This window comes from Curtobacterium sp. MMLR14_002, from assembly GCF_001864975.1.
Taxonomy (GTDB): Bacteria; Actinomycetota; Actinomycetes; order Actinomycetales; family Microbacteriaceae; genus Curtobacterium; species Curtobacterium flaccumfaciens.
The window spans coordinates 10,120-65,985 of record NZ_MJGT01000072.1 but is presented as its reverse complement, the minus strand read 5'-3'; the positions used below and the strand labels follow the sequence as shown (position 1 = coordinate 65,985).

The window sequence follows — 55,866 nt, the reverse complement described above, 5'->3', positions numbered from 1 at the left end:
GCGAGGCGCCCGGGTCGGCAGGGTGGTGGTCGCATCGGTGACGGACTCGGTGGCGAGACTGCTCATCAGGCGTCCTTCCCTTCGGTGTCGCGGCGCTGCAGCCACATGAGGACCCCGGCGATGACGAAGATGACGATCGACATGACGGTGGCGATGGCGGACCCGTACCCGACCTTCGACAGCTCGAAGAAGTTCCGGTAGGAGTAGTAGGACGGCACGACGGTGGACCCCTCGGGTCCGCCGCCGGTGAGGATGAGGATCGGCGCGAACACCTTCAGCGCACCGACCGTCGCCGTGATCACCACGACGAAGATCTCCGGACGGATCTGCGGGAGCGTGATCGCGGTGAACCGTCGCCACCACCCGGCGCCGTCCAGGGAGGCTGCCTCGTAGAGCTCCGGGTCGACGCGTTGCAGCGCCGCCATGAACACCACGACGGGGTACCCGATCTGCAACCACACCAGCACGAGCATCACGGCGTAGATCGCGATGTCGGGGTTGCCGAGCCAATCCGGCGGGCTCGTGTCACCGACCGCGGCGAGCACACTGTTCAGCAGTCCGTTCTGGGTCGCGAGCACCCAGCTCCAGACGAACCCGGCGACCGCGATCGGCAGGATCTGCGGCAGGTAGTACAGGGCGCGCAGCGTGGCGGCGACCTTCGGCCCGAACTCGCGCCCCAGGTGGTCGAAGAGCATCGCGGCGAGCACCAGCCCGATGAGGGTCGGCACCACGACGATGCCGACGATCATGAACACCGAGTTCTTGAAAGCCAGCCAGAACTGTGCGTCGGTGAGCAGGTCGGCGTAGTTGCCGAGGCCGTACCAGCGCATGGGGGCGAGTCCGCCCTTCCACTGGAACATGCTGTACCAGATGTTCATGCCGAAGGGCACGAGCACGATGGCGAGGGTCCCGACGATCATCGGGACGAGGTACCACCAGTACGAGTGCTGGCGGGAGGATCGTGGGCCGGTGCGGCCGGCATTGGCCGCCCCTGGCGCTCGTCGAGCAGCTTGCGTGGTCGTGGTCATCACGTCTCCTTGCGGTGGGACGGACACGGTCGCGCCCGTCCCACCGGATCGAGGTCAGCCCTGGTCGACGGTCTTCTTGCCGTCGTCGTAGAAGGCCTGGAGTTTGTCGAGGTACTGGTCCGCGGTCTCGTTCCCGTTGGACATCGCCGACATGTTGTTCTGGATGAAGTCGAGGAAGCCGGGGACCGGGTAGTCCGGATAGAAGGCGAGGGTGTCGTCCTGCACGACCTCGTCGAAGCGCTTGGTGTACGCCTTCGTGACCGGATCAGAGATTGCGTCCGAGTCTCCCGCGAGCGGCAGGCCACCGAGGTCGCCGATCTTGTCCTGAACCTTCGAGCTGAGCGTGGTGTTGATCCAGTCGTAGGCGAGGTCCTTGTTGGCGGCCTTCGCGGGCACGCCCCACAGGTGACCGGACGAACCCATCGAGAGGTTCGCGCCGGGCAAGGTGAAGGAGCCCCACGGGAACGAGGACTGGTCCTTCACCCGGGCGAAGACACCGTTGTTCCAGATGAGCATCCCGGTCTTCCCGCTCAGGAAGTTGACGTTCGCCTGCTCGTAGTTGAGCCCGCCGAGGTCGTCCCCGACGTACCCCTTGTCGATCCAGTCCTGGAACTCCTCGGTGCCGGTCTTCCACGGGTCCTTCGAGAAGTCGACCTTCCCCTTCAAGAACATGAAGTCGTCGATCTGCTTCCGGTCGGCCGCAGCCGCCACCAGGGAGTACCAGATCCACATCTGGTTGAAACCCTGGTTGACCGCGGCGGACGACGAGATCGGTGTGATGCCGGCACCCTTCAGCTTCTGCAGGTCCGCCGTGAACTCCGCCATCGACGTCGGCTCGGAGGTGATCCCGGCCTGCTTGAACTTGTCCTTGTTGTAGTAGAACGTGACGTACTCGCCCACGTTCGGGATGCCGTACCAGTTGCCGCTGCCTGCCTTGCCCTGGTCGTCGTACTTGGCGAAGGACTGCATGGAACCGGTGACCTTGTCGTCCCAGCCGTTCTCCTCGACGGCGTCGTCGAGGTTCTCCAGCAGCCCCTGACTGGCGAGCTGGCCGCCGTCGGCATTGCCCTTGTTGAACTCGACGACGTCCGGCACCTTGTTGCCGCCGAGCACGAGCTTCGCGTTCTTGCGGAAGCCATCGAAGCTGGTGGTCTGGAACTTCACCGTGACGTCGGGGTGCTTCTTCTTGAAGATGTCGAGGGCGAGCTGCCATCCCTGGCCCTGCGCCGTCGTCTTGTCCTCGTACTGCAGGATCGTGAAGGTCTTGCCCTCGGCGGAACCGGCCGCGCTGCAGCCGGTGAGGGCGGCCGCGGCGAGCGCGATCGTGGTGATGGCAACGGCCCGGAGGGTCCGTCGATGCGTGTGGCGGGACATGGTGCAGCTCCTTTGCTGGGTTCGGCGGATGAGCGCATTCGGGCGCACTCGACCACCGCGACGTGATGGTGCACGTCGCGTTCGGGGGAGGAGAGAGAAGAGTCGGGTCGGGTCGGGTCGGGTCGGGTCAGGGCGGGTCGCGTGGTGGGGCGACAGACCCCCGGATCACGATCGGGCAGTGCATCCGGAAGCCGACCGCCTCGTGCTGGGCACGGGATGGCTCGTCGATCTGCGCCAGGACACGTTCGACCGCCCATTCGCCCATGGCGCGGTGCGGGAGCTGCATCGTGGTGAGCCCCGGATCGAGCGCCTCGGCGACGAACTCCTGGTTGTCGAATCCGACGATGGACAGGTCGTCGGGTATCGAGAGGCCGAGCGATCGGGCGACCTGGTAGAACCCCATCGCGATCTGGTCGCCGAAGCAGAAGACGGCAGTGGGTCGAGACGAAGCCGGCTGGTCGAGCAGCGCTCGTGCCGGCGTGATCCCGTCGGCGGTCGCCGCGTCGGCGGCGGTCACCAGCAGGTCGGGGTCGGCGGGGATGCCCGCGGCCGCCATTGCACGCAGGTACCCCTCGGTGCGCAGCGCGTCGGCGATCGGGTACGCACTGACCGTGCAGAACCCGATCCGGCGGTGCCCGGCCTGGACCAGGTGTGTGACGGCGTCGAACGCGCCGAGCTCCTCGTCCGGCACGACGAAGTCAGTACTCTGCTCGTCCGCGTCCGGTCGGCCGTCGAGCAGCACCACCGGTGTCGACACCGGTACCTGCGGGGTCTCGACCGTGCGGTGGAACGTGGCCGCGACGATGAGGCCGTCGACGTTGCGCTGCAAGAGCGACTGCACGGCTGGCGTCTGCAGGTCCTCGTTGCCGCCGGTGTCCACGAGCATGAGCACGTAGCCGTGCCGCCATGCCGCTTCCTGCGCACCGGCGAGCATCGCGCTCGAGAACGGCACCGTGGCGACGCGGTCGGACACGAGCCCGATGGTCTGCGTCTGCTTGGACTTGAGCGACCGAGCGAGCTGGTTCGGTACGTAGCCGAAGGTGCTGGCGAGCTCGCGGATGCGGCTGGCCGTCTCGCGGTTGACCCGCCCAGCGTCACGGTCGTTGAGTACCAGCGAGACCGACGACACGGACACGCCCACCTGGGCGGCGATGTCCTTCATCGTCAGCATGGTCGCCCCTTCGCGTCGATCGATCGACGCGCTTCGTCAATCGATTGATGTGACGGTAGGAGCGTCAAACGCGTTGACGCAAAACTCCGTTACCGGATCGAGACGAAGCTGCGATCCAGACCGTCCCGCGTGGCCCTCCGGACCCCCGGTCGGGTCAACCCAGGCTCGGGTCGACCCGACCGGCTCACCGCGCGGTTGCGGCGATCGTGACGGCTGCGCCGATGGCGCCAGCGTTGTCCCCGAGCGTCGCCGACCGGAGATCGACCTCGACCTCGTAGTCCTCGGAGCGCTCGAGCGCTCCGAGGAGGTCATCCCGGATGATCGGCAGACAGACTGCCGCACTGCCGCCGATCACGGTCACCCGGGGCTGCCAGAGCGAGTGCAGCGCAGCCAGGCCGCGCCCCACGGAGACTGCGTAGTCGCGGAACACCGCGTGAACGCGTTCATCCTCCTCCGCCCGCGTCATGGCCACGTCGATCAAACCGCGATCGGTGTCGACACCACCCATGGCGACGCTGAGCCGCCGCTGCAGCGTGGTGCGGGAGGCCGACTGTTCGAAGCACCCCGTGAGGCCGCAGTAGCAGCGTTCCGGGTCGCTGGTGATCGGGATGTGCCCGCCCTCCGGATGAGCTCCGTCGGCACCTCGGACGGGTTGTCCGTCGACGAGCATCGCGACGCCGACGCCCGTGCCCAGCGTCACCATCAGGAGCCGATCGGACTGACCGCCAGCCCCGGCGACGTGCTCCCCGAAGGCCGCGGCGACGGCGTCGTTGTCGATACCGACGGGCACCTGCAGCCGATCCCGCAGCTGGTCGACGACCGGGAAGCCGGTGAACCAGGGCAGGGTCGCGCCATTGTGGATGACCCCCGCGTGGACGTCGACCGGGCCGCTCGCGCCGATCCCGACGGCGGAGAGCACGGCGTCCGAGGGCACGACGCGGCCGACGAGCCGCGCGAGGCGATCGATCCGTTCCGCCTCGGAACCGGCGCCGAGCTCGGCCGTCGGGACGTCAGCAGCAGCGACCACCTCGTCACCGATGACGCCGATCGCGCGGGAGCCGGTCCCACCGAGGTCGATCCCGACCCGGCACACCGGTGCGGTGCTCACAGCGCCGCCGTCACCTTCTGGCCGAAACGGAAGCGACCGGCCACCTCACCGGTCGCCTTCGCGAACGCGAGGGTGAGCAGCTGCGTGCGGACGGACCCGACCGCGAGCCGCGCGAGGGCGCTGTCCCGGTCTGGCGTGGCGAGCAGCTGCGTGCCGTCGTAGGCACGCGGGCCGACGGTGAGGACGGTGGCGCCGGAGCGGACGAGGTCCCGGGCGAGGCCCGGCAGGAAGGGGTCGGCCTGAGCGCCGGGGCCGAACAGCACGGCGGTCAGACCGGGCCCGGCAAGCTCGTAGGGGCCGTGCCGGAACGCACCGCCGACGAACCCTTCGACGGGGACCTTGCTCGACTCCTTGGTGATGAGTGCCCCGGTGAGCGCCGTGGCCGCGTCGTCGCCGATGCCGATGTACGCGAAGCGGGCACGCGGCGCGTTCCAGGCTGCTTCGGCGAACTCGTCGGCGGCGGGCCACTCGGTGAGCAGTGCTGCGACGTCGTCCGCGATCCGGCGGACGTCCTCGTCGACGGCCGTGACCGAGGCGCCGGTCATCAGCGCGAGGGCGCGGTGCTGGACAGCGAGGGTGTTCAGGTAGCTCTTGGTGCTGACGGTGGCTTCCGGCCCGCTGTGGAGTTCGAGCACGATGTCGGCCATGCCGGCGAGCGGGCTCGTCGTGTCGTCCGTGGTGGCGATGGTGACCGCAGGCTTGTGCGCGCCGGTGAGCCGGTCGGCGAGGGCTGCGACCTCACCGCTCCGCCCGGACTGCGAGGTCGCCCACAGCAGCGTTCGGTCGGTGACACGCTCCGGGACGTCCAGGAGCTGGCCGGCGTCGAGGCGGACGACCGGCAGCCCCCGTGCGGCGAGGGCGCGCTCGATGGGCACGGACGCGTAGTCGGACGATCCCATGCCGGTGAGGATGATCCGGTCGTGGTCGCGGAGTTCGACGTCGGCGAGCGCCGCCGGGAGCGCGCTGTCGGCCTGGCGCCGGAGCGCGGCGGGCTGCTCGGCGATGTCGTCGATGTAGGAGGAGGTCTCGGCGGTGCCGTTGGACATGGTGGTTCCCTCGTGGGTTCTGGGACGGGTGGTTCGGTGTTGGGTGGTCCGCGACGCAAGCGTCCACGGGCTGGGACGGGAGTCGTCGCGCGTCAGTGGGACGCGGGGACGCAACGGAGCACGTCGCCGTAGGCGGCGCGGTCCGTTTCGGCGACGCCGTCGTCCGTGATGACGACGTCCACCTCGTCGAGCCGGCACACGGTGGCCAGCGAGCGACGGCCGAGCTTCGAGCTGTCGGCGACGACGGCGACCTTCTGGGCGGCGGCGATCATCGCCCGCTTCAGCGGCAGTTCGACGACGTTGATGTTCGTGATCCCGGCGTCGGGGTCGACGCCTTCGGCGCCCAGGAAGGCCCAGTCGACGTGGAGGCCCTCGACCGCGTGCATCGCGACCGGCCCGACCAGCGTGAACACGGTGTCGAGGAGCAGTCCTCCGGTGAGGTGTACCTGGTGCGCACGCTGGTTCCGGAGGCACATCGCGACCATCAGGTCGTTCGTGACGACGGTCAGGTCGCGGTGTGCAGCGAGTGCCATGGCCACCTGGTACGCGGTGGACCCGTTGTCGATGAGTACGGACTGACCGTCGCGGACGAGTTCGGCCGCGGCCACGCCGATCGCGGTCTTCTCGTTGAGGTGTTGCGATCGGCGCACCTCGTACGGGGTGTCGATGGTGTCAGCGGGGTCCGCGGGCAGCGCCCCGCCGTGCATGCGACGGATGAGCCCGGCGCGCTCGAGGCGCTCCATGTCGCGACGGATGGTCGACGAGTCCACGTGCAGCGCCGAGGTCAGATCGACGGCACGGACGTAGCCGGTGTCGCGGACCTGGTCGAGGATCGCCTGACGTCGCTCGGCCGGCGTCTGCGGCATCGGCGACCCCCAGGAGTGGCGTGCAGGTGCTTCGATCGTAGTCACGCGCCGACCCGCTCCTCGTCATCCGCTTCGGCCCGGACCGAACCGGTCCGGAAGTGTTCTTCGAGCTCCTCGAGCGTCTTCCCCTTCGTTTCCGGCATCCGGAGGCAGAACCCGACGAAGACGAGGCAGACGACGGCGAAGATCGACATCGTTGCGGGTGCTCCGATGGAGTCGAGGAGCGGCAGCGAGAACACCCCGATGACGAGGTTCGTCGCGAAGATCACGAAGGTCGCGGCCGCCGTCGCCTTCGCCCGGACGTGCAACGGGAAGATCTCCGAGATCACCACGTACGCGACCAAGCCAGGGCTGACCGCGTAGACCACGATGTAGACCGCCAGGCAGACGAGCGAGAGCGCCGCGGTGCTGCCGTTGACGGGGAAGGCGAGCAGCACGGCGAGGGCGCCGAGCGAGACCGTCATCCCGATCGCCCCGACGAGCAGCATCGGTCGGCGTCCGACCCGGTCGACCAGAGCCATGCCGACGCCGGTGAAGACGACGTTGACGACACCGAGGCCGACGGTCGCGAGGAGGGACGCGGAGGCACCCATCCCGATGGACTGCAGGATCTGCGGCGCGAAGTACACGATGAGGTTGATGCCGCAGCCGTTCGCGAAGAAGGCAACCAGGATCCCGATGAGGACCATCGGTCGGACCCAGCCGCGGAACAGGTCAGTCCATCGACCCCGGTGCGCCGTCGCGTCCTCACGGTTGACCGCTTCGATCTCCTCGATCTCGTGGGAGACGTCGTCGCGGCCGCGGATGCGACGGAGGACCCGGAGTGCGTCCGCCCGTCGGCCCTGCACGACGAGCCACCGCGGGGACTCCGGGATGAGCAGGACACCGAGCGCGAGGAGGATGCCGGGGATCGCAGCGAGGCCGAGCGACCAGCGCCAGGCCTCGGTGGATGCGAGCGCGGCGTTGATGCCGTAGCCGACCAGGATGCCGAGCGTCGTCAGCAGCTGGAACCCGGCGACGAGTGCGCCGCGGACCCGTGATGGCGCGAGTTCCGCGATGTAGACCGGCACCAGGACGGAGGCCGCGCCCACACCGAGGCCGACGACCACACGACCGACCATGAGCAGGCCCAGGTCCGGGGTGAGCGCGGAGATGAGGGCACCGAGGCTGAAGAGGACCCCGGAGAACAGCAGGGTCCATCGCCGTCCGTAACGGTCGGCGAGGGGGCCACCGGCGAGCGCCCCGATCGCGCCGCCGAGCGTCGATCCGCTGACGACCGCGCCCTGGAGGAAGGTACCGAGGTGGAAGTCGCCGGCGACGAAGCTGCCTGCGCCACCGGAGACGCCGATGTCGTAGCCGAAGAGGAGGCCGCCGAGGGTGCTGACCGCGATCGCGATGTACACGTAGCCCGTCATACGGTCGCGAGTGGGGGGCACTCGTGTCGTCGATGTCATGTGAGGTCGTCCTTGCCCGTTCACGTTGCGTGGGAGAGATGGGACGCTCCGAGGAGCGGCGGTACTCCCTCAGTGTTGCTGCGCGAATTCGTGCAAACAAGACCTCAAACGTGCACGTATTCGTGCACGCGCACGTCACACGCCGGAAACCGATCAGGGCGTATCGTTCCGGTGCTGCCCCGTTCTGCCGCCCGCCTCCCCGAGCGGCTCGACCCCGTAATCGACGACCACCGCCCGCAACTCGTCCAGGTAGGTCTGTGCCTGCACGGTGAGTGGAACCGAGGCGTGCGCGATCCAGCCGATCTCGATGCGTTCGTCGACGTCGAGGGGGATCGCGACGATCTCGGGGTCGAGGTCGTCGCTGATGAGCCCGGTGGAGATCGTGTACCCACCCAGGCCGATCATGAGGTTGAAGATCGTCGCCCGGTCCGAGACGCGGATCTCCCGCTTGCTCGACATCGTCGACAGGATCTCCTCGGCCAGGTAGAAGGAGTTGTTCGCACCCTGGTCGAACGTGAGCCGCGGCAGGTCCGCGAGGTCCTCGAGGGTCGCACGCTCCCGTGACGCGAGCGGGTTCCGCTTGGCCACGAAGATGTGCGGCTGTGCGACGAACAGCGGTGTGAACACGACGCCGGCGTCCCGCAGCAGCTTGCCGAGCACCTGCTTGTTGAAGTCGTTGCGGTAGAGGATGCCCACCTCGCTGCGCAGGGTGCGGACGTCCTCGATGATGTCCCAGGTGCGTGTCTCACGGAGTGAGAACTCGTACTCGTCCGCAGCCGCTGCTTCGACCATGCGGACGAAGGCCTCCACCGCGAACGAGTAGTGCTGGGCGGACACCCCGAGCAACCGACGCGACCGCTGTCCGCCGACGTAGCGCTGCTCGAGCAGGGAGACCTGCTCGACGACCTGCCGGGCGTACCCGAGGAACTCGACGCCGTCGACGGTGAGCACGACCCCTCGGGCCGATCGGGTGAACAGCGGGCGCCCGATCCGCGTCTCCAGGTCCTTCATCGCCGCGGACATCGTCGGCTGCGACACGTAGAGCAGGTCGGCCGCTGCGCTGATCGAGCCCTCCGTCGCGACCTCGATGAAGTACCGGAGCTGCTGCAGGGTGATGTCGTTCGAGACCCGGGCCATAGGCCGAGGCTATACCGGTGCATAGCGTCTCGGTATTACCTGATGACTCGGGAATCCGGCCATGATCGAGACACCCCTTCCCCAGCGCCCGCGGGCGCTCGACGAACAGATTGCCGACCATGGCGAACGACCTCACCTTCAGCATCACCCGGACCCGGTTCGACGAGGACTACTCCCCCGCCAACAGCTCCCGGCTGACCACGAACTTCGCCAACCTGGCGCGCGGCGAGCACCGTCAGCAGAACCTCCGCGCTGCGCTGGCGATGATCGACGGGCGAGCGAACGAGCTGGCCGCGGCGCACGACCGCTACCGTCTGCAGCTCGACATCGTCTCGGTGGCGCTGGAGTTCTCCGACGGTGGTTCGGACGCGGAGTTCCCGCTGCTCGAGATGCTCGACGTCACGATCGTCGACGAGCACACCGGCGAGCGCCACCAGGGGATCCTCGGCAACAACTTCTCGTCGTACCTGCGCGACTACGACTTCTCGGTGCTGCTGCCGTCGACGCCGTCACTGCCGTCCGACTTCGGCCAGCTGCACGGGGCGCTCTTCCAGCGCTTCCTGGAGTCCGACGTGTTCGGGTCGCAGTTCGGTGCCGAGCCCGTCGTCTGCATCAGCGTCTCGACGAGCCAGACCTACCGCCGCACCGGGTACGTCCACCCGGTGCTCGGCGCCGAGTACGAGCACGAGCACTCCTCGCTCACCGACGACTACTTCGGCCGGATGGGCATGCGGGTCCGGTACTTCCAGCCCGCCGGAGCGGCTGCCCCGCTCGCGTTCTACACGCGCGGCGACCTGACCGGCGACTACACGGACCTCCAGCTCATCGGCACGATCGCCACCATGGAGACCTTCCAGAAGATCTACCGCCCGGAGGTCTACGCCGCGAACACCCCGGCCGGCAGCACCTACCGCCCCACCCTCGACCACACCGACTTCACGCCCACCCCGGTGACGTACGACCGCGAGGAGCGCAGCCGCCTCGGGATCACGCAGGGCCGGTGGACCGAGGAGCACCTGGTGCGGCCGCACCACGCACTCCTCGCGCGGTGGGCTGACCCCGCCCTCGCGCGCTGACTCCCTCTGCCCCTCGACTGACTGGACCGCCACTCCCATGCGTTCTCTCCTCCCCACCTCGATCGTCGGCAGCCTGCCGAAACCGTCCTGGCTCGCCGAGCCCGAGCGGCTCTGGTCCCCCTGGGAGCTGCAGGGCGCAGCCCTGACCGAGGGCAAGCAGGACGCCCTCCGGTCCGCCGTGCACGAGCAGGAGCGCCGCGGCATCGACATCGTCAGTGACGGCGAGCAGACCCGCCAGCACTTCGTCACGACGTTCATCGAGCACCTGGACGGCGTCGACCTCGACCGCAAGGAGACCGTCCGCATCCGCGACCGGTACGACGCGGCCGTCCCGACCGTCGTCGGCGCCGTGAGCCGTCGGAAGCCGGTCTTCGTCGAGGACGCTGCGTTCCTGCGCGCTCAGACCGATCGCCCCATCAAGTGGGCACTCCCCGGCCCGATGACCATGATCGACACCCTCTCCGACCAGCACTACAAGAGCCGCGAGAAGCTGGCATGGGAGTTCTCCACGATCCTCAACCAAGAGGCACGCGAACTGCAGGATGCCGGCGTCGACATCATCCAGTTCGACGAGCCTGCCTTCACCGTCTTCCACGACGAGGTGCAGGACTGGGGCGTGGCCGCGCTCGAACGCGCAGCCGAGGGCCTGCACGCTGAGACCGCCGTGCACATCTGTTACGGCTACGGCATCGAAGCGAACAACAAGTGGAAGGAGACGCTCGGAGCGGAGTGGCGGCAGTACGAGCAGTCCTTCCCGCTGCTGCAGCAGTCCTCGATCGACATCGTGTCGCTCGAGTGCATCCACTCCCACGTTCCCCTCGAGCTCGTCGAGCTGATCCGCGGCAAGAAGGTCATGCTCGGCGCGATCGACGTCGCGACCGAGACCGTGGAGACCCCGGAGGAGGTCGCGGAGGTGCTGCGTCGGGCGCTTGAGTTCGTCGATGCAGACAAGCTCATCCCGAGTTCCAACTGCGGGATGGCTCCCCTGGCGCGGGGTGCGGCGCTGGACAAGCTCGGCGCACTGTCGGCTGGTGCGGACATCGTGCGGGCCGAGCTCGTCGGCACGGCGGTCCCGTCGGCCCACTGATCACCGCGAGACACCACGGCGGCTCCCTTCCGGAAGGAGGAGAGCCGCCGTTCGTGTTGCGTCCGCCGCGTGGGCGGCTCTCACCCCGGCCTGGAGGCGCGGCTGCGCTCCGGCTGGCAGGTCGCGCCGGCAGTGGCGTCACCTTCCACCGCCCCTCGCGGGGGAAAGCAACCAGTACGGGACGAACCCCCACACGGGCACCGAAGCGAGAAGCCACCAAGCCGTCGGACTCAACGTCGAAGACGCCAATCCCCCGATGATCAGCCAGCTCATCGCGAGCGCCGCAACGAACCCTGCGGTGACCGCACACGAGATGCGACCTCTGCGCCGGTCTTGAGCAAAAGCGGAGCCGACCGCCGCCACGAGGAACAGCGCCTGTACCGCCGCGATCAGGATCGCGGTTCCCAACGGTGTTCCGTACCCGCTCGGGCTGCCGTCCGGGCCGAACGTCGTCGCGATCCGTTCGGGTAACCGATCCCACCAGGCGCTGGTGAGCGCGACCACGATGACGACGGGGAAGGAAGCAGCGGTGGCAGCGAAGACCCCCTCTCGCTTGCGTCTGCCACGGGCGCTGGACATCAGTGCGTTCATCAGCGGTTGCATGTCTCCCGCACTTCCCGCTCGATGAGCGCCGTGGCGATCGCGTCGGCCGCGCGTGGAGCCTTCGCGAGCGTGTGCACCACCGCGGTGAGCCCTGCCGCGTTGGCGATGACCGCTCCTGCCGCTCGCACCTCTCCGTTGATCCAGGTCGATGCCCCTTCCCGCTGCCAGCTCACGGTGCGGGACTGCCCAGCTCCGGGTTCGAGCGCCCAGTCGGCGTAGCGACAGAGATCGTCGAACGTGGACCAGACGCCCCCCGCCGCCGCGAACGACGACTCCCCGAGCGCCCACGGCTTGATGGCACGACCGAAGAGCTTCGGCACCACCCGGTCTGCTGGAGCTGGCACGAGCGCCGCAGAGCTGATCCCCGCCGGGTCGAGGACGTGCTGGCGCACGGCGGCGAACCAGTCGCCGTGCACCTCGTCGAGTACCGCGCCGAGGAGGGCGTACCCCAGGTTCGAGTACTCGAACTGCCCTCGGGGTGCGACCGGCACTGCGACTACTGGTTCCAGCGGAACCCCGACGGCCTCTCGGTACGGGTCGCCGAACAGGCGGTCGCGCATCGCGGCAGGAAGCCGTGGAAGACCCGAGGTGTGGTGGACGAGGTCAGCAACGGTCATCTCGGCGTCGGGAACACCGGGGAGGTAGTGCACGACCGGTCGCTCAACCTCGAGCGTGAGCCAAGCCGTCGTGCCCACGAGCCCCTTCGTGATGCTCCCCCACTCGAGCATCGAAGCGGCGGCGTACGGCCCACGGGGCTCGCGGACGGTTCGCCAGCCGCCGGCCCTGCGAAGACTCGCGCGCCAGTGTCCGGAGCTCTCAAGCGGATTCCGCGCCACGTGTCCCTCCTTGAGAACGGGCCGAAAGGCGGGCCACTGCGCCTTCCCACAACGACCGAGCTCGGCGGTGGAGACTCACGACGTGGGCATCCACGAAGAGGAGGTCGTACGCGGCCATCACGAGGGCGAACGACGTCAGACCCATGAGCAAGGCAATCGCCAGGTGGAATGTGAGCATCGCCGTGACAGCCACAGGCCTCCCCGCGCGGAAAAAGACGAGTACGGGGAAGAACACCGATGTCAGGACAGTGGCGTAGGCACCGATCACCATCAGCCAATCGGACTGCACGAGCAACGGGGTGATCCCCGGGAGGAAGAACTCTGGGACGTTGAGGATGTAGTACAGCGCCGTGCCGTCTTGCCAGAGCTCACCCTGCACCTTGTACAACCCGGCCATGAGGTAGACCACAGTCACCTGGGTCACCAGGAGCAGGAGCCCCGTGTTGTTCAGGACCGACGCGCCCGTGCCCGCCACGCGCTTTCGACGTCCTTTGACGATCGTGAACGCCGAGTAGCACCTGGTCAGCAGGAGGAAGAGCACTGCTGTCGCGGCCAAGGCATCCCCACCGTCCATGAACGCCGGGTTCGCCATGTAGAGCGACCAGAGGAGCACGTAGTGGACAGCGAGGATGGGACGGCCAGCCACACCGAGCGTGACAAGCACCGCGACCACCAGGCCTATGTGGAAGACGACCTCGAAGTACACCGCCGAATCCGTCGCGGCGTAGAGGCTCCAGGTCCCGATACCTACCGTGTAGTCGCGGATGCCCTCGAGCCCGTAGACACCGTCCGGGCCGAAGAACGTTGATCGCCCCACGTACTGCCTGATGTAGAACGCCGTCGACACCACTCCGACGACTGCCCTGAGCAGGCTCAGTGCAGTCGTTGCACGAGGCGCGTCAACCATCCAGTCGACAATGACGCCGACTCGGGAACGGAGCGTCCGAATCACAACGGGATCCATTCGGAGTCCGTGATGCGGGGCTCTGCACGAGCTGACCTGTCGCCGCGCTTCGACCACGGCGTCAGCGGTTGGACGACGTATCGAAGCTGCACGGCGGACGGTTCTTCATCAAGATCACGCGCAGACGGGCATGGGACCCGTTGCGCCGCGTAGCGAGCCAGCACCCGCTCGGCACGTCGCTGTGCGCTGACGTCGGGAGGCACGAGGTCTTCCTTGTCTCTCGCCTCAAGCCGCTTGCTGATGTCATCCTGCGCAAAGCGCTCGACGAGTGCGTTGCTGACGATCCGGCTCTCGCGATCCGGGAAGAACCTCGACGACTGGGCCCGCGCGACGGCGGACGAAGAGATGTCGGTCCATCTTGTCGTCGTGCCTTGGCAGCGGATGCGAGCAACCACGCCGCGTTCGTCGCTGATCGGATCTGGCGCGAAGAGCTGCCAGTTCTGGGAGAGGTGCGGATTCAGCAGGGAAGCTACCGGACCAACGTCGAACTTCACCGGCGTGACCGGACCAGCCAGCACGAGCGCGCACGCGCCGAAGATTCCGGCGACTGCCACTCCAGCAGCTGCAATCAAGGTCTTTTGCATTGTTCCCCCGGAGGGAAGGGGCCCGCCGCAGCGACGAGCCCCCTCGTACTCGTCAACGATCGAAGTAGGCGGATTCGAGCTGCGCCGAAGGCTGCGGCGCCTCCGCGGCGAAACCGAGGATGCTCGCGAGACGTGCGACGTTCCCCGCCGCCTGCGGCGCAGTGGCCGCCTTGAACCCGGCTGCCAGAGCCTTCGCCACGCCCACCACTCCGCGCTGCTCTGGCTGAGAGTCCATCGACTGCGCACCCTGGTTCGCCACGACCTCTGCCATCGCGCTGGACTGCTCGTAGGACGTCTGCGCAGCCTGCGCTGGCGCCGCCAGCAGGAACGTGCTGCCGATCACAATCGCTGCGGCCGAACCGGCGAGCTTCGTATTGAGCTTCATCTTCGAACTCCAATCTGTTGTGTGGAGTACCTGTGTACCAGTTTCGAACCGACCGGTCTACCTTGCGGATGCGATGCCATCGGGGGCGGGTTTGGTCCCCGTTCATCGGTTCGCATCCCACGAGATCGGCGTCATCACTGCGTCAGCAGTTCGGGCTGGCCGGTTGTCGCGTACCCGACGTTCTGCAGCGACTGGGAGCCCTCGTCGAGGGAACCGCCGTCGAACCAGGTGCGCAGTCCGTGGTCGCCAACGGCCTTGAGGCCTGGCGCCCCGTCGGCACCGAAGCTCGTCGCTCGGAACCGTCAGGTCCTGACGGTGACAGAGCTGAACTGCCACCCGGCTGCCGCCGGTTCGTCGCCAATCGAATGCTCGACCATCGGCTTCACCACTTCTGCTCGCCCCACGTCCACCGCATCCCCGTTGACTTCCTCCGTCTCGTGGACGTCGTCCGGGAGCGAGTCGCTCAGAACGTAGTTTGAGCCGCTGTCGATCGTTCACGCCCGATGATCCCGCTCGGAAGTCCGAGGAACTCACCGGACCACCGCGGCCTCGGACCCCCGAAGGACAGGTCCTCACCCCGGCCTGGAGGACGGCGTCTGCGAAGCGTCAGACTCGAGGGCGTTGACTACGTGCATGATCACCAAGGGCGTCATCCACCAGGTCGAGCGTGCGACTGTCCGGGATCGCAACGGCGTATCAGTCGGCAAGGTCGTGCAGGTGTTCCCTTCCGACGAGGACGGCAGTGCGGCCTACGTCTGTGTCGCGACCGGGCTGCTCGGGCGACACCAAGCGCTCGTCCCCGCCGACGACGCCACGTTCGACGGCACGGACGTGCACGTCGGGTACACGAAGGACGCGATCAAGGACGCGCCGTCCCTCGGAGCCGGACGCACCTTGTCGCCCGCCGAGGCGAACGCCGTCCGCAAACACTTCGGGCTGTCCCGCGCCGGCGCTGCAACCGGGGACATGGGCGACCCACACGAGAACCTCGATCAGGCTGGGACAGGTCTTGCGGGTGCCGACGACACCGAGGGCGCAGGGACGACACCGCCAGCCTGAACGCCACCGGAGTGAACGGCGCCGAGACCACGGCTATCGCCCACACCAAGCAAGGCAGCGGCCAGTCCTCTGGCGAGCGCGTGTTCCCTCATTGACGCGCGCTTCTGTGAGCGCGGCATACGCGGGCTTCTCGGAAGAGCATGCCCCTCTTCGTCGGACGGGCTCCGCGGCCATCACACACGCGCAGCACCGCAATGAGGCTGTTGCGAACCCCCACCTCGTCGCTGCGCGGTCACGTGTCATGGGAAGTCACCCTCTGACACACATCGACACAACCCTTCTCGCGGGCGTTCGGCGATGTCACAGTCTCGCCATGGCGCACATCTGGTCGGGCTGTCCGCCCACACCGGACGAATCGACACCACCCGGCGCCACACAACGCGACAGGTAGCAGCCCAGAGCACGAAGGAGTCCTCGTGACCATCAGCAACCAGACCGCCGACAGCACGATCGACGAGGGCGCCGACGACGAACTCCTCGCCCGTTTCCGTCCGATCTTCGACCGCATCGCTGCCGGCGCGTCCGAGCGCGAACGCGACCACCGCCTCCCGTTCGAGGAGATCCGCGAACTCGCCGCCGCAGGATTCGGCGCCGTCCGCGTCCCCGTCGCCCACGGCGGAGCCGGGGCGACCCTGCCCCAGCTGTTCCGCCTGCTGACCGAACTCGCCGCCGCTGACAGCAACATCCCCCAGGCGCTCCGCGGCCACTTCGCACTGGTGGAGGATCGGCTGGTCGCCCGGTCCGGGGAACGTGAGGTGTGGCTGGACCGCTTCGGCCGCGGTGAGATCGCCGGCAACTCGTGGACCGAGGTCGGGTCGGTGCAGGTCGGCGACGTGATCACGAAGGTGACGCCGCAGCCGGACGGGACGTTCCGGATCACCGGGCAGAAGTACTACTCGACCGGCAGCATCTTCGCCGACTGGATCGACACCTACGCCGAGCGGACGGACACCGGCGAGCGGGTCATCGCGATCGTCGACGCGCACCAGCCCGGGGTCACCCACACCGACGACTGGGACGGGTTCGGGCAGCGCACCACCGGCTCCGGCACCAGCACCTTCGACGACGCCGTCGTGCAGGCCGACGCGGTGATCCCCTTCGACGAGCGGTTCAAGTACCAGACGGCGTTCTACCAGGGCGTGCTGTTGAGCGTCCTCGCCGGGTCCGTCCTCGCAGCCGAGCGGGAGATCGCGCGCGAGGTCCGCAACCGCACCCGCGTCTTCTCCCACGGCAACGCCGACACGTTCGCGGCGGACCCGCAGATCCTGCAGGTCGTCGGCGAGGTGTCGGCGGCCGGGTTCGCCGCCACCGCCATCGTCGACCGGGCCGCCGCAGCCCTGCAGGGTGCGTACGAGGGAGCCGGGCTCGACACAGCCGAGGACGAGCGCCGCAACGACCGCGCCGAACTCGCGACCGCGCAGGCCCAGGTGGCGCTGACCACCCTGGCGACGACGGCGACATCGCACCTGTTCGACGCGCTCGCGGCGTCCGGGGTGAGCACGACGAAGAACCTCGACCGGCACTGGCGGAACGCTCGCACCGCCGGCAGCCACAACCCGTGGGTGTTCAAGGCGCGGATCATCGGTGACCACGCCGTCAACGGTGCCGAACCGCCCCGCGTCTGGGCGATCGGTACGACCCGGACCTCGTGACGCCTGTCGAAGCCGAGACGGCTTCCGCGTGACCGCTGCTGCGATGTGCCTGCCCCGCCGCCCGCCCGCCGTGCGCGTACAGTCCCTGGCAACGCACGGCTGGCCAACGATCGGGGAACACGATGCGACTGATCACGGGGACGACGCTGGTCGTTGCGCTGGCAGCAGGTGCGCTGATCGGCCTCGCGCCACCAGCGACTGCGGCCGGATCCGGAACGATCACCGTGCAGCTCGCAACGCCGGACGGCACCGCGATCCGGCTGGCGGACGTCGAACTCGCAGCGATCGGCACCGACGTCGTCGTCGGGAACGCCACCACCGACGATGACGGCGCCGCGACGTTCACCGGCATCCCCGCACCGGACACCGTCACGGTGACGACGCGGCAGCTCCCGCCGCACGGAAACGAGACCTACGCCCCCGGACTCCGCTCGGGCATCGCCGTCCGTGGCGGTTCCACAGTCGCGGTCACCGTGCCGCTCGTGATCGGCGCCACCGTGCAGGGCGGTGTGGTCGGCCCCACGGGACCCGCCGCCGGACGCCTGATGTACGCCTGGAACGAGGACACCTCGCAGGTGTTCCGGACGACCTCGGACAGCGCTGGCCAGTACCGGTTCGTCGGGTTGAGCACCGGGAAGTACCGCATCGAGGCCTACGCCAGCGGAACGGCGTCGCCCGCCGTCTGGAAGACCCGGGTGTACCAGCAGCGAGGAACGCTCCCGGCTTCCCGAGTGACCTTGTCACGGCACTACGCACACAGCGACTACGACCTGGTCGTCTACGCGGCCTCGGCGTCCCGCAGCCCGTCGGCGCAGCTGAGCGGTGCGACCGTCACGGTGACGAACGCGACGACCGGTGCGTCGTTCTCGACACGGTTCTCGACGCTGCTCGACAGCGAGCAGACGGCGCAGTTCCAGATCCCCTCCGGGCAGTACGTGGTGGAGCTCCGGACCGTCGCGACGACCACAACGACCGCGCAGGTGCTGTGGCTCGGACGTCCGGGCGGCGCCTACCGGTACGTGACCGACCGAGCGCAGGCCGTGCCGGTGAAGGTCGTGTTCGGCGGTGGCAACTTCTGGGGCGGCGCCCTCGGGTGATCCGGCCCCAGCACCATCCCCAGCCCAGGGCTGGCCGGACGCGGTTGGCTGCGTGACTGCACGCGGTCGCGTGAGCAGCAACGGACAGGAGGCGCGGTGCCAGCTGGCACCGCGCCTCCTGTCCGGCACACGGTCGCGGACACGCGACGGTGGCGTCACCACCTTCTCCATGTCGGCGATGAGACGGAGCGTGTAGCCGTCGGGGACTGTCTGGTGTTCGACGTAGTGCATGAACACCGGCGCAGCCTGGTCGGCCGTGAACAGCTCGGCAGGATGCCGAGGCTCGTGCGCAGCCTGAACGTCGATGGTCTCGGTGAGCGGTTCGGTGAGGTCGTGGTCACGGCCGACGATGTAGAAGCGGTACTCACCGTCGTCCTCGCGGCGGCGCAGCTCCACGCTCATCTCCTCCGCGGTGGCACCGGCCTGCAGGTAGGAGTTTCCGTACTCGTCGATGACGGACTGCGGGCCGGCGCGCCACGTCTGGTCGTCGATCGGCGCGGAGAAGACGGGCCACGCGAAGTGGTCGTCGTTGTCGAGGAGGCCGAGGCTGCGTCGCACCTGGTCCGGGAGCGGGCGGAACGTGTCGTTCAGCACACAGCAGTCCGAGCGCGAGCAGAAGACTGGCTGCGATCACCATGAACCACGCAAACGGGGCGCGGATACTTCGGCGGATTCACCAGCTCAACGTAACGGCGGACACATTGTCTCGCACGACGATTGACTTTCGAGACGCCTTGATGCGAGCGCCGGCGAAGACGGGCCAGTGGGTTGGCGTCTGTAGGTCTGCAAGATATCCAGCGAGACACTGGGGTACTCGACACACAACGCCCGCGTCAGCTCGACCAACTCGGGACTGCCTGGCCCTTTGATCGAAAGTGGCAGGCAGCCTAGCGGTGCTCCACGGCACACTTGAGGCCATGAGGCAGGACGACATCGATGAGGAGCTCTTCCCGCTCGGGGCTCCTGACCGCCGCAGGCACTCGATCCAGGCTCCAGCAGGCTGGCAGGATCTAGCAGTCACGCTGACGCTGTTCGGTCTGAGCCTGCCGATGCTCGTTGTCGGTTGGTTCGGCGTCGTGCTCTCGATGTTCGCCTTCGACGCGTGCAGTGCTGGGGGGTGCAACTACGCCGCCGGAACGGTCGCCTACATTGGCTTCCCGATCGCGGCCGTCGTCAGCACAGTGGTTTGGGTGTCGGTTGCTGAACGCCGTCGGCGTGCCCGTCGTCGCGCGTGGATGTCTGGAGCAGGGGCGATCCTCACCATCGTCGCCCTCTTTGCCCTCGCTGCGACCGTCGTCCATTTTGCAGCACAGCCGAATTGAGCTGTCCGGTCAGGCTGCCGGCGGCGTGCATCGGGTGGCCGGCTAACGTCTCATTGGCCGATCCTCGATCGGGCGGTGAGGGGCTCAGGAGCCCGTATTCACCTCGAGCTTTAAAAGGATCTGGTCGACCTCTGCACGGCTCACAAAGCCGGTCCCGCCACGCCCTCGCGGCATGATCGCAATGCGGACAGTACCGATGCCGCAGTCGATCTCGATACCGCCTTTGAAGCGCAGCCCCGCGGCGATGACGCCCTCATTCACGTCGAAGTCGATTGCACGCGCGGAAGAGCAGGGCGTGGTGACGTCAATCGACCTCGTCCGAGTCTGGACCCGCACGCTGTCCCCGGTGAGACCGATCAGCACAATGTTACGGACCAGGTTCGACGGCGGCAGGCCGAAGGCGACGCGACCCGACTTTGTCAGGAATCCGAGTAGCTGCACCGATGCAGGATCGGCGAGCTCAGCAGCTCGGGCGCGTCGTTCGAGCACTCCGACGAACGCGGCCAGGATGCCGAAGTAGATCCCGAGGACGACGAGTGCACCGCCGAGCGACCAGAGAAGGCCGACCGCGTCGCCCCCGTTCCCTAGTGTTCCGGCGATACCGAGTCCGATCCCCGCGAACGGCAGGGCGAGTTCGGTCGGGAACCTGCGCCGGCGCGTACTCACGTTTGCCGACACTACTGCTTGCGGGTCCGACTCATGAGGCGCCGCGACCTCGGCGAAACGCAGCGACATCGGGTCGAAGGCGTTCGAAAGCCGGACGTTCACCGGTCGTGCTTGCTCGAACCCCCCACGCGGGACCCTCGATGGTTTTGATCGCGGGTGAGGCTCCGCTCTCGGACGCCTGCGTCTGAGAGCGGAGCTGAGGACTTAGCGGTTGGGGTGCGCTTGTCATTCGAGGCAGCGGTAGACGGTTGCGCGTCCAATACCGAACAACTCGGCGACTTCGGCGACCGAGTGCGTGCCAGCTTCGTGGACCTCGAGAAGGTGGCGTTGTTGCGCGGGGCTGAGTTTGGGTTGCCGGCCGCGGAGGTGGCCTTTCGCTTTCGCGATCTGCATGCCTTCGCGCGTTCGCGCGCGGATGAGGTCGGACTCGAACTCGGCCACCATCGCGAGGACGTTGAACAGCAGGCGGCCGATGGGGTCGTTCGGGTCGTGGACGGAGCCGCCGATGTTGAGCTTGACGTTCTTGGCGGTGAGTTCGTCGACGATGTCTTTCGCGTCTCGAAGGCTTCGAGCGAGCCGGTCGAGCTTGGCGATGACGAGTGTGTCCCCGTCACGACAGGAGGCAAGCGCTTCGCGCAGCCCTGGTCGTAATCTGTTCGTGCCAGTCAGGCCATGATCGGTGTGGATGTTGGGCGGGAGGACTCCAAGCCGTTCCAGCGCGACGCGTTGAGCGGTGAGGTCCTGTTCGTAGGTTGAGACGCGGGCGTACCCGATGAGTAGAGCGTTCATGGCGCGAGGATCCGCCGACTTCCCAAGTCCGCCTCGTCTCGCAACGCGATCCTCTACCAGGCCGAGCCATGCGGGCCAGGGGGTGTCCGTTGATCCATGGTGAAGCGGGCCGTCAGCGGTCGCGGCGGATTCGGTCGAGGTCGGCGCGCACCGTTGCCGGCTCCATCGACAGCGGCAGGTTTGCTGAGTCGCCCACCCCATCCAGGTCGACGTCGAAGGCATCAGCTGGGAGGGCGTCGAAGATGGGGGTGAGGTCGGCCTGTTCGGGGCCGTGTTCAGCGACGAGCTCAAACGTCTTCCCGATGGCTGGCGGGTTCGTGAGGCTTTCCACGAGGACCCGTGCGATCTGACGGCGGGCGATCACGCCATCGGCCGGGGTGCCGGTCTGATGTGTGTCGCCCTGCCGGGGTGCGATCCGGAGTTGGTCGTCGTCGTTGTAGTCGAACCAGCCGGGGCGGACGATCGTGTAGTCGTTGCCGCTGGCGCGCACGAGTCGTTCACCCCGCCGCTTCCACTCCGAACTGTCCCGGAGCGCGGTGACTCCGATGGTGGTCATCAGCGCGATGTGGACGGGACGCCCCTCGAGCGCGTCGAGGACGTTCCGGACGGCGCCGTAGTTGACCGCTTCGGCGTTGCTGTTGTCGCCGTGGGTGAAGATCACCGCGTCGACGCCCTTGACGGCGTCTCGGAGGGTCGCCGGGTCGGACAGGTCGCCGAGCACGATTTCAGCGCCGAGGGCGAGGCCCTGCGCGCGGCGCTTACTCCGTGCGAGAGCGCGGGTGTGATGGCCTGCGGAGATCGCCGTCTGAACGACGTGGCGGCCGATGCTGCCGGTGGCGCCGACGACGAGAACGGTGAGTTGGTCAGTCATGGTGTTGCCTTTCATGCCAGGTCGGCCGCGCGGAGCCACTGATCGACATCGGTGCCCGCAGACGCGCCGCGGACATCTTCACCGCGGACGGCGAGACCCGTCCCGAGACGTGCTCCGCTGTCGAGATCTCGGTAGAACGATGCAGTGTTGCCGAGGCCGCTGACGGCGTAGGTGACGAACGGCCGGAGGTCTTTGCCGGTGAGGTCGACGGCTTCGACGAAGCTCGCCATGATCATCGGCGGCTGCACGTTCCAGATGGGGCTACCGAGCAGGACCGTGTCGTAGCCGGCGAGGTCGGGCAGGTTCCCGGCGATCGCCGGGCGCGCGTCGCTGTTTTGCTCGTCGACGTTGCGGGCGACAGTGGGGTCGTACCGATCCGAGTACGCGTCAGCGGCTTCGATCCGGAACACGTCGCAGTCGATGCGGTCGCGGATCAGGTTCGCGAGAACCTCGGTGTTGCCGACGTCGAGAGTGCGGCGTCCACCGTTCCAGTAGTTCTCCCCGGCGCGGGAGAAGTACACCAGCAGCGTTCGATCTGGGCTGCCCGGTACGGGGGTGGTGGGTGTGGTCACGGTGCGGCTTTCACGGTCGGAGGTGGTGCAGGCGGCCAGCAGCCCGGCCGCGGCGGCGCTGATCGTGCCGGCCGCGGCGATCCGCAGGAGCTGCCTGCGGGTGGGCTGCTGGACGGGCATGACGGGTTACGCCTCGGCGCGGCCGGTCAGCCAGCGCACCATGTCGGGGTCGACGTGGGAGAAGAACTGCGACTCACCCGCCTCGAGCTCGGCGATCTTGGCGATCTGCTCGTCGGTGAGCTCGAAGTCGACGACGTCGAGGTTCTGCTGCATGCGCTCGGGCTTGACCGACTTCGACACGACCACGACGCCGCGCTGGACGAGCCAGCGGAGCACGACCTGCGCGACGGACTTGCCATGCGCGTCACCGATCTCGGACAGGACCGGGTTGGTGAAGAGGTCGTTCTTACCCTCGGCGAACGGCGCCCACGCCTCGAGCTGCACGCCCTCGTTCTGCAGCAGCTCCTGGTAGTCAGCCTGCTGGTGGAACGGGTTGGTCTCCATCTGGTTCACCGCGGGCACGACGTCGGCGAACGCGATGAGGTCAACGAGGCGGTCGGAGGCGAAGTTGGAGACGCCGATCGCGCGGAGCCGGCCGTCCTTGTGGGCCTGCTCGAGCGCACGCCACTCGCCGTAGTAGTCACCGAACGGCTGGTGGATCAGGTACAGGTCGAGGTAGTCCAGGCCGAGCTTCTGCAGCGACACAGTGATCGCGTCGCGGGCGCCTTCCTCGCCGCGGCGCTGGATCCACAGCTTCGAGGTGATGAACAGCTCCTCGCGAGGCACACCACTGGCGGCGATCCCGCGGCCGACGGCTTCCTCGTTGCCGTAGGACGCGGCAGTGTCGATGAGTCGGTAGCCGGCCTTGATCGCGGCCGTGACGGCCTGCTCGGTCTCGTCGGCGGGGATCTGGTACACGCCGAAGCCGAGCTGCGGCATCGTCGCGCCGGTGTTCAAGGTGACGGTGGGGATGGTGCTCATGAGCGTTCCTTCCAGGAAGCGGGAGCGGCTGCGGTTCGGCCGGTGATCCCATAGAACAGCGCTCTCCGCGCGGGGAACAGGCCGCGCTGTTTGGTGTACTGGCAGTGTCTGTTCCACCGTCACGGGCCCGCCTACGCTGACGAACATGGACACCGGAACCGAGGCCAGCGACTTCCTCCGCACCCGCCGCGCCCGCATCAGCCCCGAAGCGGTCGGCCTCACCGCCTCTGCGACAGGGCGGCGCGTCAAGGGGCTCCGGCGAGAAGAGGTCGCAACCCTTGCCGGGGTCAGCGCTGAGTACTACAACCGGATGGAACGCGGCAAGCTCGCGGGCGTCTCCGAGTCCGTCCTCTACGCCGTCGCCCGCGCCCTGCAGCTCGACGAGTCCGAAGAGCAGCACCTGTTCGACCTCGCCCGCGCCGCGAACGCCGAGAACGCAGTGACCCGCCCCGCCCCCAAGCGCACCACGCGCTCCCGCGCCAGCGCCCGGGTGCAACGACTCCTCGACGGGATTAGCGACCTGCCCGCCTACGCCCGAAACGGCCGCACCGACATCATCGCGATGAACCAGCTCGGCGCAGCACTCATGCCAGGCCTGGTGCCGAACGGGAAGGAGCCGGCGAACATCGCCCGGTACCTCTTCCTCGACCCGTCATCACAGGAGTTCTACGACGACTGGGAACGGGTCGCCCGAGACATGGTCGCCGCGTTCCGCATCGAAGCCGGCCGCACCCCCTTCGACCGGTCCCTCACCGACCTGATCGGTGAACTGAGCACCCGCAGCGACCCGTTCCGCACCTGGTGGGCCTCCCACAACGTCCGCCTGCACACCAGCGCCACCAAGACCCTCCACAACCCCACCGTCGGCGAAGTCGAGGTCACCGGCGAAGCGCTCACGCTCGCCAGCGAGCCCGACGTCACGATCATCACCTACGTCACCGAACCCGCGTCCGTGTCCGAGGAACGCCTCCGCGTCCTCGCAAGCTGGGCCGCCAGCAAGCCGACGGCCGCGGAGCCCACCAAGACCCAGTGACCGCAGCGGGTTCGCCCGCTCCTCACTGCTCCCGCTCGACGATCCGGCCCCATCGGCCGGGATCGCCCTGCCCATCGAAAGGACCCACCCGTGAAGTACACCCGCCTCGGTAACTCCGGCCTGAAAGTCAGCAGCATCGCGCTCGGCTGCATGAGCTTCGGCGACCCCGCCAGCGGCCACCTCCAGTGGTCCCTCCCCAAGGACGACGCCCTGCCCTACTTCCGGCAGGCACTCGACCTCGGGATCACGTTCTGGGACACCGCCAACGTCTACTCCTACGGCGACTCCGAACGCATCGTCGGCGAAGCGCTCCGGGAATTCACCAACCGTGACGAGATCGTCCTCGCAACGAAGGCGCACTTCTCCGACAAGCCCGGCAACGGGCCTGGGCTGCACGTCGCCGGCCTGTCGCGGAAAGCGATCATGCAGCAGATCGACGCGTCACTGACCCGTCTCGGCACCGACTACGTCGACCTGTACCAGATCCACCGCTTCGACCCGGAGACGCCGATCGAAGAGACGATGGAAGCCCTCCACGACGTCGTCAAGGCCGGCAAGGCCCGCTACATCGGCGCATCCGCGATGTGGACGTGGCAGTTCGCCAACATGCAGCACGCCGCGGACCTGCACGGGTGGACCCGTTTCGTGTCCATGCAGGACCAGTACTCCCTGCTCTACCGCGAGGAAGAGCGCGAGATGTTCGGGCTCCTCGCCGACCAGGGCGTCGGCAGCATCCCCTACAGCCCCCTCGCGAAGGGCCGCGTCGCCCGTCCCGCCGGCGAGCAGACCAAGCGCTCCTCCGACGACCCGGTCGGGAACACCTTCTTCGCCGACACCGAACGTGACCGCCCCGTCATCGACGCCGTTCAGAAGATCGCCGAAGCACGCAACGTCCCCATGGCTCAAATCGCGATGGCCTGGGTCCTCAACAACCCGGTCGTGAGCGCACCCATCATCGGTGCGACCAAGCCCCACCACCTCGACGACGCTGCCGCGGCCGTCGACATCGACCTGACTGCCGACGAGGTCTCTGCACTCGAGGACCACTACCAGGTGCGCGCAGCTGGCGGCTTCTGAGCGCTACCGGAGGTACCGCGTCATCCACCATCGCCACCCGCCGAACACTACATGTAGTGGTAGGCGGCGTGTCGTAGCACTACATGCGCTCCCATGGCGGGACCATAGCGGTGTCGAAGAGGGCGGACCGTCCGCTCGTTCGCGGCAGGAAGGAGCGCGGAGTCATGGCCAAGTCCGGCAAGAGCAGCAGCGGTTCGTCGCGAAGCTCGATCACTGGCAAGTACGTGACGTCGAAGCACGCGAAGTCGCACCCCAGCACCACGCAGACCTCGCACAAGAAGAGCAAGTAACAAGCGCCGCAAAGCGGTGACTCGCTGGCGGGAGTCCGGGGAACCGGATTCCCGCCAGTGCTCTGTGCAGGCTCGGTCGGACGGTGTGCTGCGGCGTCTCGATAGCCGATGGTCATTCGGGACGCGGCGCGACCGGACCACGACTATCGTGCGCATCATGACCACATCGCGCCCACGACGACCAGAACGTAGTACCTGGCAGCTGTGGTCCCCAGCGATCGTAGGCGTCCTCGTCTTGGCATCATCCCTACTCGGGTTCGCATCCGACGAGCGCCTTCGGCTCTGGTTCGCCCTGCTCGGTGCAGCCGGATTCGTGCTTGCAGTGATCGCTATCGTCCGCGCTATCACGTACATGCGCGGCGTCCGGTAGTGATCCGGACTTCGGTAGCGTGTGCAACCGGGCGAGCAGGAGCTCTACGACATTTGTGGCCTGTGGCCTGTGGCCGCGGGGCGGAGCAGCCTATTGATGGCCGCCGGTGACAGACCGCCCGACTTGCCTTCCCTGAACGGAGTCACCGGCCATGACGGACCGAGTCGTACGGTTCACCCCGATCACGAGGCTCATCCTCGCTGTAGGGTTCGTTGCCTTCACCGTGTTCTGCGCTGTCTCGGCGCTGGTGATCGAGGACGCGGCGCCCATGTGGATCGTCGCCGCTCTCTTCGCCCTGATGTGGTGGCGGTTCTCGGCACTGAAGGTCGAGTTCGCGCCGGCCGAGCTCATACTGACCGGACTCATCTCGCGAAGACGGATCCCTCGGGGTGATGTGCTCCGCATTGAAGAGGGCACCACAGTCATACGTTCGAGGCGAGGACACGAGCACCGGATCATCATCCCCATCGCCATGAGCTACTCGCACATCACCGACAACACCCCTGATGCACGGGTCAAGCAGCGCATCGACCGCGCTTACCGGCGATGGGCCGCGGAAACAGTTGAGGACACAGAGCAAGACCACTCCGAAGGCTAGGGGATGATCAGGACCCCATGTCCGGTAGCCGATCGGCTATCGAACGTCAGGCTGCGCCAGTAGCGTTCGAGCGGTGAAGTCCTCCGGCGACGATGATCGGCAAGCCCGCGCGCGGTACAACCTGCTCGTCGGGAGCATCGTGCTGGTGGTCGGCGTCGTCCTGCTTGCAGGCCGATGGAACCTGGGAGCCGGCGTCATCTTCTCGTTTGTGGGTGCCGTGATGCTGCTCGCAGGCTGGCTCTTCTCGTGGTCGCGCAACGACCGATCTCGCAAGTAACCGAGACAGACGGTGCCCGGAGAAGGATGGCTCAGCGGCGAACGATCCGGATGATTCGGATGAAGTAGTACGTGAGCAGGAACATTAAGGCGCCCAGCGCGACAAGTAGGTAGCCGATGGCGTCTCCGGATCGAGCTTGCGCGATGCCCAAGATGACTGCTGCCGCCCCAACGAGCGGCGCGCACACTGCAAGGACTCGAACGAGCGCCAAACCTCTTCGAGCGGGTGCTTTCACTTGGGGCATGCCTGAAGCATGCCGCAGATCGCGTCCCGCTAGCCGGTCCCTCAGCGGAGACGGCCTCCCGCGGCACGCACATGACGGCGTTCGCGTCTCACATAGCCCGTCCGAAACGAATCTCGATGAGCGACCGCTATCCGGCCGCACCGGCGACGGTGTCCGTCAACTGAGAACGCCCCGCCAGCCGAAGCCAGCGGGGCGTCCCCATCGAGTCAGACCAGGATCAGAAGTCCCAGTCCTCATCCTCAGTGTTCACGGCCTTGCCGATGACGTAGGACGAGCCGGAGCCCGAGAAGAAGTCGTGGTTCTCGTCCGCGTTCGGCGACAGGGCGGAGAGGATGGCCGGGTTCACGTCCGTGATGTTCTTCGGGAACATCGGCTCGTAGCCCAGGTTCATCAGCGCCTTGTTGGCGTTGTAGTGCAGGAACTTCTTGACGTCCTCGGTCAGACCGACCTCGTCGTAGAGGTCCTGCGTGTACTGCACCTCGTTCTCGTACATCTCGAACAGCAGCGAGAACGTGTAGTCCTTGAGCTCGTCGCGCTCGGCCTGCGTGAGGGTCTCGAGGCCCTTCTGGTACTTGTACCCGATGTAGTACCCGTGGACGGCTTCGTCACGGATGATCAGGCGGATCAGGTCGGCGGTGTTCGTGAGCTTGGCGCGCGACGACCAGTGCATCGGCAGGTAGAAGCCCGAGTAGAACAGGAACGACTCGAGCAGCGTCGAGGCGACCTTGCGCTTCAGCGGGTTGTCGCCCTGGTAGTAGTCCATCACGATGGACGCCTTCTTCTGCAGGTTCGGGTTCTCCTCGGACCAGCGGAAGGCCTCGTCGATCTCACGCGTCGACGCGAGGGTCGAGAAGATCGACGAGTAGGACTTGGCGTGCACCGACTCCATGAACGCGATGTTCGTGTAGACGGCTTCCTCGTGCGGGGTGATCGCGTCGGGGATGAGCGACACGGCGCCGACGGTGCCCTGGATGGTGTCGAGCAGGGTCAGACCGGTGAACACACGCATGGTCAGGGTCTGCTCGGCCGGCGTCAGCGTGTTCCACGACTGCACGTCGTTCGACAGCGGCACCTTCTCGGGCAGCCAGAAGTTGTTGACGAGACGGTTCCAGACCTCGACGTCCTTGTCGTCCTGGATGCGGTTCCAGTTGATGGCCTGGACCCGATCAATGAGCTTCAGCTTCTCGACCAACGTGTGTTCCTTACAGAGATGGTGACTAAGTGACGGACTGGAGGCGCGGTGCGGGTTGGCACCGCGCCTCCAGGGAGCAGAGCGGCAGCTCTACAGCATGCAGCTGACGCAGCCCTCGACCTCCGTGCCCTCCAGCGCGAGCTGGCGGAGACGGATGTAGTAGATCGTCTTGATGCCCTTGCGCCATGCGTAGATCTGCGCCTTGTTGATGTCACGCGTGGTGGCGGTGTCCTTGAAGAACAGCGTCAGGGACAGGCCCTGGTCCACGTGCTGCGTCGCCGCTGCGTACGTGTCGATGATCTTCTCGGCACCGATCTCGTACGCGTCCTGGTAGTAGTCCAGGTTGTCGTTCGTCATGAACGGCGCCGGGTAGTAGACGCGGCCGAGCTTGCCTTCCTTGCGGATCTCGATCTTCGACGCGATCGGGTGGATCGACGACGTCGAGTGGTTGATGTACGAGATCGAACCGGTCGGCGGGACGGCCTGCAGGTTCTGGTTGTAGATGCCGTGCTCCTGGACGGACGCCTTCAGCGCCTTCCAGTCGTCCTGCGTCGGGATCGTGATGTTCGCGTTGTCGAACAGCGAGGCAACACGAGCGGTCGCGGGGGTCCACGTCTGGTCGGTGTACTTGTCGAAGAACTCACCCGACGCGTACTTCGAGTCGCGGAAGCCGTCGAAGGTCTCGCCGGTCTCGATCGCGATCTTGTTCGACGCACGCAGGGCGTGGAACAGCACCGTGTAGAAGTAGATGTTCGTGAAGTCGATGCCCTCTTCGGAGCCGTAGTAGACGCGCTCACGAGCGAGGTAACCGTGCAGGTTCATCTGGCCGAGGCCGATGGCGTGCGACTTGTCGTTGCCGTCCTCGACGGAACGCACCGAGGTGATGTGCGACATCTGCGAGACCGAGGTCAGGCCGCGGATGGCGGTCTCGATGGTCTTGCCGAAGTCCGGCGAGTCCATCGTCAGCGCGATGTTCAGCGAGCCGAGGTTGCAGGAGATGTCCTTGCCGATCTCCTTGTAGGACAGGTCCTCGTTGAAGGTCGTCGGGGTGTTGACCTGCAGGATCTCGGAGCACAGGTTGGACATGTTGATCCGACCCTTGATCGGGTTGGCCTTGTTCACCGTGTCCTCGAACACGATGTACGGGTAGCCCGACTCGAACTGGATCTCGGCGATGGTCGTGAAGAAGTCGCGCGCCTTGATCTTCGTCTTCTTGATGCGCGAGTCGTCGACCATCGCACGGTAGTTCTCGGAGATCGGGACGTCACCGAAGGGGACGCCGTAGACCTTCTCGACGTCGTACGGCGAGAACAGGTACATGTCCTCGTTGTTCTTCGCGAGCTCGAACGTGATGTCCGGCACGACGACGCCGAGGGACAGCGTCTTGATGCGGATCTTCTCGTCGGCGTTCTCGCGCTTGGTGTCGAGGAACTTCATGATGTCCGGGTGGTGGGCGCTGAGGTAGACCGCGCCGGCACCCTGACGCGCACCGAGCTGGTTCGCGTAGGAGAAGGAGTCTTCCAGCAGCTTCATCACGGGGATGATGCCCGAGGACTGGTTCTCGATCTGCTTGATCGGGGCGCCGGCCTCGCGGATGTTGGAGAGGAGCAGGGCCACGCCGCCGCCGCGCTTCGAGAGCTGCAGCGAGGAGTTGATGCCGCGCGAGATCGACTCCATGTTGTCCTCGATGCGGAGCAGGAAGCAGGAGACGAGCTCGCCGCGCTGTGCCTTCGCAGTGTTGAGGAACGTGGGGGTCGCGGGCTGGAAGCGGCCGGCGACGATCTCTTCGACCAGGTCGATGGCGAGCTGCTCGTTGCCCTGGGCCAGGCCGAGGGCGGTCATGACGACGCGGTCCTCGAAGCGCTCCAGGTACCGCTTGCCGTCGAACGTCTTGAGCGTGTAGCTCGTGTAGTACTTGAACGCGCCGAGGAACGTCTGGAACCGGAACTTCTTCGAGTACGCCAGGTCGTTGAGTCGCTGGATGAAGTCCAGCGAGTACATGTCGATCGTGGCTTTTTCGTAGTACTCGTTCTCGACCAGGTAGTCGAGCCGCTCCTTCAGGTTGTGGAAGAAGACGGTGTTCTGGTTGACGTGCTGCAGGAAGAACTGCTTGGCGGCCTCACGATCCTTGTCGAACTGGATGTTCCCGTCCGCGTCGTAGAGGTTGAGCATCGCGTTGAGGGAGTGGTAGTCCATCCCCGTCTGCGGCGACGTCAGATCGACGTCTGCAACTGCTGCGTCCAAAATGCATCCAATCCTGAGTTGACCGCCGACACGTCGTCAGGGGTCCCGAAGAGTTCGAATCTGTAGAGAAGGGGGACGTTGCACTTCTGCGCGATGACGTCCCCTGCGAGGCCGTACGCCTCGCCGAAGTTCGTGTTGCCACCCACCACCACGCCGCGGATGAGCGAGCGGTTGTGGGCGTCGTTGAGGAACTTGATGACCTGCTTGGGGACTGCGCCCTCGCCGTTGCCGCCACCGTAGGTGGGCAGGACCAGGACGTAGGGCTCGTCGACGTGCAGGAACGGTTCGCTCGGGTAGAGCGGGATCCGGTCCGCGTCGCGGCCGAGCTTCTCGACGAAGCGCGCGGTGTACCCGGACACGCTCGAGAAGTAGACCAATCGGCTCATGGTGCGCTCCTCGTGGAAAGGTGCGGACAGGCGGACCGGACGGGCCAGGAGAGGCGAGTCGCGCCTCCCGAGATGCCCTGCCTGCGGGCCCCTTCGGGGCCCGCAGAACGACTACGCCAGTTCGGCGCTGAGGGTCGCGATCTTGTCGGGGCGGAAGCCCGACCAGTGGTCGTCGTCCGTGACGACGACGGGGGCCTGCATGTAGCCCAGGCTCTTGACGTGCTCGAGCGCTGCTTCGTCCGTGGAGACGTCGTGCACTTCGTACTCGATGCCCTTGTTGTCGAGGGCCCGGTACGTCGCGGTGCACTGGACGCAGGACGGCTTGGTGTAGACGGTGACGGCCATGTTCTCCCCTGGTTCCTACTGGTTTCTGCTGTGCTGTGGAGGTGGTGCTGATGTCTGTCCGCAGTCGTGTCCGGGAGGGGCCGCTGCGATGCCTCCACACTACATCTAGTGGCTAGCCGCAGCACCGACCACTAGAGGAAGTGTTACAGCCGTGTAGTTCTCCACAACGTCCTCCACAGTCTGTGGATTCCCGGGAGGCCCGAGTTTCCGCCAGTCTGCGCCCGACCACCGACACTTCCCCACACCGGTGGACAGTCCCGATCCACAGATGTGGAATCAACGCCTCGGCGTGTCGCGAACCGCCCCTCCCCAGGACGGGGGACACCCCCGTCCGGCCGGTCCGTACACTCGTCTCGTGAGTACGTACGGGCCCCTCCTGAAGACCCCTGGCGTGGGTCGTGTCATCGCCGCACAGCTCACCGCGCGGTTCCCGTTCGGCATGCTGTCGCTGGCCTACCTGCTGCACGTCGAGCACGTGTTCGACTCCTACGGCGCGGCGGGTCTGGTGCTCGCGACGACGAGCATCGGGCAGGCGCTGGCCGGCCCCCTGACGAGCCGGTGGATGGGCAGCTGGGGCATGCGCCCCGTCCTCATCCTGACGAGCATCGTCGCGCTGATCAGCATGGTGGTCATCGCGTTCGTGGTCATGCCGCTCTGGGGCTACGTGGTGGTCGGGTTCCTCGGCGGTCTGGCGGTCCCGCCCGTGCAGCCGGCGGTGCGCACCATCTACCCGAAGATGGTGACCTCGGCGCAGCTCACGCCCCTCTTCTCCCTCGACGCCAGCGCGCAGGAGCTCATCTGGGTCGCCGGCCCGGTCATCACCACGTTCGTCGCCACCCAGGTCGGCACGGTCGAGGCGATCGTCGTCGCGATGGTCTTCCTGGTCGTCGGCGGCGCGTGGTTCATCGCCTCCCCCGAGCTCGGCCGCGTCCGCATCCCCCGTTCGAAGCGCGCCTTCGGTGTCGTGCTGAAGCGCCCCGCGGTCGTCGTCGCCACCCTGACCGGTCTGCTGCTCATCGGGGCGTGCGCCGCGGTCGAGGCGAGCGTCACGAGCGTCTTCGGCGAGGGCAGCCCGAACGCCGGCATCGTCCTCGCGGTGTTCGCGGTCGGTTCGCTCGCCGGCGGCCTGGCGTTCGGCCACCGCCCCATCTCCCGCAACACCCTGTGGACGCGCATGGCCGTCGTCTTCGTCGGCCTCACCCTGGCCCTCGGCGGCACCGGCTTCTGGTGGCTCTGCCTCGCCCTGGTCATCGCGGGTGTGGGCATCGCGCCGGCCCTCGCGGTGATGTTCGGTTCGGTCTCCGCCACCGTCAAGTTCTCCGACACGGCCGAGGCCTACGGCTGGATGGGCACCGGCCAGCTGATCGGTGCCGCCGGCGGTTCGGCGATCGCCGGCTTCCTGATCGACGGCAGCGGCCCCGTCGGCGGCTTCACCGTCGGCGCCGTGATGGCCGGCCTGGGCGTGCTGCTCCCCCTGGCGATGCGCAGCTGGCTGCCCGACCTGCGCGGCCGTGACGCCAGCCCCCTCCCCGACACCGAGCCGGTGCACCTGCCGACTTGAGCGGGCGGTTTCGGGCGTACCTGGTCGAATCGGGCGTACCTGGTCGGAAGTTCTGACCAGGTACGCCCGATTCCACTCGCCATCGCGGCCGGTATGGGAAGGAACGTGCGCCCGGCGTACGGGTCGCGTTCTCCACAGATGGCCTGGAGGCCCGGCGCACGCCCGCCAGGCACCGGCAGGATGGGTGCATGGTCACCTCAGTTCCCCTGCGCGACGGCCGCTCGATCCCCGCGATCGGCTTCGGCGTCTACAAGGTCGACGACACCCAGGCAGAGACGGCGGTCGGCCTCGCGCTGGACGCCGGCTACCGGCACGTCGACACCGCCGAGATGTACGGCAACGAGACCGGCGTCGGCAAGGCGATCCGGGCCTCCGGGCTGGACCGTGACGACGTCTTCGTGACGACCAAGGTGTGGAACGACCACCAGGGGCGCGACACGACCCTGGCTGCGTTCGACGGCAGCCTCGAGCGGCTGGGGCTCGACGCCGTCGACCTCTACCTGATCCACTGGCCGGCCGCCGCCAACGACCGCTACGTCGAGACCTGGCGCGCTCTGGTGGAACTGCGTGAGTCAGGGCGGGCACGGAGCATCGGTGTCTCGAACTTCCAGGTGCCGCACCTGCAGCGGCTCATCGACGAGACCGGCGAGGTGCCGGCACTGAACCAGGTCGAACGGCACCCGTGGCTGCCGCAGCGCGAACTCATCGCGTTCCACGGGCAGCACGACATCGCGACCGGGGCGTGGTCGCCGCTCGGTCGTGGGCGCCTGATCGACGAGCCGGTGCTGACCGACATCGCGGACGCGCACGGCGTGAGCGTGGCGCAGGTGCTCGTGCGGTGGAACGTGCAGCAGAACGTGGTGGTGCTGCCGAAGTCGGTCACGCCGTCCCGGATCCGCTCGAACCTCGACGTCGACAGCTTCGTGCTGACCGACGACGAGCTCGCAGCGATCGCGACGCTCGAGTCCGGGCAGCGGACGGGCTCCCACCCGGACTCGGTGTCCTAGCCGGGTGGGGTACGCACTGTTCAGCAACAGCGAGTGGCGGGCCGTACTGTCGAGGGGTGATCGATCCTCAACAGACCGCCCGTGAACACTTGCGCCCCGACGAGCACCTGTACTGGGCCGGCACGAGCGATCCGGCCAGGCTCCTCTCGGGCCGCGACGGGTTCCTCATCCCGTTCTCGCTGCTCTGGTGCGGATTCGTGGCGTTCTGGACCGTCTCGGCCGTGACCAGCGGGGCGCCGCCCTTCTTCTTGGTCGTCGGGTCGCTGTTCACGCTGATGGGCCTGCACCTGCTCGTCGGACGGTTCCTCGTGAAGCGGTACCGCAAGCGGACGACCGTCTACGCCGTGACCGATCGCCGGGCCCTCGTGATCACCCCTCGCGGCACGCGGGAGGTCCCGATCGGCCGTACCGACCGCACCGTGAGCTGGACCGGTGACCGACGGCACTGCAACGTCGAGTGGGACGCGACGGGAGGCGGACCGGGATCGATGCTCTTCGGGTGGGGAACGAACGCGAAGGTCTACGCGAACACCGGTCTCGACGGCTTCTTCGGGCCACAGCCGATGGCGTTCTGGGACGTCACCGATGGCGAGACTCTCGTGCGCGAACTCGACCGGGCGTCGAGCTAGCCCCGGCGGTCCTCCTCGGACTGCCACGGCAGGTGCAGGTCACCCGGTTCGGGCTCGACGTCGCCGGCATCGTCCGCGCCGCCTGTCCCGGGAGCCGCGATCACCTTGGACGGGTCGATGCCGTCCGCACGCAGGTCGGCGTCGTCGCGCTGCTTCGTCTGGGACGCGTCCATCTCGCGCTCGCTCGACGGGCTGTACGACGTGTCCGCTGCTCGCTGCTCGCGTCCGCTGACCCCGTCGACGTCGTCGCTGTGCGCGGCGTCGCGGAGCGCGTCGTTGCGTGCGCGGTCGTCGGACGGCTCGGGGCCGGGGGCGTTCGGGATGCTGTCGCTCATGGTGTTTCCTCCTGCGGCGGACGGTAGTCCTCGGCCCCGTGTAACGAGTCTGGCTCGGTCCGCTCCCCGCACTCGATGACGTCCCTGGCCCCCGCTACGCTGCCGACGAGGGGGAACGATGGGACGAACACGGACCGCGACGACCGCGGTGATCGGCTCGGCACTGGTGGGGCTGCTGCTCGCCGGGTGCACGGCGTTCGGCGGCGACGAGGCGATCCCGACACCGACGCGACAGGCGGCCGAGCGCACGGCGGAACCCGAGCCGGACCCGACGCGCGGCACCGATCCGGTCGAGACCGAGCCCGAGCAGGCGCTGCCCACCGGCACCGTGGCGGCGGAGACCGACGTGGTCTCGCCGAGCGGTGAGACCAGCATCCACGTCCGGGTGGTCGCGAACGACCGCGGTACCTTCGACGCCCAGCTCTCCGGGTACCGGACGACCAATCCGCAGCCCATGCGTCTGGAGTTCCGGCACCGGCATGCGAAGCCGCTCGACGGTGCGGACGGCGAGGTGCGCGAGACGGTTGAGTGGGACGCCGCGGTTGCTCCTCCGACCTCGTTCACGATGGGTCAGGCGGGTCCACGCCCCGACTACCTGCGCAGTGTCGTCCTCGTGCCGGCGACGGTGGCCGAAGAGGACTCGTCCAAGCGCCCGTGGGCAGGGTCGGTGCTCGCCGCCGCTGACCTCGCGTGGAAGATCCCGAACCCCTACCCCGACCTCCGGGTCACCGTCGGCAAGGACCGACCAGGCGCCTACGGCATCGTCACCGATGTCGATGGCCGACCGGCGAACTACCTGGTCGCACACGGCGACGAGCTCTCGACCGTCGCGGAGCGGTTCGGCGTCACACCGGCGCAGCTGCTGTGGATGAATCCGTACCTGGATCCTCTCGACGACGACTGGCTGCTCGAGGGCAACAAGTTGAACATCGACCCTGCTCGCCGTTGAGACGGGGGGCCGGTCCGGTCCGTTACGGTTGACCAGCACTCGGCACCACCAGGAGGTCCCATCGTGACGATCGTCGCCGCCGCAGACGGCTCAGCCCTCGGCAACCCCGGCCCCGCCGGATGGGCCTGGTACGTCGACGACGACCGGTGGGCGGCCGGCGGCTGGCCCCGCGCGACGAACAACATCGGCGAGCTCACCGCCGTGCTGCAGCTGCTCCGTGCCACGAAGGACACCGGCGAGCCGCTGCACATCCTGTGCGACAGCCAGTACGCCATCAAGGCCTGCACCGAGTGGCTCGCCGGCTGGAAGCGCAAGGGCTGGCGGAAGGCCGACGGCAAGCCGGTCCTCAACGTCGAGATCATCAAGGAACTCGACGCCGAACTGCAGGGCCGCAAGGTCACGTTCGAGTGGGTGCGCGGTCACGTCGGTCACGAGATGAACGAGGCCGCCGATGTGCGAGCCCGCGGTGCTGCCACCGCGTTCCAGAACGGCACCGACGTGCCGCACGGTCCCGGCTGGCCAGGCGCCGAGGTCCCCGAGCCGTCCGCGCTGCCCGACGCGACCCCGCCCGCGACCCTCTTCTGACCCTTCCCGCGGGTCAGTAGGTCCCGTCGCGCCGGTCCTGGCGGGTGATCTGCTCCCCCGACGCCGGGTCGACGCCCGAGCGCGTGGTGGTCGTGGTGCGGCGACCGCCGAAGGCCACGGCGAGGCTGATGATGAGCAGCACGACACCGGCTGCCATCAGGATGTAGCCGATCAGGCGGAGGTCGATACCGGCGAGCTGGATGTTCAGCGCGAAGGCGACGATCGCGCCGATGACGATCAGGGCGATGCTGGATCCGATGCGCATGACGCAGTCCTCTCGGGTGGGGGTGGTGCCGGAGACGGTACACGTCCGACAACCCCAGCGCCGATCAGTCGACGTCCACCTCGGCCCACCCGTCGAACCGCCCGATCTCAGTGACCCGCACGACGGCCTCGCCGACCTCGTCCGAGGCGTCCAGGTTGATCGTCGCCGAGAACCCGAAGTCCTTGTCGCCCTCGGGGTCGGCGAAGATCTGCCGCGCCTTCCACACGCGGGGTGATGCGGTGGCACCGCTCTCGTCGAGCACCAGGTACTGCATCGAACGCGCATCGGCGTCGGTGCCGATGCTGTCGTGTTCCTCGTAGTACTCCTCGAGCACGTTGTCCCACGCGGCCCGGTCGAAGCCCGCGGTCGCGTCGAGTTCCCCGAGCCCGTCGATGTCGTCGGCCGCGGCGAGCAGCACCCGCTGGAACAGGGCGTTGCGCACGAGCACCCGGAACGCCCGCGGGTTGCCGGTGAGCCGTGCGGGCTGCGGCGGCGCGATCTCCTCGTGCTCCTCGGACGCCAGCAGGACGTCCCCGTTGAGCAGCGCCTCCCACTCGTCGACGAGTGAGGAGTCGGTCTGCCGCACGACCTCGCCGAGCCACTCGATCAGGTCGTCGAGCTCCTGGGTCCGCTGTTCCTCGGCGATCGTCTGTCGCATGGTCCGGTACGCGTCGGACAGGTAGCGGAGCACGAGGCCCTCGGAGCGGGTGAGCTGGTAGAAGCGCACGAAGTCGCCGAAGGTCATCGCGCGTTCGTACATGTCACGGACGACGGCCTTCGGGGACAGCTGGAAGTCGAGCACCCAGGGCTGTTCGGCGGCGTAGGCCTCGTACGCCGCCTCCAACAGCTCGGAAAGCGGGCGAGGCCAGGTGACCTCCTCGAGCAGCTCCATCCGCTCCTCGTACTCGATCCCCTCCTGCTTCATGCGGGCGACGGCCTCGCCGCGCTCCTTGAACTGCTGCTGCGACAGGATCGCCCGCGGGTCGTCGAGGGTGGCCTCGACAACCGAGACCATGTCCAGTGCATAAGTGGGAGAAGAAGGGTCGAGCAACTCGAACGCGGCGAGCGCGAACGGTGACAGCGGCTGGTTGAGCGCGAAGTTCGGCGCGATGTCGACGGTGAGGCGGTAGGCGCCGTCGACCTTCTCGATCACCCGCGCGTTGATGAGGGTCCGGGCGATGACGAGTGCCCGCCGGGCCATCGCGAGCTGCCGGGAGCGCGGTTCGTGGTTGTCGTAGACCAGCGACCGGACCTCCGCGAAGGCGTCCCCGCCGCGGGCGACGACGGACAGCACCATCGCGTGCGTGATCCGCATGCGCGAGACCATCGGCTCCGGCTCGGCCGCGATCAACCGCTCGAACGATGCCTGCCCCCAGGACACGAAGCCCTCGGGCGCCTTCTTCCGCTTGATCTTGTTCTTCTTCTTGGGGTCGTCGCCGGCCTTGGCGACGGCGCGGGCGTTCTCGATGTCGTGCTCGGGTGCCTCGGCGACGACGTCACCCTCGGTGTCGTAGCCGGCACGTCCGGCGCGGCCGGCGATCTGGTGGAACTCCCGCGCGGACAGCTGGCGCATCTTCGTGCCGTCGAACTTCGTCAGCCCGGTGAACAGCACCGACCGGATCGGCACGTTGATCCCGACGCCCAGGGTGTCGGTGCCGCAGATGACGGGCAGCAGGCCGCGCTGGGCGAGCTGCTCGACGAGTCGTCGGTACTTCGGGAGCATGCCGGCGTGGTGCACGCCGATGCCGGCCCGGATCAGGCGCGACAGGGTCTGTCCGAACCCGGCGCTGAACCGGAAGCCGGCGATGGCGTCGGCGATCTGGTCGCGGCGTTCGCGCGAGGCGACCTTCGCCGACATCAGCGACTGCGCCCGCTCGAGTGCGGCGGCCTGGGCGAAGTGCACGATGTAGATCGGCGCCTTGCCCTCCTCGAGGAGCCGCTCGACCGTCTCCTGCACAGGCGTCATCACGTACTGGTACTCGAGCGGCACGGGTCGCGAGACACCGGTCACGCGGGCGGTGGGCCGGCCGGTCCGGCGGGACAGGTCGTCGGCGATCGTGGTGACGTCGCCGAGGGTCGCCGACATGAGCAGGAACTGCGCCCGCTCGAGCACGAGCAGCGGCACCTGCCATGCCCAGCCTCGGTCGGGGTCGCCGTAGAAGTGGAACTCGTCCATCACGACGACGTCCACGTCGGCGTCCGGCCCCTGTCGCAGCGCCAGGTTCGCCAGGATCTCGGCGGTGCAGCAGACGATCGGGGCGTCCGCGTTGACGCTCGAGTCGCCGGTGACCATGCCGACGTTCTGTGCACCGAACAGCTCGACGAGCTGGAAGAACTTCTCGGACACCAGCGCCTTGATCGGTGCGGTGTAGTAGCTCCGCTTGCCCTCGGCGAGCGCGGCGAAGTGCGCGCCGGCCGCGACGAGCGACTTCCCGGTGCCGGTCGGCGTGCTCAGCACGACGTTCGCGCCGGAGACGAGCTCGATGACCGCTTCGTCCTGCGCCGGGTACAGCGGTCGGCCGCCCTCCGCGGCCCAGGCCGCGAAGGCCTCGTAGACCTCGTCGGGGTCGACGACGCCGTCCACCGCCGCCGGGATCGCGGCGACGAGCGGGGGCAGGGCGGTGACGTCGGTCATGCGCCCATCCTCCCAGGTACGGCCATGACGGACTGGGCCCACGCCGCCGGTCCCGGGGCGACGCGCCAGCGGCGGACCGGCCGTGCCGGTGGGGAGAGGCCCGTGGCGGGCCCGCCCCGGGCCTCCCGTCCGCCCCGTCGCCGACTCAGGCGCATTTCGATACGTGCGCATAGACTCGCGACATGCGCGAACTCGGCTTCCTCTCCTTCGTCCCGAACCACGGCGGCACCGACGGCGCCGCCAGCGCCCTGGAGGACGGCCTGCGCCTGTTCGAGACCGCCGAGTCACTCGGCTACGGCACCGGCTGGGTGCGCGGACGGCACTTCGAGCCGTACCTGACGAGCCCGATGACCTTCTTCGCGGCAGCCGCGCAGCGCACCAGCACCATCGCGTTCGGCACCGCCGTGCTCGGCATGCGCTACGAGGACCCGGTGCGCCTGGCCGAGGACGCCAGCACGGTCGACCTGCTCAGCGGAGGCCGGGTGCAGCTCGGCATCAGCACGGGCATCGCCGGGTACGGTCCGATCCTCGACCCGGTGTTCGGCACGGTCGACCGCAGCTTCCGAGACGAGGCGGAGGCCCGCGCCGCACGGCTGCTCGAGGTCCTGCAGGGCGAGCCCCTCGGCAGCGCCGGCAAGGGCTACGAGAGCATCCCCGCCGGGGCCGACCTGACCCTGCAGCCGCTCAGCCCGGGCCTGCGCGACCGCGTGTGGTGGGGCGGCGGCAGCATGGGCACGGCGGTCCGCACGGCCGAGAAGGGCCTCCTGCTGCACTGCTCGACCCTGAACACCGAAGACACCGGCGCCCCGTTCGCCCAGGCGCAGGCCGACCAGATCGCCGCCTACCGCGAGCGGTTCGCCGAGCTGCACCCGCAGCGCGAGTCCAAGGTCGCCGTGGGCCGGATCGTGGTGCCGCTCCTCGACGACCACGACCGCGCCGTGCACGAGGAGTTCCTGACCGGGTACGCCTCCGGGATGGACGACGAGGGTCGACCACTCTCGGGCACCCCGCCGTTCCGCTTCAGCAAGGTCGTGTCCGGCGAACCGGCGGCCATCGTCGACGCCCTGCTCGCCGACCCGGCGGTCACCGCCACCGACGAACTGGTCATCACCCTGCCGGCGAACGGCGACCGTGCGGCGCACGAGCGGATCCTGCGCATCGTGGCCGAGGAGATCGCCCCGGCGCTGCGGGCCTGAGAACCGGTGCCTCGGGCTTGATTGCCGGCGCCGCGGGCCCGACCACCTGCGGTCCCGCCGCCGCACCACCACCGAGAGTCAAGGGCATCCGGCGGGGCTCTGATCGAGTTGGTGAGGCCCGAGAGCCCGGCCGGATGACCATCTCGTCCCTGATCCGCACGAGATGGTGCACCCATCGTTCCACCTACCGAGCGGTTTGTCACACCGTTCCGCGCACCCGGGACGTATGAAGTTGACCAAGTGTCACTCGTTTTTCCGAACCGGGACGAAGTGCGGCAACCGGTTCACCGGTGCGCATCGGGGCCGGAACGACGAATGCGTCCCCGCGCGGACGCGGGGACGCATTCTGGGACGCACCGGGGAGGCCAGGGCAACAACGGCCGGATCAGGAGACCGAGTCGCTCACCCAGCGACCCCGTAGTCGGTGCGTGCGCGGACGGTAACCAGCCGACTCGCGCACATAGATGCTACTGAATGGAGTCGGGAGCTGCGCGGAAACCGGACGACTTCGTCACTCCAGTTCGAGGGACGCGGTTCCGGCGTCGTCGGTGACCGAGGCGCCGACGTGCAGCGTGAAGGTCCCCGACTCGTACCGCCACGAGCCGTCCCAGTGGGCGAAGGCTCGCGCCGGGACCTCGATCGAGACCTCCGTCGAGGCGCCCGCGGCGAGCCGGACCGGGGCGAACCCGACCAGCCAGCGCACCGGACGGTCGACCGCCGACTCCGCGCGGGACGCGTAGGCCTGCACGACGTGCTTGCCGGCCCGGTCGCCCGTGTTCACGACGGTCGCCGTGACGATGACGGCGTCGCCCTCGCGCACGGTCGGGGTCGCGGAGACGCCCTCGATCGACCACGTGGTGTAGCCGAGGCCGTGGCCGAACGGGTACGCCGGCTCCGTGCCGGCCCGCAGCCACGCCCGGTAACCGACGTGGACACCCTCGTCGTAGGCGACCTTCCCGTCGACCGGGGTGACGTCGAGCACGGGGACGTCGGCCATCGCAACCGGCCACGTGGTGGGCAGGCGGCCGCCGGGCTCCTGCGCCCCCGTCAGCACGTCGGCCAGGGCGTTGCCGTACTCCTGCCCGCCGAACCAGGTCAGCAGCACCGCGGCGACGTCGTTCCGCCAGGGCATCTCGACCGGCGACCCGGCGTTCACGACGACGACCGTGTTCGGGTTCGCAGCGGCGACCGCGCGCACCAGGTCGTCCTGGTGGCCGGGCAGTGCCAGCGAGGATCGGTCGTAGCCCTCGGACTCGACCTTGGAGTTCGTGCCGACCACGACCACGGCGACGTCCGCACCACGGGCGGCGTCCACCGCGGCCTCGATCAGCACGGCGGGGTCGTCGTCCGACGGCTCGGTGCCGAACTGGTACGCCAGCACCCCGCCGAGCGTCTCGTCCTGCACGATGTCGTACTCGATGCGGATCGCGACCTGCTGGCCCAGGGTCACCGACACCGGCACCGACCGCGCCGGCGGGTTGAGGAACGCGGCACCGAGCTGGTCGCCCTCGAACGGCACGTCCTCGTCGAGCAGCAGTTCGCCGTCGATCCACATGCGTGACCGTCCGGCCGCGCCGATGCCGAACCGCACGGTCCCGGTCGACTCGGCCGTGTAGGTGGTGGTGATGTCGAGCCGGTCCGCTTCGCGCGTCGGGGCGTCGCCGCCGAACCAGAACAGTGCCGTCGCGCGGCGGTCCTCGACGAACAGCTCCTCGCCGTCCTTGACGAAGGCGACCCGGGCGCCGGGCTCCCCGGTGCCGGGGTTCGTGATGGTGGACAGCGGGAACTCCGCGATGCCCTCCTGCACGACGGCGCCGATCGCGTAGTCCACGCTCGCGCCGGGGAAGGCCGAACGGATGCCGTCCAGCGGTGACACGACCTGCGACGGCACGACCGTGGCCGAGCCACCGCCCTGCGTGCGGGCCTGGTCGGCGTTGTGCCCGATCACCGCGATGCGCGACACCGCGGGGGCGTCGAGCGGCAGGACACCGGTGTTGCGGACCAGGACCGTGCCCTCGGCCTCGGCCTCGCGCACGAACGCGATGCCGTCCTCGACGTGCACGGGCGACGCGGCGACGGGCTCGAAGCCCTCGAGAGCGCCGACGCGGGCAGCCAGGGTCAGGATCCGGCGGACCTTGCGGTCGATCGCCGCCATCGGCACCTCGCCGGACTGCACGGCGGCGAGCAGCGGGCCCTCGCTCCACCACGGGTTCGGCCCCGGCATCGCGACGTCCTGCGACGCCTTCGCCGAGTCCACTGAACGCACCCCGGTCCAGTCGGACACGACGATGCCGTCGAAGCCCCACTCCGAGTTGAGCGGGGTCTCGAGCAGGTCGTTCTCCGACGCCGTCACGCCGTTGATCGCGTTGTACGACGACATGATCGCCCAGGCGTGTGCCTCGGTCACGGCCTTCTCGAACGCCAGCAGGTACAGCTCGCGCAGCGCGCGGTCCGACACCTCGGTCGACGCGGTGAAGCGGTCAGTCTCGTAGTCGTTCGCGATGTAGTGCTTCGGGGTCGCGGCGACACCGTTCTCCTGCACGCCGTCGACGTACGACGCGGCCAGGTCCCCCGTGAGCACAGGGTCCTCGCTGAACGCCTCGAAGTGCCGGCCACCGAGCGGGGACCGGTGCAGGTTGATGGTCGGGCCGAGCACGACGTCGACGCCCTTGCGGCGGGCCTCCACCGCGGCGGCGGCGCCGTAGCGCTTCGCGATCGCGCGGTCCCACGAGGCACTCAGTGCTGTCGCCGACGGCAGGTTCAGGGACGGGTCACGCTCGTCCCACACCTCGCCGCGCACGCCCGACGGTCCGTCCGACATCAGGATCCGGCGCAGCCCGATCTTCTCGATGGGCCAGGTGGTCCAGAAGTCACGTCCGGTGAGCAGCTGCACCTTCTCGTCGGTGGTCAGCTGGCCGAGGAGCGCATCGATGCGCTCGGTCAGCGGCGTCGACGGACTGGAGGCGGTGCTCGCGTCGTTCACGGTGGTCACGGTGGTCGGTCCTCTCGTTCAGGGCCGCGGGGCGCCGCCCGGACGGCCGGGGCCTCGTCGCCCACACCCACCATCCACCGGGTTCGCCGCCCGCGCTGGCAGCTCCTGCACCGTACCACCGAAAACCAACCGTTGCTTGGTTTTCTCGGGTCTCCTGCGGGCGGTACAGTCTGGCCATGGCACGACGGGGTTCGTACGCAAAGGGCATCGCGAAGCGCGAGGAGATCCTCACGGTCGCGCTGGACCTCGTGGCGTCGCAGGGCTTCCGGCGGACGAGCATCAAGGACATCGCCGACGCCGTGGAGCTGACCCAGGCCGGCCTGCTGCACTACTTCGACTCCAAGGACGAGCTCTGGGTCGAGATCCTCCGCCGCCGCGACGAACTCGACCTCGCGCACGACTGGCAGGCCGCGGACCCGGCGGCCCTGCTCGCGGCGATCGTGCGGCACAACGCCGAGGTCCCGGGCCTGGTGCAGATGTTCGTCAACCTGTCCGCCGCCGCTGCCACCGACGCCGAGCACCCGGCGCACGAGTACTTCCGCGAGCGCTACGAACGCAGCCGCCGCGACCTGTCCGCCGACTTCCGCACCATGCAGCAGGACGGTCGGTTGCGTACCGACATCGACCCCGACGAACTGACCAGCGTGCTGCTCGCGGTGTCCGACGGCATGCAGATCCAGTGGCTCTTCGACCCCACCCGCGACATGGCCGAGCACGTCGAACTCGTCGCCCGCCTCGCGATCGCCCAGGTCACCCCCACCGCCTGACGGGCTCCCCCAACCCGCCCGAACCAGGTTCCGGACACAGCACCGCGCGATCCCGTGGTGTCGTGTCCGGAACCTGGTTCCGCAGTGGGGTACGGACAGGGCCTGGTCGCGTCAGGTGCGGCGGGGCAGGATGGTCGATGCCCGCCAGGGTGTGTTCCGACGACGATGTGGAGTGACGCGATGACGCGTGTAGTGGTGACCGGTGGCAGCGGCAAGCTCGGACGAGCGGTGGTGCGCGACCTCGATGCGCACGGGTACGACGTGGTCCTGCTCGACCGTGTCCCTTCCCCCGACAAGCCCGAGCGTGTCCCGTTCGTGCGGATCGACCTGACCGACCACGGCCAGGTCCTGAACGCCCTGCTCGGCATCGACGACCGGTACGACCACGTCGACGCCGTCGTGCACCTCGCGGCGGTGCCGGCCCCGGGGCAGGTCCCCGACGTGGCCCTCATCACGAACAACGTGACCTCGTCGATCAACGTCTTCCACGCAGCCCGTGCCGCGAAGATCAAGAACGTCGTGTGGGCGTCGAGCGAGACCCTGCTCGGCATCCCGATGGGCGAGCACCACCCGCCCTACCTGCCGGTCGACGAGGAGTTCGCCGTCCGGCCGCAGTCGTCGTACTCGCTCGGCAAGGCGGTCGAGGAGGAGATGGCCCGCCACTTCACGCGCTGGGACCCGGAGCTGAAGATGATCGGCCTGCGCTTCTCGAACGTGATGGACGAGACCGACTACCCGGCGTTCCCGTGGGACGCCACCCCCGAGGCGAAGACGTTCAACCTGTGGTCGTACATCGACTCCCGCGATGGGGCCCAGGCCGTCCGCCGGGCAGTCGAGGCCGACCTCACCGGGTTCGAGGCGTTCGTCATCGCCAGCCCCGACACGGTGATGGACACCCCGACCATCGAGCTCGTCGAGCGCTTCGTGCCGGACATCGAGCGCCGTGCGGACATCGACGGCGTCAGCTCGCTGCTGTCGTCGGAGAAGGCCCGCGAACTCCTCGGCTACACGCCCGAGCACAGCTGGCGCGACCACCGCGCCTGATCGTCAGGCAGCGGGGACGAGCAGCCCGTCGAGCACCAGGTCGCGCGCCGCCGGCAGCAGGTCGGCGGCGAGCGCCTGCTCGTCCACGCTGGTGATCTGCGCGAGCGCGCCGATGATCGCGGCGACGGACAGGTCGCCGTCGCACGCACCAACGAACGCCGCGAGTGCGGTGTCCGCGTCCACCCGACGCCCGAGCCCGCCACCCTGCACCAGGGTCATCACGGTGGGGTCGTCGTTGCCCGGCCAGTAGTACCGCTCCTCGGTGACGTCGCCGGCCACCGACAGGTGGGCGGCGGCGAGCGCGGCATCGTCGTGCGCGGCGAGCCAGGCGGCTGCGTCGAGGACGCGGGCAACCGTCGCACCGAGGCCCGCGGGGTTGGAGCCGAGCGTCTCGGGGACCCGCTCGAACCGGCGGAGGCCGGACGGGCCTCCCGGCAGGGGTCGACGCACCACGACGTAGCCGAAGCCGACGCCGGTGACGCGACGGTCCGCGAAGTCATCGAGCCAGGCACCCATCAGGGTGTCGAACTCGGCCGTGCCGGGCTTCGTCCCGCCGTCGCGGATCCAGGTCTCCGCGTAGGACGTCGGGTCCTGCCGCTCGCGCTCGATCACCCAGACGTCGAGGTCGGTGTCGGCGAACCAGGCGCGCACGCGGTCCAGGCCGTCGACGCCCCAGTGGTACTCCCAGTTGCCGAGGAGCTGAGCGGTGCCGCCGGGCTCCAGGTGGTCGGACAGGCCGCGGAGCACCGTCTCGACCAGGGCGTCGCCGACCATGCCGCCGTCGCGGTACTCGTACGACGGCACGCCCTCGCGACGGGGTGTGATGACGAAGGGTGGGTTCGAGACGATCCGGTCGAAACGCTCCCCCGCAACCGGCTCGAACAGTGAGCCGAACCGGAAGTCGATGCCGTCGATGCCGTTCAACTGGGCGTTGAACCGGGCGATGTCGAGGGCACGGCGCGAGATGTCGGTGGCGACCACCTGGTCGGCGAAGCGCCGCGCGTGCATAGCCTGGATGCCGCACCCGGTGCCGAGGTCGAGCACCCGCTCGACCGGCACGGGCACCTGCAGGCCGCTCAGCGTCGTGGTGGCGCCGCCGATGCCGAGGACGTGTTCCTCGCTGATGGCGTGCCCGAGGGCGAGCTCGCCGAGGTCGGAGACGATCCACCAGCTGCCGGCGCCGAGGTCGTCGACGAAGGCGTAGGGGCGCAGATCGACGGTGGGGTGGACGACCCCGTCGGCGCCGTTGCCGTCGCCTTCGCTGCGCAGCAGGCCCGCGGCGATGACGGCGTCGAGTCCGGCGGTCGGGAACGCCGCGGCGGCCTCGGCCCGCGCCACCGGCAGGCCGAGTACGAACAGCGTCGCCAGGGTGCCGAGCGGCGTGGTCTCGCGGGCGGCGAGCGCACGGAGCGCGGCGACCCGCGAACCGCGGTGCAGCGATGCGGCGGCCTCGGCGCCCCACAGCGAGTCGAGCCGGTCGACGGTGAAGCCGGCCGCTGTCAGGTCCGCGGCGAGCGCCGTGGCGACGGCGGGGTCCGTGACGATCGACGGCAGCGTGTGCACCGTGTCCACGCCGGCGCTCACGAGGCGATCCCCTCGCGCAGCAGCGCAGCTGGGACCTGCCAGTCGAGCACCAGGTCGAGGAGCCCGGGGAACCGCTGCTGCACGTCCTCGACGCGGACGCGGCTGACGCGGGTCAGGCCCTCCAGGTGCTGCTCGAGCAGACCGGCCTCGCGCAGGACCCGGAAGTGGTGGGTCAGCGTGGACTTCGGCCGGTCGATGCCGACCCAGCCGCAGCTGCGCTCACCCCCGGCCGCGTCGACCAGGTAGCGGTGCAGGATCGCGAGCCGGATCGGATCACTCAGGGCGTCCATCACGACCGGGAGGTCCATCTCGGCCACGGACGGCTGCGGCAGCCGTTCAGGAGCATCGACGTGCGCGGGCATGGACGGGACGCTACCACCGTTCGGCTTGCTGTACGACTTGCGTCGTACTGTTCGAGTGCGGTACGAATGCAGTCGTACTGCACGGAGATGGAAAGGGGTGCGCATGCACCAGTCAGCTCGTTCGGTCGCCGGGTTCTGGATCCTGGCGGCGATGCTCCTGGTCTCGGTCGCGTCGTCGGCCGTGCCGTCGCCGATCTACCCGGTCTACGCAGCCGAGTGGCACCTCACCCCGCTCATGCTCACCGGGGTCTTCGCCATCTACGTCGCCGGCCTGCTCGCGAGCCTGCTCGTCGCGGGTCGCCTGTCCGACCACGTCGGCCGCAAGCCCGTGCTGGTCGTCGGCGGCCTGGGCGTCGCACTGTCGCTCGGCCTGTTCGCGATGGCGGACGGGGTCGTCGCGCTCATCGTCGACCGGATCGTGCAGGGTGTCTCTGTCGGGCTGCTCATCGGGGCCCTCGGCGCGGCCCTCATCGACAACTCCCTCGAACGCCACCCCACCATGGCCGGCGTGCTGAACGGCGTCATCCCGCCGATCGCCCTGGCCACCGGCGCGATGTCGAGCGGCGCGCTGGTGCAGTGGGGTCCGGCACCGGAGCAGCTCGTCTACCTGCTGTTCGGCGCGCTCCTCGTGCTGCTGGTGCTCGCACTGTTCGTCGTCCCCGAGCAGGTGCAGCGTCGTCCCGGCGCTCTTCGCTCCCTGCGTCCGACGATCAGCGTGCCGCGGTCCTCACGCCGGCTGTTCCGCGGCGTCGCCGGCTCGCTCGTCGCCAGCTGGGCCCTCGGCGGCATGTTCCTGTCGCTCGTGCCCTCGGCGCTCGGCGCGGTGTTCGGGATCACGAACCACTTCGCCGCCGGTGCGCTCATCGCCGTGGTCACGGGCGTCGGCGCGCTGACCGGCCTGGCGATCCAGCGGATGGACACCCGTCGCGCGGTCCTGCTCGGACTCGTGGCCCTCGTGCTCGGCCCGATCGTCACCGTGTCGTTCGTGTTCGCGCACTCCCTGCCGGGCATGGTCGTCGGCAGCGCCATCGCCGGTGTCGGATTCGGCGCCGGGTTCCAGGCACCGCTGCGGATGCTGCTCGCCACCGCTGCCCCGACCCACCGCGCCGGGCTGCTCTCCACGATCTACGTCGTCAGCTACCTGGCGTTCGGGGTGCCCTCGGTCATCGGAGGCCTGCTCGAACCCTCGGTCGGTCTCGTCCCGGTCATCGCCGGGTACGGCGGCTTCATCGTGCTCGCCGCGGTCGTCGCCCTCGTGCTGCAACTGTCGTCGAAGGACGCCGCCGAGGTCGAGGAGCGCGCAGCCGAGGTCATCGAGCGCACCGCGACCGGCTCGATCCGGGTCGCGGCCGAGTAGGCACGGTCCGACGCGCATTCGGTGCGAGGTTGATCGCTCGGTGCGAGGTTGATTGCTCTGTGCGAGTCTGCAGCGCCGCACGGAGCCATCAACCTCGCACGCGGTGACCAGCACCGCACGGTGCCGACAGCGGCGGCCCGACTAGTGGCCCGGTCGCGCCGAGTTCGTCCCGCGAGCGCGCGCACGCACGCCGACGGTTCGCGCCGCACCGGTGTGCGCAGCATCGACATCGGCCTTGCCCCGGTCCGCAGCATCGCGCAGACGCTTCGGCCCGTGCCGCTTGGCCCAGTCCCAGAAGCGGTGCAGCTGCGCCTTGAGCCACGTGATGATCTTGTGGAAGAAGTGGAACTCGCTCGCCAGCACCGTGAGGCCGATGAACACCACGAGCCACCCCGGGCCCGGCAGCGGCACCAGGATCAGCCCGATGATGACGACCAGCCCGCCCACCAGACCGACCAGCACCTTGTAGAGCAGGTGCACGTGCGGCCGCGCGTGGATCCAGGTGCGCAGGCGGTGGAACCACTGGAAGCGCTGGCGTGGCGCGCCGTCGGCCCGGGCTTCGCCGGGTCGGTCGTTCGGGTCGCCGTCCATGCCGAAAACGTAGGGCGCGCGGCTGGGAATCAGCGGCGCACGGGGTGGACGCGGGGTGCGCATGCCGGGAGGCGCGTGGCGGGGACACACCGCGCCTCCAGGCCAGCAGGTGGTCGCCCCCTACTGCGCCGGTCGCGCGAGCGGGGTGTCTTCCAACGCCTTGAACCAGCCGTTGCTCCAGGTGACGATGGTCTCGACGAGCGCGTCGAGGTCATCGATGCCGACGAGCTCGGTCTTGGGTCCGATGGACCAGTCGGTGTAGCCCCTCGCCAGGTGCGTGCGCCCGGACAGGTGGCGCTTCGCGAGCGGCAGCTTGTGCTTGCCGAGACCCTTCCGACCGTTGCCTGCCGACCCACGACTCACCGCGATCCCGCCAGGGTTCTCCGACAAGACCTGGTCGTCCAAGACCTCGAGCGCCCGGACCCAGGCCGGCGCCTGCTCATCACCCTCTGGATCGGGGAAGTCGGCCTCGTCGAGGTGGTTGACCGAGATCCCGACGAAACCCTCGAGCTTCGTGTCCTCCAGGTACGGTGGCATTCCGCGCCCCGGGACCTGGATCTGCCCGCGGATCCACTTCGCATCCTCGGCGTCGTACAGCGGCCGCTCGAAGACGATCGACGGCATGCCGCCGTCCCCGCGTTGCACGCGCACCTTCCAGTCAGGCATCCGCGCGCCGAGCTCAAGGCCGTGCAGCCGGGCCTCGACCGTCGTCTTCAGCAGGCGCCCCTCCCCCTCGATGTCGTCCTTGACCAGCCGAGGGGCGTCGAAGCACGCTAGAACCTCGTCCCAGTCGATCACGCTGACGCGCTCGTGCTCAATGACCGAGCGAGCGAGCGACTCCTTGCGCGGCACCAGCACGAACAGCGCGCCGGTATCGCCGAGCGCTTCGAGCTGGGCATCCACCTGCCGCTCGGTCAGCTCGTGGTCGAGCTTTGCCTCGATGCCGACCAAGCCACTGTCGAAGGTCAGTTGCACGTCGAGACGCACGGTCCCCCACTCGGTCTCAACGTCCTTGTGCGGCACCTCGCACTCGACTTTCTCGAACGCACCGAGCTGCTTGCCGCTCACGCGCTCGAGGAGCTGAACGAAGCGCTCGTGATCGTGTCGGATCTCGGCACCGAGAGCACGGGTCGCCATCGGCTCCGTGCGGTAGATGGTGGTCTGCGTCATGGCGTCATGATCGCGGGACGCGAGCCGCTCGGTAGGGCGCGACGCGCGGTTGGCGGCAAATTAGTAAAGAAATCTCACCTCCCGGTGGAATCGTCGTGTGTCACGCGTGCGCGACGCACGTCGCCGCCCACGGGACGGCGGCCAGCCGGGCCTCCGGGATCGGCTCGCCGCCGACCGTGCAGCGCCCGTAGGTGCCGTCGTCGAGTCGTGCGAGCGCTGCGTCCACCTGGCGGACTCGCAGTTGGGCGCCGTCGCGGACCGCACCGAGCGAGCCGCGTTCCCAGGCCAGGGTCGCACCCTCCGGGTCGTGTTCGTCGTCGGAGTTCGCGTCCTGCCGGGCGTCGCTGACGTCACGCATGCTCCGCTCGACGTCGAGCAGCAGGCGTTCGTTGCGGGCGCGTTCGGCCTCGAGTGCGGGGCGGGGGTCCTCCATCCCGGCCACGGTAGTCGCGGTGGAATGGCCCCGCCTCCGGATGCGTTCGCATGGACATGACGAAGATCGGGTTCCTGTCGTTCGGACACTGGCGTGACGTGCCGGGGTCGAAGGTGCGCAGCGGGCGGGAGGCCCTGGTGCAGGCGATCGACCTCGCGGTCGCAGCCGAGGAAGCCGGCGTCGACGGCGCCTACTTCCGCGTCCACCACTTCGCCCCGCAGCAGGCCGCACCGTTCCCGCTGCTCTCCGCCATCGCCGCGAAGACCAGCCGGATCGAGATCGGGACCGGCGTCATCGACATGCGCTACGAGAACCCGCTCTACATGGCGGAAGAGGCCGCAGCCACCGACCTCATTTCCGGCGGACGACTGCAGCTCGGCGTCTCGCGGGGATCACCCGAGACCGCCCTGGCCGGCTACCAGCAGTTCGGCTACGTGCCCGACGCTTCCGACGAGAACGGCGGCGACATGGCCCGTGCGCACACGAACGCGTTCCGCCGCGCGATCGCCGGCGAGCCGATGGCCAACGCCAACCCGCAGATGACCGGTTCGGTCGGGTCCCTGCCGATCTCCCCGCTCTCCGACTCGCTCGGCGACCGGATCTGGTGGGGCGCAGGCACACGTGCCACCGCCGAGTGGACCGCCGAGCAGGGCATGAACCTGATGTCCTCGACCCTGCTGACCGAGGACACCGGCGTGCCCTTCGACCAGCTGCAGGCCGAGCAGATCGAGCGCTTCCGCCGGGTGTGGTCCGAGTCGGGCTGGGACCGCGAACCGCGCGTCTCGGTCTCGCGCAGCATCATCCCGATCATCGACGACGAGTCGCGCCACTACTTCGGCGTGCGCGCCCAGGTCGAGGGGCAGGACCAGGTCGGGCACCTCGACGGCGGGCTGGCCCGGTTCGGCCGGTCCTACATCGGTGAGCCCGAACAGCTCGTCGCGGAACTCGCGGCCGACCAGGCCGTCCGGGCTGCCGACACCGTGCTCGTCACCGTGCCGAACCAGCTCGGTGTGGACTTCAACGCCCGGCTGCTCGCCGCCGTGAAGGACGTGTTCACCGAGGTCGACGCGGAGCCGGTCCCCGCCTGACCCCGGATCGGACTCGGGCTCAGCCGTTCGGCCAGAGCAGCCGGAACCGCTCGCACACGACCGGCATGTCCGGCGCGAACCCCCGCGGGTTCTCCGAGTGTGCGCGCCAGAACGCCTCGTGCACGGTCCGCCATTGTTCGAGCGTCCGGTCGCCTTCCCCCTCGGCCCAGGCGTGGTCCGCGTCGACCTGGTCGAACGGAACCACCCGGACCGCCGTCGTCTCGATGACGGCACGGGGCGCACCCGAGCCGTCGGTCACGATGCTCACCTCGTCGGTCGCGGGCAGCGGATCGCCGGTCGCCTCGTAGTCCCAGAGCGACGACGCCGTGCCGACCTTGACCCCGTCGAGCACGAGCTGCAGGAGCGCATCCGCCTGCTCCGGGGTCGCGCCGAAGGACCACGCCTCCGGCACGGCCTCCGGAAGGCTCGGACGCTCGCTGCGTCGCGCGGTCCAGAAGTCGTCGAGCGTCGAGGGCACGCCCCGACCGTAGTGCACCGGTCCGGTCCCCCCTTGTGCTGACACCCGGCTGGGGACTGGGGCGAGGCCGACCGCGCTCCTAGGCTCGGGAGCGTCGATCCACCCCGCACCTCGAGGAGCAACCGTGACGCTGCCGGCCGCAGGCTGGTTCCCGGACCCGCAGGACGCCCGTCGTCTGCGCTGGTGGGACGGTCGCACCTGGGGCGCAGCCACGCGGGTCCCCGCGGCTGCTGCTGACCCGGTCACGCCGATCGTCGTCGCGCCGGTGGGGCCGTCGTTCTCGGTGCAGACCGCGGCGATCCGGACGGACGCGTGGGCATCGGGCACCGCCGGCGACCGTCGGCTCTGCGTGTTCACGGTGCTCGCGGTGCTGCTCGCCGTGGTCTCGGTCGTCGCGAACCCCTGGGGCCTGGCGGGGCTGCTCGCCGTGGCGTGCGGGGTCATCGGCATCGTCCGTCCCGGGGCCGTCGGTGCCTGGGCCGCCCTGGCACGGAGCGCTTCGGCGAGCGCCCTCGTCGTCGCGGTGACGACGACGGTCATCGCCGCGTCGGCCCAGTTCCACCTGTTCTGAGCGCGCAGGGACCGCCTACCGCCGCGTTCCACGGCACTTCGTGAGCAGAAATGGTCGGGTGGGACGGCGCGACCCGACCATTTCTGCTCACGAAACGCGCCCGTCGCGCACCCGCACCCGCACGGCCCAGGCACCCGCACGGCCCGCGCAGGGACCGCCTACCGGCGCGCCCGCGGGTGCGCCGTCTGGTAGACGTCTCGCAGCATGTCCGCCGTGACCATCGTGTAGATCTGCGTCGTGGCGACACTCGCGTGCCCGAGCAACTCCTGCACCACGCGCACATCGGCACCGCCCTCGAGCAGGTGCGTCGCGAACGAGTGCCGGAACGTGTGCGGTGACACGTGCGCCTCCAGGTCGGCGGCAGCAGCGGCGGCCTGGATCACGAGCCAGGCGCTCTGCCGCGACAACCGCGCTCCACGGGCACCGAGGAACAGTGCCGGCGTCGACGGCCCTCGTGCCGCGAACACCGGCCGTGCCCGCACCAGGTACGCGTCGATCGCTGCACGGGCGAAGCTGCCGAGCGGCACGATGCGCTGCTTGTTGCCCTTGCCCGTGACCTTCACGACCGAGAGCTCGCCGTCGGCGTCCGACAGCGTCGTCACGTCGTCGACCGACAGCCCCACCGCCTCGGAGATCCGCGCACCGGTGGCGTAGAGCAGCTCGAGCAGGGCCTTGTTCCGCAGCTGGACGGGGTCGTCGGCGTCGACGGACACCGCCCCGAGCAGCCGTTCCATGTCCTCGATGGGGATCGCCTTCGGCAGCCGCATCGGAGCCTTCGGCGGCCGGACGGCGGTGCCGGGGTCGAGCGGCAGCCAACCCTCCCCCGCGGCGAAGGCGGTGAACGACCGGACCGAGCTGAGCATCCGCGCGATCGACCGCGGTGCGAGCGGACCTTCCGGTCGGGTGGCCAGGTGCGTCACGAACCCCGAGACGTCCGCCCGCGCCAACCGTGCCACGTCCTGCAGCGCCGAGGATCCCCCGGCCCGGTCCGCACCGTCCGACTCGACGACCGGAGCGGCCGCCAGCCACGACGTGAACACGGCGAGGTCCCGCCGGTACGCCGACAACGTGTGCTGCGAGAGTCCCCGCTCGATCGCGACGTGCCGCAGGTACGTCTCCGCGGCGCGGTCGAGGGGCATCACCTCAGCAGGCTAACCGGCGCGGGGCCACCCACCCGTCAGTGCAACGCGTCGTCCGGCGTGCCCATGCGGAACCCGGTGAACGTCACGGTCAGCCCGGCCCGCGTCGGCCCGGCGCACAGCAGCCCCGCGGACACGACGGCGTCCGGGTCCAGGTACGCGACCCGGACGAGTCGGGGCTCGTCACCCTCGGCCCACGCCCGGATCGTCACGGCGTCACCATCGCGGCTCGCGCGGACGGTCACCACCCGGCCCACCCACTCCGGCACGGGCGACACCGACCAGTCCGAGAACCCACGCGTCACCACGGCGCCGAGCTGCGGCGCTCCGTCCGAGAACTCCACGCCGGCCTTGATCCAGGTCTGTTCGTCGACGCTCAGGAACACCCCGGCCTGGTCGAACTGCTCGGCGTAGTCGAGCACGAACGACGCCTCGACCGAGAACGGCCCGTCCGTCGGCTGCAGCAGCGCGTGCTCGGAGTCGTGCACGAACCCGTACGAGGTGGTCCGCCAGGCGTCACTGCCCTCGACCGCGGTGACGTGGAACACGTCGCCGTCGAACTCGGCGGCCTCCGGCTCGTGCGTCCACGTCCCCGTGGCGACCAGCTCGCGCAGGCCGTCGGCCGCGGACCCGCTCACTTGCCGCGCTGCTCGATGGCCTCGACGGCGAGCGTCGCGACGACGAGGGCCGAGTTGTTGAGCCGACCGCCCAGGATCCCCTCGAGCAGCTCCGCCCGCGGGACCCAGCGCGTCACGATGTCGGCCTCTTCCGCCTCGCGCTCGAACGCGGACTCGGTCGGCCGGACACCGCGCGCCCGGTAGATCTGGATGAACTCGTCGCTACCACCCGAGGAGGTGTTGTACCGGACCAGGGGCTCCCACGTGTCGGCCTCGAGGTCGGCCTCCTCGCCCAGCTCGCGCTTCGCGGCCGTCAGGTGGTCCTCGCCCTCCATGTCGAGCAGACCGGCGGGCAGCTCCCAGTCGCGCAGCCGCACCGGGTGCCGGTACTGCTGGATGACCAGGACGCGGCCCTCGTCGTCCTCGGCGTACACGGCGACGGCGCCCGTGTGGTCGATGTACTCGCGGACCATCGAGTCGCCGTTGTACGCGACGGTGTCGCGGCGCACGTCCCAGACGGCGCCCTCGTACACGACGGTGGATTCGGTGACCTCGAAGGAGGCGGACTCGTCAGCGATCGGTGCGTCTGTCACGGCTCCATCCAAGCACGCGCCCCCCTGACGCCCCCATCGGAACCAGGTTCCAGACACAGCACCGCGTCGTTCCGCGGTTCCGTGTCCGGAACCAGGTGCCGTGGACGCGACCCCGGACGGACTGGAGGCGCGGT

Annotated in this window: 59 protein-coding genes (1 of these 59 only partly in view); 23 read left to right on the top strand and 36 right to left on the bottom strand. The window is 68.7% G+C overall.

Annotated features, from left to right (window positions below):
* The 9 genes from BIU91_RS13740 to BIU91_RS13700 form a co-directional block, all read right to left on the bottom strand.
* Positions 1-66: the beginning of a carbohydrate ABC transporter permease gene (locus tag BIU91_RS13740; protein WP_084741279.1), read on the bottom strand. The gene continues 840 nt to the left of window position 1, outside the view; 66 of the gene's 906 nt are visible here — the first part of the coding sequence; it begins with the start codon at positions 64-66; its stop codon lies off the left edge, out of view.
* Positions 66-1,028, bottom strand: coding sequence for a sugar ABC transporter permease (locus BIU91_RS13735; RefSeq protein ID WP_253183762.1), 963 nt, complete (start codon positions 1,026-1,028; stop codon positions 66-68). Before BIU91_RS13735 ends, BIU91_RS13740 begins: the two co-directional genes overlap by 1 nt.
* A gap of 54 nt (positions 1,029-1,082) precedes the next feature.
* Positions 1,083-2,402, bottom strand: coding sequence for an extracellular solute-binding protein (locus tag BIU91_RS13730; protein ID WP_071405906.1), 1,320 nt, complete (start codon positions 2,400-2,402; stop codon positions 1,083-1,085).
* Between the two features lie 127 nt (positions 2,403-2,529).
* Positions 2,530-3,564 (bottom strand): LacI family DNA-binding transcriptional regulator, encoded by a 1,035-nt coding sequence (locus BIU91_RS13725; protein ID WP_253183761.1) that lies wholly within the window; start codon positions 3,562-3,564, stop codon positions 2,530-2,532.
* 193 nt (positions 3,565-3,757) lie between these two features.
* Positions 3,758-4,681 carry an ROK family protein gene (locus tag BIU91_RS13720; RefSeq protein WP_071405905.1) on the bottom strand — a complete coding sequence of 308 codons (924 nt, stop codon included), beginning with the start codon at positions 4,679-4,681 and terminating at the stop codon, positions 3,758-3,760.
* Positions 4,678-5,727, bottom strand: a complete 1,050-nt coding sequence (locus BIU91_RS13715) for an SIS domain-containing protein (protein ID WP_071405904.1) — start codon at positions 5,725-5,727, stop codon at positions 4,678-4,680. The genes BIU91_RS13720 and BIU91_RS13715 overlap by 4 nt, the downstream gene beginning before the upstream one ends.
* A gap of 92 nt (positions 5,728-5,819) precedes the next feature.
* Positions 5,820-6,638 (bottom strand): DeoR/GlpR family DNA-binding transcription regulator, encoded by an 819-nt coding sequence (locus BIU91_RS13710; RefSeq protein WP_139178808.1) that lies wholly within the window; start codon positions 6,636-6,638, stop codon positions 5,820-5,822.
* Complete coding sequence (locus BIU91_RS13705) at positions 6,635-8,047, bottom strand: sugar porter family MFS transporter (protein ID WP_071405903.1); 1,413 nt, start codon at positions 8,045-8,047, stop codon at positions 6,635-6,637. Before BIU91_RS13705 ends, BIU91_RS13710 begins: the two co-directional genes overlap by 4 nt.
* Before the next feature lie 153 nt (positions 8,048-8,200).
* Entirely contained in the window at positions 8,201-9,184 is a 984-nt protein-coding gene (locus BIU91_RS13700; protein WP_071405902.1) for a LysR family transcriptional regulator, read from the bottom strand.
* Positions 9,185-9,303: 119 nt separating this feature from the next.
* Here BIU91_RS13700 and BIU91_RS13695 point away from each other — a divergent pair, with 119 nt between their 5' ends.
* Positions 9,304-10,260: a putative oxygenase MesX gene (locus BIU91_RS13695; RefSeq protein ID WP_071405901.1), complete on the top strand. Its 957-nt coding sequence runs from the start codon at positions 9,304-9,306 to the stop codon at positions 10,258-10,260.
* Between the two features lie 37 nt (positions 10,261-10,297).
* Positions 10,298-11,347, top strand: a complete 1,050-nt coding sequence (locus tag BIU91_RS13690) for a methionine synthase (protein ID WP_071405900.1) — start codon at positions 10,298-10,300, stop codon at positions 11,345-11,347.
* Positions 11,348-11,485: 138 nt separating this feature from the next.
* Here the strand turns inward: BIU91_RS13690 and BIU91_RS13685 are convergent, their stop codons facing one another.
* The 5 genes from BIU91_RS13685 to BIU91_RS13665 are packed head-to-tail and all read right to left on the bottom strand — an operon-like array spanning position 11,486 to position 14,719.
* Complete coding sequence (locus BIU91_RS13685) at positions 11,486-11,938, bottom strand: DUF1648 domain-containing protein (RefSeq protein ID WP_071405899.1); 453 nt, start codon at positions 11,936-11,938, stop codon at positions 11,486-11,488.
* The gene (locus BIU91_RS13680) at positions 11,938-12,786 is read right to left on the bottom strand and encodes a serine hydrolase domain-containing protein (protein ID WP_084741277.1); all 849 of its coding nucleotides are present in this window, start codon (positions 12,784-12,786) and stop codon (positions 11,938-11,940) included. Before BIU91_RS13680 ends, BIU91_RS13685 begins: the two co-directional genes overlap by 1 nt.
* Entirely contained in the window at positions 12,767-13,750 is a 984-nt protein-coding gene (locus tag BIU91_RS13675; RefSeq protein WP_084741276.1) for an HTTM domain-containing protein, read from the bottom strand. Before BIU91_RS13675 ends, BIU91_RS13680 begins: the two co-directional genes overlap by 20 nt.
* On the bottom strand, positions 13,735-14,334 hold the full coding sequence (locus BIU91_RS18585) for a DUF5819 family protein (RefSeq protein WP_139196728.1): 600 nt from the start codon (positions 14,332-14,334) through the stop codon (positions 13,735-13,737). Before BIU91_RS18585 ends, BIU91_RS13675 begins: the two co-directional genes overlap by 16 nt.
* 52 nt (positions 14,335-14,386) lie before the next feature.
* Positions 14,387-14,719, bottom strand: a complete 333-nt coding sequence (locus BIU91_RS13665; protein WP_071405895.1) for a hypothetical protein — start codon at positions 14,717-14,719, stop codon at positions 14,387-14,389.
* 633 nt (positions 14,720-15,352) lie between these two features.
* Between BIU91_RS13665 and BIU91_RS13660 the strand changes: the two genes are divergently transcribed.
* The 5 genes from BIU91_RS13660 to BIU91_RS13645 all read left to right on the top strand — a co-directional run bounded on the left by BIU91_RS13660 (position 15,353) and on the right by BIU91_RS13645 (position 19,849).
* Positions 15,353-15,778, top strand: coding sequence for a hypothetical protein (locus tag BIU91_RS13660; protein WP_071405894.1), 426 nt, complete (start codon positions 15,353-15,355; stop codon positions 15,776-15,778).
* Positions 15,779-16,194: 416 nt separating this feature from the next.
* Positions 16,195-17,430 carry an acyl-CoA dehydrogenase family protein gene (locus BIU91_RS13655; RefSeq protein WP_071405893.1) on the top strand — a complete coding sequence of 412 codons (1,236 nt, stop codon included), beginning with the start codon at positions 16,195-16,197 and terminating at the stop codon, positions 17,428-17,430.
* A 224-nt stretch (positions 17,431-17,654) separates the two neighbouring features.
* Complete coding sequence (locus BIU91_RS13650) at positions 17,655-18,527, top strand: carboxypeptidase-like regulatory domain-containing protein (RefSeq protein WP_171907841.1); 873 nt, start codon at positions 17,655-17,657, stop codon at positions 18,525-18,527.
* A gap of 213 nt (positions 18,528-18,740) precedes the next feature.
* On the top strand, positions 18,741-19,166 hold the full coding sequence (locus tag BIU91_RS18580) for a hypothetical protein (RefSeq protein ID WP_139196726.1): 426 nt from the start codon (positions 18,741-18,743) through the stop codon (positions 19,164-19,166).
* A 278-nt stretch (positions 19,167-19,444) separates the two neighbouring features.
* Positions 19,445-19,849, top strand: a complete 405-nt coding sequence (locus BIU91_RS13645) for a hypothetical protein (RefSeq protein ID WP_139196724.1) — start codon at positions 19,445-19,447, stop codon at positions 19,847-19,849.
* An 84-nt stretch (positions 19,850-19,933) separates the two neighbouring features.
* Here the strand turns inward: BIU91_RS13645 and BIU91_RS13640 are convergent, their stop codons facing one another.
* From BIU91_RS13640 to BIU91_RS13620, 5 genes are all read right to left on the bottom strand, one after another.
* Positions 19,934-20,617, bottom strand: coding sequence for a hypothetical protein (locus tag BIU91_RS13640; RefSeq protein WP_071405890.1), 684 nt, complete (start codon positions 20,615-20,617; stop codon positions 19,934-19,936).
* A 123-nt stretch (positions 20,618-20,740) separates the two neighbouring features.
* Positions 20,741-21,304 carry a recombinase family protein gene (locus BIU91_RS18240; protein WP_084741275.1) on the bottom strand — a complete coding sequence of 188 codons (564 nt, stop codon included), beginning with the start codon at positions 21,302-21,304 and terminating at the stop codon, positions 20,741-20,743.
* A 112-nt stretch (positions 21,305-21,416) separates the two neighbouring features.
* Positions 21,417-22,175: an SDR family oxidoreductase gene (locus BIU91_RS13630; protein WP_071405975.1), complete on the bottom strand. Its 759-nt coding sequence runs from the start codon at positions 22,173-22,175 to the stop codon at positions 21,417-21,419.
* An 11-nt stretch (positions 22,176-22,186) separates the two neighbouring features.
* Entirely contained in the window at positions 22,187-22,867 is a 681-nt protein-coding gene (locus BIU91_RS13625) for a flavodoxin (protein ID WP_084741273.1), read from the bottom strand.
* A 6-nt stretch (positions 22,868-22,873) separates the two neighbouring features.
* Complete coding sequence (locus tag BIU91_RS13620) at positions 22,874-23,719, bottom strand: aldo/keto reductase (protein ID WP_071405973.1); 846 nt, start codon at positions 23,717-23,719, stop codon at positions 22,874-22,876.
* Positions 23,720-23,873: 154 nt separating this feature from the next.
* On the opposite strand from BIU91_RS13620, the gene BIU91_RS13615 reads away from it, so the two are divergent.
* The 5 genes from BIU91_RS13615 (at position 23,874) to BIU91_RS13595 (ending at position 27,373) form a co-directional block, all read left to right on the top strand.
* A complete protein-coding gene (locus tag BIU91_RS13615) occupies positions 23,874-24,761 on the top strand; it encodes a helix-turn-helix transcriptional regulator (RefSeq protein ID WP_071405888.1) in 888 nt (295 codons plus the stop codon).
* Positions 24,762-24,851: 90 nt separating this feature from the next.
* Positions 24,852-25,838: an aldo/keto reductase gene (locus BIU91_RS13610; protein ID WP_071405887.1), complete on the top strand. Its 987-nt coding sequence runs from the start codon at positions 24,852-24,854 to the stop codon at positions 25,836-25,838.
* A gap of 164 nt (positions 25,839-26,002) precedes the next feature.
* Positions 26,003-26,128, top strand: coding sequence for a hypothetical protein (locus tag BIU91_RS19475; protein ID WP_290439507.1), 126 nt, complete (start codon positions 26,003-26,005; stop codon positions 26,126-26,128).
* Positions 26,129-26,649: 521 nt separating this feature from the next.
* Entirely contained in the window at positions 26,650-27,096 is a 447-nt protein-coding gene (locus BIU91_RS13600; protein ID WP_071405885.1) for a hypothetical protein, read from the top strand.
* A 73-nt stretch (positions 27,097-27,169) separates the two neighbouring features.
* Positions 27,170-27,373 carry a hypothetical protein gene (locus BIU91_RS13595; protein WP_071405884.1) on the top strand — a complete coding sequence of 68 codons (204 nt, stop codon included), beginning with the start codon at positions 27,170-27,172 and terminating at the stop codon, positions 27,371-27,373.
* Positions 27,374-27,834: 461 nt separating this feature from the next.
* On the opposite strand, the gene nrdF is transcribed toward BIU91_RS13595, so the two are convergent.
* The 4 genes from nrdF to nrdH all read right to left on the bottom strand — a co-directional run bounded on the left by nrdF (position 27,835) and on the right by nrdH (position 31,784).
* A complete protein-coding gene (gene nrdF, locus BIU91_RS13590; protein ID WP_017886894.1) occupies positions 27,835-28,809 on the bottom strand; it encodes a class 1b ribonucleoside-diphosphate reductase subunit beta in 975 nt (324 codons plus the stop codon).
* A 90-nt stretch (positions 28,810-28,899) separates the two neighbouring features.
* A complete protein-coding gene (nrdE, locus tag BIU91_RS13585) occupies positions 28,900-31,005 on the bottom strand; it encodes a class 1b ribonucleoside-diphosphate reductase subunit alpha (RefSeq protein ID WP_110864196.1) in 2,106 nt (701 codons plus the stop codon).
* Between the two features lie 17 nt (positions 31,006-31,022).
* Complete coding sequence (gene nrdI / locus BIU91_RS13580; RefSeq protein WP_027465945.1) at positions 31,023-31,439, bottom strand: class Ib ribonucleoside-diphosphate reductase assembly flavoprotein NrdI; 417 nt, start codon at positions 31,437-31,439, stop codon at positions 31,023-31,025.
* A gap of 111 nt (positions 31,440-31,550) precedes the next feature.
* Positions 31,551-31,784, bottom strand: coding sequence for a glutaredoxin-like protein NrdH (gene nrdH / locus BIU91_RS13575; RefSeq protein WP_017886897.1), 234 nt, complete (start codon positions 31,782-31,784; stop codon positions 31,551-31,553).
* Between the two features lie 355 nt (positions 31,785-32,139).
* On the opposite strand from nrdH, the gene BIU91_RS13570 reads away from it, so the two are divergent.
* The 3 genes from BIU91_RS13570 (at position 32,140) to BIU91_RS13560 (ending at position 34,981) form a co-directional block, all read left to right on the top strand.
* Positions 32,140-33,345, top strand: a complete 1,206-nt coding sequence (locus tag BIU91_RS13570; protein WP_071405882.1) for an MFS transporter — start codon at positions 32,140-32,142, stop codon at positions 33,343-33,345.
* 188 nt (positions 33,346-33,533) lie between these two features.
* On the top strand, positions 33,534-34,352 hold the full coding sequence (locus BIU91_RS13565; protein WP_071405881.1) for an aldo/keto reductase: 819 nt from the start codon (positions 33,534-33,536) through the stop codon (positions 34,350-34,352).
* Between the two features lie 56 nt (positions 34,353-34,408).
* A complete protein-coding gene (locus BIU91_RS13560; protein WP_111110479.1) occupies positions 34,409-34,981 on the top strand; it encodes a hypothetical protein in 573 nt (190 codons plus the stop codon).
* Here BIU91_RS13560 and BIU91_RS13555 read toward each other — a convergent pair.
* Positions 34,978-35,316 (bottom strand): hypothetical protein, encoded by a 339-nt coding sequence (locus BIU91_RS13555; RefSeq protein WP_071405879.1) that lies wholly within the window; start codon positions 35,314-35,316, stop codon positions 34,978-34,980. The genes BIU91_RS13560 and BIU91_RS13555 overlap by 4 nt on opposite strands.
* Positions 35,317-35,434: 118 nt before the next feature.
* Here BIU91_RS13555 and BIU91_RS13550 point away from each other — a divergent pair, with 118 nt between their 5' ends.
* Both BIU91_RS13550 and BIU91_RS13545 read left to right on the top strand, forming a co-directional pair.
* The gene (locus BIU91_RS13550) at positions 35,435-36,265 is read left to right on the top strand and encodes a LysM peptidoglycan-binding domain-containing protein (protein ID WP_139196722.1); all 831 of its coding nucleotides are present in this window, start codon (positions 35,435-35,437) and stop codon (positions 36,263-36,265) included.
* Between the two features lie 63 nt (positions 36,266-36,328).
* On the top strand, positions 36,329-36,850 hold the full coding sequence (locus tag BIU91_RS13545) for a ribonuclease H (protein ID WP_027465941.1): 522 nt from the start codon (positions 36,329-36,331) through the stop codon (positions 36,848-36,850).
* A gap of 13 nt (positions 36,851-36,863) precedes the next feature.
* Here the strand turns inward: BIU91_RS13545 and BIU91_RS13540 are convergent, their stop codons facing one another.
* On the bottom strand, positions 36,864-37,115 hold the full coding sequence (locus BIU91_RS13540) for a DUF6458 family protein (protein WP_027465939.1): 252 nt from the start codon (positions 37,113-37,115) through the stop codon (positions 36,864-36,866).
* Between the two features lie 64 nt (positions 37,116-37,179).
* A complete protein-coding gene (locus BIU91_RS13535; RefSeq protein WP_071405877.1) occupies positions 37,180-39,750 on the bottom strand; it encodes an RNA helicase in 2,571 nt (856 codons plus the stop codon).
* A 182-nt stretch (positions 39,751-39,932) separates the two neighbouring features.
* Here BIU91_RS13535 and BIU91_RS13530 point away from each other — a divergent pair, with 182 nt between their 5' ends.
* Complete coding sequence (locus BIU91_RS13530) at positions 39,933-40,946, top strand: LLM class flavin-dependent oxidoreductase (protein ID WP_071405876.1); 1,014 nt, start codon at positions 39,933-39,935, stop codon at positions 40,944-40,946.
* Positions 40,947-41,457: 511 nt separating this feature from the next.
* Here BIU91_RS13530 and BIU91_RS13525 read toward each other — a convergent pair.
* On the bottom strand, positions 41,458-43,938 hold the full coding sequence (locus tag BIU91_RS13525; protein ID WP_071405875.1) for a glycoside hydrolase family 3 C-terminal domain-containing protein: 2,481 nt from the start codon (positions 43,936-43,938) through the stop codon (positions 41,458-41,460).
* Positions 43,939-44,114: 176 nt separating this feature from the next.
* On the opposite strand from BIU91_RS13525, the gene BIU91_RS13520 reads away from it, so the two are divergent.
* Positions 44,115-44,705: a TetR/AcrR family transcriptional regulator gene (locus tag BIU91_RS13520; protein ID WP_084741272.1), complete on the top strand. Its 591-nt coding sequence runs from the start codon at positions 44,115-44,117 to the stop codon at positions 44,703-44,705.
* Positions 44,706-44,885: 180 nt separating this feature from the next.
* Positions 44,886-45,749, top strand: a complete 864-nt coding sequence (locus tag BIU91_RS13515) for an NAD(P)-dependent oxidoreductase (RefSeq protein ID WP_071405971.1) — start codon at positions 44,886-44,888, stop codon at positions 45,747-45,749.
* Between the two features lie 3 nt (positions 45,750-45,752).
* Here BIU91_RS13515 and BIU91_RS13510 read toward each other — a convergent pair whose 3' ends face one another.
* Complete coding sequence (locus tag BIU91_RS13510) at positions 45,753-47,312, bottom strand: methyltransferase (protein ID WP_171907846.1); 1,560 nt, start codon at positions 47,310-47,312, stop codon at positions 45,753-45,755.
* A gap of 17 nt (positions 47,313-47,329) precedes the next feature.
* A complete protein-coding gene (locus BIU91_RS13505) occupies positions 47,330-47,695 on the bottom strand; it encodes a helix-turn-helix domain-containing protein (RefSeq protein ID WP_071245119.1) in 366 nt (121 codons plus the stop codon).
* Between the two features lie 103 nt (positions 47,696-47,798).
* Between BIU91_RS13505 and BIU91_RS13500 the strand changes: the two genes are divergently transcribed.
* Positions 47,799-49,052: an MFS transporter gene (locus BIU91_RS13500; protein WP_071405874.1), complete on the top strand. Its 1,254-nt coding sequence runs from the start codon at positions 47,799-47,801 to the stop codon at positions 49,050-49,052.
* Positions 49,053-49,193: 141 nt separating this feature from the next.
* On the opposite strand, the gene BIU91_RS13495 is transcribed toward BIU91_RS13500, so the two are convergent.
* From BIU91_RS13495 to BIU91_RS13485, 3 genes are all read right to left on the bottom strand, one after another.
* Entirely contained in the window at positions 49,194-49,643 is a 450-nt protein-coding gene (locus BIU91_RS13495) for a TIGR02611 family protein (protein WP_071405873.1), read from the bottom strand.
* Between the two features lie 120 nt (positions 49,644-49,763).
* Complete coding sequence (locus BIU91_RS13490; RefSeq protein ID WP_071405872.1) at positions 49,764-50,813, bottom strand: hypothetical protein; 1,050 nt, start codon at positions 50,811-50,813, stop codon at positions 49,764-49,766.
* Positions 50,814-50,913: 100 nt separating this feature from the next.
* Positions 50,914-51,246 carry a TraR/DksA C4-type zinc finger protein gene (locus BIU91_RS13485; RefSeq protein ID WP_071405871.1) on the bottom strand — a complete coding sequence of 111 codons (333 nt, stop codon included), beginning with the start codon at positions 51,244-51,246 and terminating at the stop codon, positions 50,914-50,916.
* A 50-nt stretch (positions 51,247-51,296) separates the two neighbouring features.
* Here BIU91_RS13485 and BIU91_RS13480 point away from each other — a divergent pair, with 50 nt between their 5' ends.
* Positions 51,297-52,334 (top strand): LLM class flavin-dependent oxidoreductase, encoded by a 1,038-nt coding sequence (locus tag BIU91_RS13480; RefSeq protein WP_071405870.1) that lies wholly within the window; start codon positions 51,297-51,299, stop codon positions 52,332-52,334.
* Positions 52,335-52,353: 19 nt separating this feature from the next.
* Here the strand turns inward: BIU91_RS13480 and BIU91_RS13475 are convergent, their stop codons facing one another.
* A complete protein-coding gene (locus tag BIU91_RS13475; RefSeq protein WP_216099672.1) occupies positions 52,354-52,812 on the bottom strand; it encodes an ASCH domain-containing protein in 459 nt (152 codons plus the stop codon).
* 124 nt (positions 52,813-52,936) lie between these two features.
* Between BIU91_RS13475 and BIU91_RS13470 the strand changes: the two genes are divergently transcribed.
* Positions 52,937-53,383, top strand: coding sequence for a DUF2510 domain-containing protein (locus BIU91_RS13470; protein ID WP_071405868.1), 447 nt, complete (start codon positions 52,937-52,939; stop codon positions 53,381-53,383).
* A 158-nt stretch (positions 53,384-53,541) separates the two neighbouring features.
* Here the strand turns inward: BIU91_RS13470 and BIU91_RS13465 are convergent, their stop codons facing one another.
* The 3 genes from BIU91_RS13465 to BIU91_RS13455 are packed head-to-tail and all read right to left on the bottom strand — an operon-like array spanning position 53,542 to position 55,732.
* Entirely contained in the window at positions 53,542-54,522 is a 981-nt protein-coding gene (locus BIU91_RS13465; RefSeq protein ID WP_071405867.1) for a site-specific tyrosine recombinase XerD, read from the bottom strand.
* 38 nt (positions 54,523-54,560) lie between these two features.
* Complete coding sequence (locus tag BIU91_RS13460; protein WP_071405866.1) at positions 54,561-55,160, bottom strand: DUF1349 domain-containing protein; 600 nt, start codon at positions 55,158-55,160, stop codon at positions 54,561-54,563.
* Complete coding sequence (locus BIU91_RS13455) at positions 55,157-55,732, bottom strand: NUDIX hydrolase (RefSeq protein WP_071405865.1); 576 nt, start codon at positions 55,730-55,732, stop codon at positions 55,157-55,159. Before BIU91_RS13455 ends, BIU91_RS13460 begins: the two co-directional genes overlap by 4 nt.
* Positions 55,733-55,866: the final 134 nt, after the last annotated feature.

Bases quoted from the DNA above. Each gene is read 5' to 3' on its own strand.
- BIU91_RS13735 (WP_253183762.1), bottom strand. From the start codon at position 1,028: ATGACCACGACCACGCAAGCTGCTCGACGAGCGCCAGGGGCGGCCAAT.
- BIU91_RS13730 (WP_071405906.1), bottom strand. From the start codon at position 2,402: ATGTCCCGCCACACGCATCGACGGACCCTCCGGGCCGTTGCCATCACC.
- BIU91_RS13725 (WP_253183761.1), bottom strand. From the start codon at position 3,564: ATGAAGGACATCGCCGCCCAGGTGGGCGTGTCCGTGTCGTCGGTCTCG.
- BIU91_RS13715 (WP_071405904.1), bottom strand. From the start codon at position 5,727: ATGTCCAACGGCACCGCCGAGACCTCCTCCTACATCGACGACATCGCC.
- BIU91_RS13705 (WP_071405903.1), bottom strand. From the start codon at position 8,047: ATGACATCGACGACACGAGTGCCCCCCACTCGCGACCGTATGACGGGC.
- BIU91_RS13700 (WP_071405902.1), bottom strand. From the start codon at position 9,184: ATGGCCCGGGTCTCGAACGACATCACCCTGCAGCAGCTCCGGTACTTC.
- BIU91_RS13695 (WP_071405901.1), top strand. From the start codon at position 9,304: ATGGCGAACGACCTCACCTTCAGCATCACCCGGACCCGGTTCGACGAG.
- BIU91_RS13690 (WP_071405900.1), top strand. From the start codon at position 10,298: ATGCGTTCTCTCCTCCCCACCTCGATCGTCGGCAGCCTGCCGAAACCG.
- BIU91_RS13685 (WP_071405899.1), bottom strand. From the start codon at position 11,938: ATGAACGCACTGATGTCCAGCGCCCGTGGCAGACGCAAGCGAGAGGGG.
- BIU91_RS13675 (WP_084741276.1), bottom strand. From the start codon at position 13,750: ATGGATCCCGTTGTGATTCGGACGCTCCGTTCCCGAGTCGGCGTCATT.
- BIU91_RS18585 (WP_139196728.1), bottom strand. From the start codon at position 14,334: ATGCAAAAGACCTTGATTGCAGCTGCTGGAGTGGCAGTCGCCGGAATC.
- BIU91_RS13665 (WP_071405895.1), bottom strand. From the start codon at position 14,719: ATGAAGCTCAATACGAAGCTCGCCGGTTCGGCCGCAGCGATTGTGATC.
- BIU91_RS13660 (WP_071405894.1), top strand. From the start codon at position 15,353: ATGATCACCAAGGGCGTCATCCACCAGGTCGAGCGTGCGACTGTCCGG.
- BIU91_RS13645 (WP_139196724.1), top strand. From the start codon at position 19,445: ATGAGGCAGGACGACATCGATGAGGAGCTCTTCCCGCTCGGGGCTCCT.
- BIU91_RS18240 (WP_084741275.1), bottom strand. From the start codon at position 21,304: ATGAACGCTCTACTCATCGGGTACGCCCGCGTCTCAACCTACGAACAG.
- BIU91_RS13630 (WP_071405975.1), bottom strand. From the start codon at position 22,175: ATGACTGACCAACTCACCGTTCTCGTCGTCGGCGCCACCGGCAGCATC.
- BIU91_RS13625 (WP_084741273.1), bottom strand. From the start codon at position 22,867: ATGCCCGTCCAGCAGCCCACCCGCAGGCAGCTCCTGCGGATCGCCGCG.
- BIU91_RS13615 (WP_071405888.1), top strand. From the start codon at position 23,874: ATGGACACCGGAACCGAGGCCAGCGACTTCCTCCGCACCCGCCGCGCC.
- BIU91_RS19475 (WP_290439507.1), top strand. From the start codon at position 26,003: ATGGCCAAGTCCGGCAAGAGCAGCAGCGGTTCGTCGCGAAGCTCGATC.
- BIU91_RS13600 (WP_071405885.1), top strand. From the start codon at position 26,650: ATGACGGACCGAGTCGTACGGTTCACCCCGATCACGAGGCTCATCCTC.
- nrdE (WP_110864196.1), bottom strand. From the start codon at position 31,005: ATGGACTACCACTCCCTCAACGCGATGCTCAACCTCTACGACGCGGAC.
- nrdI (WP_027465945.1), bottom strand. From the start codon at position 31,439: ATGAGCCGATTGGTCTACTTCTCGAGCGTGTCCGGGTACACCGCGCGC.
- nrdH (WP_017886897.1), bottom strand. From the start codon at position 31,784: ATGGCCGTCACCGTCTACACCAAGCCGTCCTGCGTCCAGTGCACCGCG.
- BIU91_RS13565 (WP_071405881.1), top strand. From the start codon at position 33,534: ATGGTCACCTCAGTTCCCCTGCGCGACGGCCGCTCGATCCCCGCGATC.
- BIU91_RS13555 (WP_071405879.1), bottom strand. From the start codon at position 35,316: ATGAGCGACAGCATCCCGAACGCCCCCGGCCCCGAGCCGTCCGACGAC.
- BIU91_RS13550 (WP_139196722.1), top strand. From the start codon at position 35,435: ATGGGACGAACACGGACCGCGACGACCGCGGTGATCGGCTCGGCACTG.
- BIU91_RS13540 (WP_027465939.1), bottom strand. From the start codon at position 37,115: ATGCGCATCGGATCCAGCATCGCCCTGATCGTCATCGGCGCGATCGTC.
- BIU91_RS13535 (WP_071405877.1), bottom strand. From the start codon at position 39,750: ATGACCGACGTCACCGCCCTGCCCCCGCTCGTCGCCGCGATCCCGGCG.
- BIU91_RS13530 (WP_071405876.1), top strand. From the start codon at position 39,933: ATGCGCGAACTCGGCTTCCTCTCCTTCGTCCCGAACCACGGCGGCACC.
- BIU91_RS13520 (WP_084741272.1), top strand. From the start codon at position 44,115: ATGGCACGACGGGGTTCGTACGCAAAGGGCATCGCGAAGCGCGAGGAG.
- BIU91_RS13515 (WP_071405971.1), top strand. From the start codon at position 44,886: ATGACGCGTGTAGTGGTGACCGGTGGCAGCGGCAAGCTCGGACGAGCG.
- BIU91_RS13505 (WP_071245119.1), bottom strand. From the start codon at position 47,695: ATGCCCGCGCACGTCGATGCTCCTGAACGGCTGCCGCAGCCGTCCGTG.
- BIU91_RS13500 (WP_071405874.1), top strand. From the start codon at position 47,799: ATGCACCAGTCAGCTCGTTCGGTCGCCGGGTTCTGGATCCTGGCGGCG.
- BIU91_RS13495 (WP_071405873.1), bottom strand. From the start codon at position 49,643: ATGGACGGCGACCCGAACGACCGACCCGGCGAAGCCCGGGCCGACGGC.
- BIU91_RS13490 (WP_071405872.1), bottom strand. From the start codon at position 50,813: ATGACGCAGACCACCATCTACCGCACGGAGCCGATGGCGACCCGTGCT.
- BIU91_RS13485 (WP_071405871.1), bottom strand. From the start codon at position 51,246: ATGGAGGACCCCCGCCCCGCACTCGAGGCCGAACGCGCCCGCAACGAA.
- BIU91_RS13480 (WP_071405870.1), top strand. From the start codon at position 51,297: ATGGACATGACGAAGATCGGGTTCCTGTCGTTCGGACACTGGCGTGAC.
- BIU91_RS13465 (WP_071405867.1), bottom strand. From the start codon at position 54,522: ATGCCCCTCGACCGCGCCGCGGAGACGTACCTGCGGCACGTCGCGATC.